The 57,671-nt window shown below is 50.2% G+C and carries 53 protein-coding genes, 2 tRNA genes, 1 pseudogene and 1 riboswitch (2 of these 57 only partly in view); of the genes and pseudogenes, 11 read left to right on the plus strand and 45 right to left on the minus strand.

Translation table 11 applies throughout. The annotated features are described in order from the left end of the window. The 17 genes and pseudogenes from I2D94_RS03640 to I2D94_RS03720 all read right to left on the minus strand — a co-directional run. A protein-coding gene (locus tag I2D94_RS03640) for a sigma-70 family RNA polymerase sigma factor (protein WP_002586616.1) crosses the window boundary here: on the minus strand, positions 1-327 show its 5' portion. 96 nt of this gene lie to the left of the window's left edge; only the first 327 of its 423 coding nucleotides appear in the window; it begins with the start codon at positions 325-327; its stop codon lies beyond the left edge, outside the window. Positions 328-498: 171 nt separating this feature from the next. Continuing rightward, positions 499-1,266 carry a class I SAM-dependent methyltransferase gene (locus I2D94_RS03645; RefSeq protein ID WP_002586626.1) on the minus strand — a complete coding sequence of 256 codons (768 nt, stop codon included), beginning with the start codon at positions 1,264-1,266 and terminating at the stop codon, positions 499-501. A gap of 50 nt (positions 1,267-1,316) precedes the next feature. Then, entirely contained in the window at positions 1,317-3,236 is a 1,920-nt protein-coding gene (gene tet(W) / locus I2D94_RS03650; RefSeq protein WP_002586627.1) for a tetracycline resistance ribosomal protection protein Tet(W), read from the minus strand. Between the two features lie 652 nt (positions 3,237-3,888). Further along, positions 3,889-4,017: pseudogene (locus tag I2D94_RS03655) on the minus strand (Maff2 family mobile element protein); the annotation flags it as partial. A 146-nt stretch (positions 4,018-4,163) separates the two neighbouring features. Next, positions 4,164-4,475, minus strand: coding sequence for a hypothetical protein (locus I2D94_RS03660; RefSeq protein WP_195395648.1), 312 nt, complete (start codon positions 4,473-4,475; stop codon positions 4,164-4,166). Between the two features lie 12 nt (positions 4,476-4,487). Then, entirely contained in the window at positions 4,488-6,239 is a 1,752-nt protein-coding gene (locus tag I2D94_RS03665) for a VirD4-like conjugal transfer protein, CD1115 family (protein WP_195395684.1), read from the minus strand. Next, complete coding sequence (locus I2D94_RS03670; RefSeq protein WP_118722907.1) at positions 6,239-6,721, minus strand: PcfB family protein; 483 nt, start codon at positions 6,719-6,721, stop codon at positions 6,239-6,241. Before I2D94_RS03670 ends, I2D94_RS03665 begins: the two co-directional genes overlap by 1 nt. A gap of 34 nt (positions 6,722-6,755) precedes the next feature. After that, positions 6,756-7,070, minus strand: a complete 315-nt coding sequence (locus tag I2D94_RS03675) for a DUF5720 family protein (RefSeq protein ID WP_195395649.1) — start codon at positions 7,068-7,070, stop codon at positions 6,756-6,758. Positions 7,071-7,079: 9 nt separating this feature from the next. After that, on the minus strand, positions 7,080-7,721 hold the full coding sequence (locus tag I2D94_RS03680) for a DUF3846 domain-containing protein (protein ID WP_195395650.1): 642 nt from the start codon (positions 7,719-7,721) through the stop codon (positions 7,080-7,082). Between the two features lie 54 nt (positions 7,722-7,775). After that, complete coding sequence (locus tag I2D94_RS03685; RefSeq protein ID WP_118722910.1) at positions 7,776-8,291, minus strand: hypothetical protein; 516 nt, start codon at positions 8,289-8,291, stop codon at positions 7,776-7,778. 11 nt (positions 8,292-8,302) lie between these two features. Next, positions 8,303-9,229, minus strand: coding sequence for a ParB/RepB/Spo0J family partition protein (locus I2D94_RS03690; RefSeq protein WP_076917527.1), 927 nt, complete (start codon positions 9,227-9,229; stop codon positions 8,303-8,305). Next, a complete protein-coding gene (locus I2D94_RS03695; protein ID WP_118722911.1) occupies positions 9,186-10,013 on the minus strand; it encodes a ParA family protein in 828 nt (275 codons plus the stop codon). The genes I2D94_RS03690 and I2D94_RS03695 overlap by 44 nt, the downstream gene beginning before the upstream one ends. A gap of 41 nt (positions 10,014-10,054) precedes the next feature. After that, a complete protein-coding gene (locus I2D94_RS03700) occupies positions 10,055-10,954 on the minus strand; it encodes a DUF6017 domain-containing protein (RefSeq protein WP_118722912.1) in 900 nt (299 codons plus the stop codon). Positions 10,955-11,142: 188 nt separating this feature from the next. Further along, positions 11,143-11,367 carry a hypothetical protein gene (locus tag I2D94_RS03705; protein WP_195395651.1) on the minus strand — a complete coding sequence of 75 codons (225 nt, stop codon included), beginning with the start codon at positions 11,365-11,367 and terminating at the stop codon, positions 11,143-11,145. A gap of 413 nt (positions 11,368-11,780) precedes the next feature. After that, positions 11,781-11,857, minus strand: a tRNA-Arg gene (locus I2D94_RS03710). A gap of 284 nt (positions 11,858-12,141) precedes the next feature. After that, on the minus strand, positions 12,142-13,869 hold the full coding sequence (locus I2D94_RS03715; RefSeq protein ID WP_195395652.1) for a peptidase M3: 1,728 nt from the start codon (positions 13,867-13,869) through the stop codon (positions 12,142-12,144). Positions 13,870-13,988: 119 nt separating this feature from the next. After that, positions 13,989-14,693 (minus strand): sugar isomerase domain-containing protein, encoded by a 705-nt coding sequence (locus tag I2D94_RS03720; protein ID WP_072683752.1) that lies wholly within the window; start codon positions 14,691-14,693, stop codon positions 13,989-13,991. A 182-nt stretch (positions 14,694-14,875) separates the two neighbouring features. On the opposite strand from I2D94_RS03720, the gene I2D94_RS03725 reads away from it, so the two are divergent. After that, a complete protein-coding gene (locus I2D94_RS03725) occupies positions 14,876-15,703 on the plus strand; it encodes a MurR/RpiR family transcriptional regulator (RefSeq protein WP_195395653.1) in 828 nt (275 codons plus the stop codon). A 315-nt stretch (positions 15,704-16,018) separates the two neighbouring features. On the opposite strand, the gene I2D94_RS03730 is transcribed toward I2D94_RS03725, so the two are convergent. From I2D94_RS03730 to I2D94_RS03745, 4 genes are all read right to left on the minus strand, one after another. After that, the gene (locus I2D94_RS03730; protein WP_072683754.1) at positions 16,019-16,564 is read right to left on the minus strand and encodes a hypothetical protein; all 546 of its coding nucleotides are present in this window, start codon (positions 16,562-16,564) and stop codon (positions 16,019-16,021) included. Between the two features lie 61 nt (positions 16,565-16,625). Next, on the minus strand, positions 16,626-17,561 hold the full coding sequence (locus I2D94_RS03735; RefSeq protein ID WP_195395654.1) for a DNA ligase: 936 nt from the start codon (positions 17,559-17,561) through the stop codon (positions 16,626-16,628). Next, complete coding sequence (locus I2D94_RS03740) at positions 17,558-18,367, minus strand: Ku protein (RefSeq protein WP_195395655.1); 810 nt, start codon at positions 18,365-18,367, stop codon at positions 17,558-17,560. Before I2D94_RS03740 ends, I2D94_RS03735 begins: the two co-directional genes overlap by 4 nt. Before the next feature lie 298 nt (positions 18,368-18,665). Next, positions 18,666-19,601: a hypothetical protein gene (locus I2D94_RS03745; RefSeq protein ID WP_195395656.1), complete on the minus strand. Its 936-nt coding sequence runs from the start codon at positions 19,599-19,601 to the stop codon at positions 18,666-18,668. A 222-nt stretch (positions 19,602-19,823) separates the two neighbouring features. Between I2D94_RS03745 and I2D94_RS03750 the strand changes: the two genes are divergently transcribed. Then, positions 19,824-20,162, plus strand: a complete 339-nt coding sequence (locus tag I2D94_RS03750; protein WP_195395657.1) for a hypothetical protein — start codon at positions 19,824-19,826, stop codon at positions 20,160-20,162. A 104-nt stretch (positions 20,163-20,266) separates the two neighbouring features. On the opposite strand, the gene I2D94_RS03755 is transcribed toward I2D94_RS03750, so the two are convergent. Both I2D94_RS03755 and I2D94_RS03760 read right to left on the minus strand, forming a co-directional pair. Beyond that, positions 20,267-21,268 carry an alpha/beta hydrolase gene (locus I2D94_RS03755; protein WP_195395658.1) on the minus strand — a complete coding sequence of 334 codons (1,002 nt, stop codon included), beginning with the start codon at positions 21,266-21,268 and terminating at the stop codon, positions 20,267-20,269. A gap of 172 nt (positions 21,269-21,440) precedes the next feature. Continuing rightward, positions 21,441-22,313: a putative ABC transporter permease gene (locus tag I2D94_RS03760; RefSeq protein WP_195395659.1), complete on the minus strand. Its 873-nt coding sequence runs from the start codon at positions 22,311-22,313 to the stop codon at positions 21,441-21,443. Between the two features lie 176 nt (positions 22,314-22,489). Next, positions 22,490-22,563: riboswitch (Fluoride riboswitch) on the plus strand. Between the two features lie 71 nt (positions 22,564-22,634). On the opposite strand from I2D94_RS03760, the gene I2D94_RS03765 reads away from it, so the two are divergent. The 4 genes from I2D94_RS03765 (at position 22,635) to I2D94_RS03780 (ending at position 28,309) form a co-directional block, all read left to right on the plus strand. Then, positions 22,635-23,840, plus strand: coding sequence for a sodium:proton antiporter (locus tag I2D94_RS03765; RefSeq protein ID WP_072683759.1), 1,206 nt, complete (start codon positions 22,635-22,637; stop codon positions 23,838-23,840). A gap of 473 nt (positions 23,841-24,313) precedes the next feature. Beyond that, the gene (locus I2D94_RS03770) at positions 24,314-25,000 is read left to right on the plus strand and encodes a class II aldolase/adducin family protein (protein ID WP_072683760.1); all 687 of its coding nucleotides are present in this window, start codon (positions 24,314-24,316) and stop codon (positions 24,998-25,000) included. Between the two features lie 2 nt (positions 25,001-25,002). Continuing rightward, positions 25,003-26,451 carry a rhamnulokinase family protein gene (locus tag I2D94_RS03775; protein WP_195395660.1) on the plus strand — a complete coding sequence of 483 codons (1,449 nt, stop codon included), beginning with the start codon at positions 25,003-25,005 and terminating at the stop codon, positions 26,449-26,451. Positions 26,452-26,539: 88 nt separating this feature from the next. Next, entirely contained in the window at positions 26,540-28,309 is a 1,770-nt protein-coding gene (locus tag I2D94_RS03780) for an L-fucose isomerase (RefSeq protein ID WP_072683762.1), read from the plus strand. Positions 28,310-28,480: 171 nt separating this feature from the next. Here the strand turns inward: I2D94_RS03780 and I2D94_RS03785 are convergent, their stop codons facing one another. From I2D94_RS03785 to I2D94_RS03805, 5 genes are all read right to left on the minus strand, one after another. Further along, on the minus strand, positions 28,481-28,891 hold the full coding sequence (locus I2D94_RS03785) for a helix-turn-helix domain-containing protein (RefSeq protein ID WP_072683763.1): 411 nt from the start codon (positions 28,889-28,891) through the stop codon (positions 28,481-28,483). A gap of 96 nt (positions 28,892-28,987) precedes the next feature. Beyond that, positions 28,988-30,607: a nucleoside kinase gene (locus I2D94_RS03790; protein ID WP_072683764.1), complete on the minus strand. Its 1,620-nt coding sequence runs from the start codon at positions 30,605-30,607 to the stop codon at positions 28,988-28,990. 268 nt (positions 30,608-30,875) lie between these two features. Then, on the minus strand, positions 30,876-32,825 hold the full coding sequence (locus I2D94_RS03795) for an Ig-like domain-containing protein (protein WP_195395661.1): 1,950 nt from the start codon (positions 32,823-32,825) through the stop codon (positions 30,876-30,878). A 414-nt stretch (positions 32,826-33,239) separates the two neighbouring features. After that, entirely contained in the window at positions 33,240-35,975 is a 2,736-nt protein-coding gene (locus I2D94_RS03800) for a M56 family metallopeptidase (RefSeq protein ID WP_195395662.1), read from the minus strand. Next, on the minus strand, positions 35,975-36,328 hold the full coding sequence (locus tag I2D94_RS03805) for a BlaI/MecI/CopY family transcriptional regulator (protein ID WP_072683767.1): 354 nt from the start codon (positions 36,326-36,328) through the stop codon (positions 35,975-35,977). Before I2D94_RS03805 ends, I2D94_RS03800 begins: the two co-directional genes overlap by 1 nt. 349 nt (positions 36,329-36,677) lie before the next feature. On the opposite strand from I2D94_RS03805, the gene I2D94_RS03810 reads away from it, so the two are divergent. Next, a complete protein-coding gene (locus I2D94_RS03810; RefSeq protein WP_195395663.1) occupies positions 36,678-38,600 on the plus strand; it encodes an HTH domain-containing protein in 1,923 nt (640 codons plus the stop codon). Between the two features lie 754 nt (positions 38,601-39,354). Here I2D94_RS03810 and I2D94_RS03815 read toward each other — a convergent pair. The 5 genes from I2D94_RS03815 to I2D94_RS03835 all read right to left on the minus strand — a co-directional run bounded on the left by I2D94_RS03815 (position 39,355) and on the right by I2D94_RS03835 (position 44,146). Continuing rightward, positions 39,355-41,139 (minus strand): FAD-dependent oxidoreductase, encoded by a 1,785-nt coding sequence (locus I2D94_RS03815; protein ID WP_072683769.1) that lies wholly within the window; start codon positions 41,137-41,139, stop codon positions 39,355-39,357. Between the two features lie 220 nt (positions 41,140-41,359). Next, positions 41,360-42,082 carry a hypothetical protein gene (locus I2D94_RS03820; RefSeq protein ID WP_072683770.1) on the minus strand — a complete coding sequence of 241 codons (723 nt, stop codon included), beginning with the start codon at positions 42,080-42,082 and terminating at the stop codon, positions 41,360-41,362. A 52-nt stretch (positions 42,083-42,134) separates the two neighbouring features. Next, positions 42,135-42,959 carry a trans-aconitate 2-methyltransferase gene (locus I2D94_RS03825; protein WP_229056740.1) on the minus strand — a complete coding sequence of 275 codons (825 nt, stop codon included), beginning with the start codon at positions 42,957-42,959 and terminating at the stop codon, positions 42,135-42,137. A gap of 347 nt (positions 42,960-43,306) precedes the next feature. After that, positions 43,307-43,807, minus strand: a complete 501-nt coding sequence (locus I2D94_RS03830) for a hypothetical protein (RefSeq protein WP_139248570.1) — start codon at positions 43,805-43,807, stop codon at positions 43,307-43,309. 263 nt (positions 43,808-44,070) lie between these two features. Next, positions 44,071-44,146: transfer RNA gene (locus I2D94_RS03835), tRNA-Thr, on the minus strand. Positions 44,147-44,607: 461 nt separating this feature from the next. On the opposite strand from I2D94_RS03835, the gene I2D94_RS03840 reads away from it, so the two are divergent. Next, positions 44,608-44,781 (plus strand): hypothetical protein, encoded by a 174-nt coding sequence (locus I2D94_RS03840; RefSeq protein ID WP_229056741.1) that lies wholly within the window; start codon positions 44,608-44,610, stop codon positions 44,779-44,781. Between the two features lie 235 nt (positions 44,782-45,016). Here I2D94_RS03840 and I2D94_RS03845 read toward each other — a convergent pair whose 3' ends face one another. The 8 genes from I2D94_RS03845 to I2D94_RS03875 form a co-directional block, all read right to left on the minus strand. Continuing rightward, entirely contained in the window at positions 45,017-45,721 is a 705-nt protein-coding gene (locus tag I2D94_RS03845) for a CBS domain-containing protein (RefSeq protein WP_072683773.1), read from the minus strand. Positions 45,722-45,765: 44 nt separating this feature from the next. After that, positions 45,766-46,464: a 2,3,4,5-tetrahydropyridine-2,6-dicarboxylate N-acetyltransferase gene (dapD, locus tag I2D94_RS03850; RefSeq protein WP_072683774.1), complete on the minus strand. Its 699-nt coding sequence runs from the start codon at positions 46,462-46,464 to the stop codon at positions 45,766-45,768. After that, positions 46,461-47,270: a diaminopimelate epimerase gene (gene dapF / locus I2D94_RS03855; RefSeq protein WP_072683775.1), complete on the minus strand. Its 810-nt coding sequence runs from the start codon at positions 47,268-47,270 to the stop codon at positions 46,461-46,463. The genes dapD and dapF overlap by 4 nt, the downstream gene beginning before the upstream one ends. 3 nt (positions 47,271-47,273) lie before the next feature. Continuing rightward, entirely contained in the window at positions 47,274-48,275 is a 1,002-nt protein-coding gene (locus I2D94_RS03860) for an aspartate-semialdehyde dehydrogenase (RefSeq protein ID WP_195395664.1), read from the minus strand. Between the two features lie 193 nt (positions 48,276-48,468). Next, on the minus strand, positions 48,469-49,053 hold the full coding sequence (locus I2D94_RS03865) for an XRE family transcriptional regulator (protein WP_229056742.1): 585 nt from the start codon (positions 49,051-49,053) through the stop codon (positions 48,469-48,471). 51 nt (positions 49,054-49,104) lie between these two features. After that, a complete protein-coding gene (locus I2D94_RS18190) occupies positions 49,105-49,251 on the minus strand; it encodes a helix-turn-helix domain-containing protein (protein ID WP_229056743.1) in 147 nt (48 codons plus the stop codon). A gap of 203 nt (positions 49,252-49,454) precedes the next feature. Continuing rightward, a complete protein-coding gene (locus I2D94_RS03870) occupies positions 49,455-49,925 on the minus strand; it encodes a GyrI-like domain-containing protein (protein ID WP_072683777.1) in 471 nt (156 codons plus the stop codon). A gap of 19 nt (positions 49,926-49,944) precedes the next feature. Then, entirely contained in the window at positions 49,945-50,664 is a 720-nt protein-coding gene (locus I2D94_RS03875) for a GntR family transcriptional regulator (protein WP_195395665.1), read from the minus strand. Between the two features lie 155 nt (positions 50,665-50,819). Here I2D94_RS03875 and I2D94_RS03880 point away from each other — a divergent pair, with 155 nt between their 5' ends. The 3 genes from I2D94_RS03880 to I2D94_RS03890 are packed head-to-tail and all read left to right on the plus strand — an operon-like array spanning position 50,820 to position 53,087. Then, positions 50,820-51,590, plus strand: a complete 771-nt coding sequence (locus I2D94_RS03880) for a PTS sugar transporter subunit IIC (protein ID WP_195395666.1) — start codon at positions 50,820-50,822, stop codon at positions 51,588-51,590. Next, positions 51,583-52,380, plus strand: a complete 798-nt coding sequence (locus I2D94_RS03885; RefSeq protein ID WP_072683780.1) for a PTS system mannose/fructose/sorbose family transporter subunit IID — start codon at positions 51,583-51,585, stop codon at positions 52,378-52,380. Before I2D94_RS03880 ends, I2D94_RS03885 begins: the two co-directional genes overlap by 8 nt. After that, a complete protein-coding gene (locus tag I2D94_RS03890; RefSeq protein WP_072683781.1) occupies positions 52,380-53,087 on the plus strand; it encodes an SIS domain-containing protein in 708 nt (235 codons plus the stop codon). The genes I2D94_RS03885 and I2D94_RS03890 overlap by 1 nt, the downstream gene beginning before the upstream one ends. 71 nt (positions 53,088-53,158) lie before the next feature. On the opposite strand, the gene I2D94_RS03895 is transcribed toward I2D94_RS03890, so the two are convergent. From I2D94_RS03895 to I2D94_RS03910, 4 genes are all read right to left on the minus strand, one after another. Continuing rightward, the gene (locus tag I2D94_RS03895; protein ID WP_195395667.1) at positions 53,159-54,343 is read right to left on the minus strand and encodes a DNA glycosylase AlkZ-like family protein; all 1,185 of its coding nucleotides are present in this window, start codon (positions 54,341-54,343) and stop codon (positions 53,159-53,161) included. Positions 54,344-54,676: 333 nt separating this feature from the next. Beyond that, complete coding sequence (locus I2D94_RS03900; protein WP_229056744.1) at positions 54,677-55,528, minus strand: HAD family hydrolase; 852 nt, start codon at positions 55,526-55,528, stop codon at positions 54,677-54,679. A 325-nt stretch (positions 55,529-55,853) separates the two neighbouring features. Beyond that, positions 55,854-57,212, minus strand: a complete 1,359-nt coding sequence (locus I2D94_RS03905) for a Sapep family Mn(2+)-dependent dipeptidase (RefSeq protein WP_195395668.1) — start codon at positions 57,210-57,212, stop codon at positions 55,854-55,856. A gap of 102 nt (positions 57,213-57,314) precedes the next feature. Next, positions 57,315-57,671 carry the 3' end of a hypothetical protein gene (locus tag I2D94_RS03910; RefSeq protein ID WP_195395669.1) on the minus strand. 990 nt of this gene lie beyond the right edge of the window, so 357 of the gene's 1,347 nt are visible here — the last part of the coding sequence; its start codon lies beyond the right edge, outside the window; it ends in the stop codon at positions 57,315-57,317.

A 57,671-nucleotide genomic window follows, 5' to 3' on the forward strand; every position in this document is an offset into this window, starting at 1 on the left:
GCCGATCACGCGCTGCGGCTGGCGCAGAAAGTAATAGCGCAGGATTTCTTCCCGCGTCTGCTCCGGCAAAACAGAGATCGCGTCGGCAAGGGCGGCGTTGCAGAGCAGGACGGTCTGACCGCAGACGGTAAATGGGTATTCCTCGTCCGGCTCCGACGCGGCAAACTGGACAAACTTCTCGTTCATCAGATAGTCAAGGGAAACTTGCCGTTCCCATTGCCGTTTAAGCTTCAAAATCTTGTCCAAGGCGGCACAGCGGATAACAGTCTTGCAAAAGGCGTTGTACCTGCGCTGGATATATTCTTGATAGGCTATCTGGTCGGTCATGGAAATTCCCCTTTCTGAATAATAGTGCGGGGCGGTGGCACTTCTTGCTGTCGCCCCTTGATTGCCTACCAGCAAAGGCGGGCGGGGCTGTCAACGGCTGCGCATATGCGCCGTTCATCTTGACCGTTGACTGGCTCGGCTGGGTTTGCTATTTACCCGACAAACTTGAATTTATTTTAAGCTATCACGTTTTACCTTCTTAAGCCTTACTATCATTACCATAGGAATTTCTTTGTTGGTTTTAAAACATTCTTCATAAAATCCATCAATGACAAATCCAGCTCTAAAACAAAGGTTAAAAATATCTTGTATGGAACGATGATAATAAATCTGCTCTTTCGGTTGCCCTTCAATCGCTATATCATAGTAACTGTGCGGTGTCATATATTTTTCAGTCAACGTGACAAAACAAGGGTGTTGCGTTGCAAAGACAAAAATTCCGCTTTCCTGCAACAGTTCATAAACAGCCATAAGAAGTGGTTCAATATCCGTAATATCCATAATTGCCATATTAGAAACTGCTTTCGTAAAGGCTCGATTTCTTTTTAATTCTAATATACTTTTTCTATCGGTCGCATCCGCCACACAAAATTCAATTTGTTTTGCATATTGTGATTGCCGTCTTTTAGCCAATTCTATCATTTTTTTGCTGTAATCAAAAGCGACAACCGAAGCGCCTCTTTGTGCAAGATACGAAGAATAATTTCCATTGCCACACGCAATATCCAAAATGTAATCCGCAGGATTAGGAGATAGAAGTTCCGTTACTTTGGGACGCACTACCTCTCTGTGAAATTCATTAGATTCGTCACCCATTGCATTATCCCAAAATTGTGCGTTCTCCTCCCAGATTTTTTTACTTTCCTCTGTTCCCATGTTCTCTCCCACTCCCCAAATTTGCTTTTTTGCTTCCATTAAATCTTCCTTACTATATTCCATTGTTACCCTCCATAACTTCTGATTGTTGCCGTCTTGACGATTATGTATCTTTACATTACCTTCTGAAACATATGGCGCACCTTGTCCAGGCGGCTGTTTGGACGGCGGGGCTGGATGACCGGCTGACCGACAGCGGCCTGATATCCTTTCAGCTCTGTAAGGCATACGCTCCGCCCGTTGGTGTAAAAGGCCAGATCAGTACGGTATGCCTGTATACAGCGGGCGGGAATCTCGCCAGTAAAGACAACTTCATCCTTTTTTACCTGGGCCGTTTCGATGGTGGCACAGTATTTCGGTGCATCATGATAAGCCCTGGAAAGGTATTCCTGGGGCGCATAGAGGATGAAGGAGAGATAAGGTTCCAGCAGCTGCGTCCCCGATTCCTTCAATGCCTGTTCCAATACAATCGGGGCCAATGAGCGGAAGTCCGCCGGCGTGCTGACCGGACTGTAATAAAGCCCGTATTCAAAGCAAATCTTACAGTCCGTTACGTTCCAGCCGAACAAGCCCTGCTCCAGCCCGTAACGGATACCATCCCTGACAGCGTTTTGAAAACTCTGGTTCAAGTATCCCAGCGAAACCCGGCTCTCGTATTGTACACCGGAGCCAAGCGAGAGTGGTGTAACAGACAGTCCTATGGATGCCCAAAACGGGTTGGGCGGCACCTCGATATGGATGGTGTGGCTGGCTGCTTTGAGCGGCCGCTCCATATAAATGACGGAGGGTTCCTTTACCACTGTTTCAAGCTTGTATTTTTCCGACAGCAAAGCGGAAACAACCTCCAACTGCACCCGGCCCAAAAAAGAAAGAATGATCTCATGGGTGATGGAATCCACTTCGCAACGCAAAAGCGGGTCAGTATCCGCAAGTTGCGTAAGAGCGTCCAGCAGCCGTTCTCTTTGCGCTGCCGTTTTCGGCGCAATCGTCGTCCGCAGCATGGGGAGGGGGTCCTCGCGCCACCTTTTACGAGGGAGCCGGGTTTGGTCCCCTAATACATCGTTTAACCTCACGCTGTCGCTGGGAAGGATAACAATTTCACCCTGATAAGCGGTGTCTGTCCGAACAATTTCCCCTTTGGATGGAATACGCATCTCTGTGATTTTCAGCTTTTCTCTCCCGGCCAGGGCCACCGTATCCCGCAGGCGCAGCGTTCCGCTGTATAACCGTAGATAGACACGCCGCTGGCCGCAATCGGTGTACTCAACCTTGAAAACGCTGCCGCATAGGGCGGCGCCCCCCTGTTCCCCAATCGGTTGGAACAGCCCTGTCACCGCATCCATCAACGGTTGAATGCCAAGGCCATTTTTGGCGCTGCCATGATAGACTGGGAACAGGGAGGCGTCTTGAACCCGCTGCTGTTCCTCCCGCGCAAGTTTTTCCCGGCTGATTGGTTCTCCTGCGATATACTTTTCCAATAATTCATCGTTATTTTCGATGACCGCATCCCATGCTTCTATGTCGGTATTTTCCTCCAGGACTATTTCCGGGGACAGCGACACCGTCTGCTTGATGATAATATCGGCGGAGAGCTTATCCCGAACAGACTGAACCACGCTCTGCAAATCAACGCCAGCCTGGTCGATCTTGTTGATAAAGATAACGGTGGGAATGTTCATTTTCCGCAGGGCATGGAACAGAATACGGGTCTGGGCCTGCACGCCATCTTTAGCGGAGATCACCAAGATGGCCCCATCTAAAACAGCCAAAGAGCGGTACACCTCCGCCAAAAAATCCATGTGGCCGGGCGTATCCACAATGTTAACTTTACATCTGTGCCACTGGAAGGAAGTGACTGCCGCTTGAATGGTAATCCCACGCTGCCGCTCCAAAAACATGGTGTCCGTCCTCGTTGTCCCTTTTTCGACGCTCCCCGGTTCTGAAATGGCTCCGCTGGCATATAGCAGGCTCTCCGTCAAGGTCGTCTTTCCAGCGTCTACATGGGCAAGAATTCCAATATTGATTATTTTCATGTGATTGTCCTCCCTTTACAGCCCCAAAGGGCATAAAAATCCCCAGCAGTAAAATACTTTTACCACTGGGGATTATAAGTTGCGGACATACACATATACAGCATACACCTGTTTGTGATTGCTGTTTTTGGGGATATGTCAAAATTGATAAGGCAAAAGTATTCTTAAATTGGGTACAAAAAACTAAGCCCCTACAAAAGGAGCTATCATAATCCTTTGTTCCCACTATTTGATTATAGTTTTATTTAAGAATACCTTGCCGCATATTTTTTACTCCTTTTCTGGACTAAATCATTGTATCACATCAGTTTTAGGAAAGCAAGTACCTAAAAGAAATTTTTCTTCCCCTTATATGTAACAATCATACCGGCTTCCTAGCGTTCAGAATGTTTTCTGCTGTCTGCTGTGGTGTTTGGTTGGAATTGTCCAACCAAAAGCCGATCCGTGGTGTTGTCTGCATTTTACTAAATACAAATTCAATGTATACAGAAAGATATAAGGAGTGGGAGGGATTCCGCCGTAGTTGGCATTGTAGGAAAATCCAAAAGTTTAGATTTTCCCACAATGCTTATCTTTTGGTCTTTGGTTCGGAATAGTGTAGTGCTGGCGGTCTATCTCTTGTTTTCGGTTGCTTGCTTCCTTACCGTACATGAGCATTCGCACCAGGGTTATCGTTACCGTAGCCTTCCAGAAGATTGATCGCACCCCAGATGCCGAGACCTGCACCCAGAGCCACTACCAGAGTCTGAAGAACACCAACTGCGCTATTGAAAAATTCCATATATTTTCCTCCTGTAATTTGAATTTGTTTTTGAAATAGAAAAAGCCCTCCGTGTTACCGGCGAACCGGTCGGAGGGCAAACACATGGGAGCTATTTAATTACAATCATATCTATCACCGCCGCCTTTCTGGGCAAAAGAAAATGGTCAGCTTTCCATTTCGTTACGGTTCAGCAGACCATCTCGTGCCTGTGCAATTTTCTGGATACGACTACTCAACTGTGCAATCGTAGCGTTTATCTCATGCTGATTGTCTGCATAGAAATAGCCATCAAGATCGCTGCAAATGGGTTCGCCTTTGCAACGAAGGGAATTGACCATTCTTCTGATCTCGGACCCCTTTACATGAAAAACGGTCTCAAGCGTTTTGCTTGAAACCGGATTGTTTGCTCCTCTGAAATTCTTTGCAAGATATTCGCAGAGGGCTTCTTCGATATTAAGTTTTTTCGCCTTATCCATTAGACCTCCTTCTTAGTCGGCATCAACGACTACATATTCATCACCTGCCTTTAATTTCAGCCTGCGACTGAGGAATTGCTCGATATTAAATTCATTCTTCTTGTCGTAGTCTGAAGTGTACTTATAGTTCGGGTGCTGTGTCAGATCGTACTTGTCGGATTTGAACGGTCTCACACCACGCAGCTGTAGGATACACTTACCACCATCCAGAACCGCCAGTTCGTCCACGGTCGCAAGGTCTTTACCCAACTTCTGATAATTCATGCCGTAGGACGGGCTGTTACCTCTGGTGTTAGAGGTGTTGTAAGTGTCGATTGTTTCTTTACCCAGAGCCTGATTCAACTCTTTCAGCGTTGTCGGCTCAGAACCACCGAGGAAAATACGGGAGTCCATGTTGCCAATGATGGTATCAGCGTTGTCCTTGTAGATGGCTTTCAGCTGTGACTGTGCCTGAAGCACCAGACAGGCCGAAATCTCACGGCTTCGGATGGTCGCAACCAACTTCTCCAGATTGGGAATCTGTCCGATATTCGCCGCTTCGTCGATCAGACAGCGCACATGAACCGGCAGTCTGCCGCCGTACACATCATCTGCTTTCTCGCAAAGCAAGTTGAACAACTGGGTATAAATCATGGAGATCAGGAAATTAAAGGTCGCATCCGTATCCGACATAATCAGGAACAGCGCCGTTTTCTTGTCTCCGAGGGTATCCAACTGCAATTCGTCATAGGCAGTAACATCTCTGACCTCCTGAATATCAAACGGGGCAAGTCTCGCACCGCAGGAAATCAGAATACTTTTTGCCGTCTTGCCGGCAGCCAGTTTGTACTTCTTGTACTGACGAACTGCAAAGTGATTTGGCTTTTTCTTTTCCAGAGCTTCAAACATCAGATCAACAGGGTTTTGGAACTCCTCATCGTCCTCACGCACCTCCATTGCGTTTAAGAACTCAATCAGAGTTGAGAAGTTCTGTTCCTCAACCGGAGCTTCGTAGTGGATATAGCCGATCAAGGCACAGTACAGAAGCGTTTCTGCTTTCGTCCAGAACTCGTCACCGGCTTTACCGTCGCCCTTGGTGTTCGCAATCAGCGTAGTCACCAGTTTCAGAATGTCTTTTTCTGAATGGATATAGGCGAATGGGTTGTAGTGCATCGACTTCTTAAAGTTGATGGTATTGAAAATCTTGATGTTGTAGTTGTGTTTCAACAGGGCATTTCCGCACTCAATGACGATACTGCCCTTGGGGTCTGTGACCACATAACTGCTGTGCATCTGAAGCAGATTAGGTTTCAGCCAGAACCTTGTTTTACCTGAACCTGAACCACCGATTATCAGTACGTTCTTATTTCTGGCATTGGCGGGATTATTCGGTCGATTGGACATCATCAGCCTTTCCGTCTTGGTCAGGATAATGTTGTCCTCAAACTTCTGATCCATGAACGGCTCAATATCTTTGGCAGTACCCCAACGGGCAGAGCCGTATTCTTCGTTATGACGGTACTTCTTTGCGTTCTTGCCTTTTATATAAACAGCAAGGCGCAGTCCCGCACCGAAGATGATACCGACCACCAAATCCAGAGGATGAAAGCTCGGTAGAGGATTGCTCAGAGCCACCATGAAGGTATCAAAAAAGCCGAGGAGTTTTGCAGACATATCTGCACCCTCGGCTAATCGCCACGCTTCACCCAAGTTGGTTGCGAACAGTCCCAACAGGATATACGGGATGTTCAGGATCAGGAGCTTTTTGATGTTTACATTCTTCATCACAAATCACGCTCCTGTTTCTTTTCTCGAACCTTCTTAGGAATAGCAGCGACAATCTCTTTGAACTTTTTCAGCTGTGCCAGAACGCTCGGTTTCTTATCCTTCGTCAAAGCTCTCGCCTGATGTTCCTTGCAGATAGCATCCAGGGCATCTGCATCTTTGGAACGGACAAAGACCAGATAGCGGGGAGGATCAACGGACTTATCTTTTCTTACGGCGAAGTCCACGCCGTATTTCTTGGCGAGTCGTTCAAAATCCTTAATACCGCTTTTGTCGATCTCGACGTTGGTAGCACCCTGATTCTGGGATAACAGCTGTTTCACAGACTGTTTTCCGTGAACAGCGGGGTCTCTGGCTCTCTGTGCCTTGACCTTTTCTCGGTGCTGCAAATATTTGCGAATACCGGCGACGATAGTTCGTCCCGTCAGCTTGGTTGTGCTGATGGCAAGGTTTATCGTCCTGTTTTCAACTTCTTCCTGCATGAATCATCACCTCCTGCACGCAGTAGAGTGAGGGTCATCGTGCCATATCTCTGCGGTCGTAATACAGATTGCCTTTGGCAACTGCGGCATGGCTGATAATCTTGATGTCACCGGCTTTCTGATGTTCCAGAGCTTTCTGATACCCAACTTCACCCAGAAACAGGCGGGTTCGTTCTCCTTTATCTCCAATAGGGGAATTGTGCGTCAGCACATCAAAGATAATCATGTGCTTGGTGTTTTCATTGAAACGAGCCAAATCCAGATAGGTGTGACCCTTGTATTCTTTTGCACCGTCCAGAATGCGGCGGCGCTCCATCAAATCCGCAATAGTGGAACCTCTTTTTTTCATAGCCCCTCCTTACAGCGAATCTCTGTCGTGGTTACTCTTGTGCGGAACGGGAGCATCTTTGGCAGGTGCATCAACTTTCTTCACCTTATCGTCAGGCAAAGGCATAACCATGATACTGCGCCCCAGACGGACGAACATTTCAGGCTGATGGAAATGTTCTTCATATTTCTTCATCTGTTCAGGGGTGAGGGAACAGAAATCTTCCTCACCCAGACCGACCACCAGAAAATCACCGGCAACAATGTCGTACATATCGCCATCTTCATCACGCAAGGCACGGTTCAGGTCTTTACCTGTCAGCTTGGCTTCTTCGTCCATGATAAGAGCAACAGGATCTTCGTAGGGATAGACCGCTTGAATGTCACCACCCACAGCTTTCTGCAAATCCTCCAACTCACAGCCAATCTGCACGGGCTGGGGATACATATTGGGGCGAATCAAAAGTACATCCATCATGGGAGCCTGTTCATGCTGAATCTCACGCTCTGCTTCAGTTCCGAACTCCACGCCGGTAAAGTTCTCGGCATCCAGAATATACTCGGAATTGTAGTAGGCAGCTTTAACCTGTTCTTCCGCAGCATCACGGGATTCAGCTTCCACCGTGACCGTCTTTTCCAAGGTCTCGGTGATTTTTACATCGTATTCCTTCAAGTTGCGTTACCTCCATTTCTTTGAAAATAAGAAAAGCAACCATCCACGAACCTCTTACAGTTCATAAATAGTCGCTTCATGTTCCCACTGAGATACGCACATGGATTCCAATTCCTCAATCAGTTCCTCAGGCGTAAAGAACAGATCATCTCTGCTTTCAACCTGTTTCTTGAATACTCGATAGTCAGAAGTGTAACCCGTATCGTCGGGGCCGACAAACATAGTTACGCAGCGAACGATTGCAAAACTCATGTCCTCTAAAAGCCACAGTTCTGTTTCATACATGATTTTAGCACAGTCCAAAACGGCCTGATCCACATCAGAGATAAGCAGACAAGCTCTCTGTCCGAAAAGTTCCAGACCTCGATAGTCAAAGGACTTATCATAGCCACCATCAACAGAATACTGATATACAGTCTGCATAGCCCCTCTCAGAGCAATACATATCTCAGGCATACAAAGCCCACCGGCATATCCGATTTCTTCCTCGTCATAACCCTCGTAATCATCGGGTTCAAACAGTTCAAACAGCCAGTCGATTGCCTTACTCATTTCTTTTTCGCTAAACATCGGTTATCACCTTACCTTTCCATAGATTTTTCTCTTTTCTTCTGCCATTGCTCAAGCAGCTGAATGATTTTATCCTCCATCTGCTTGTTGGTGTAGGATTTGGGGAAATATTTTCTCAGGGCATCCGTTTTGAAAGTTACCTTGCCTTGTTCCTCCTTTTTGATTTCATTCATAATGTCGCACATAGCATCCAGAGTACACTCGCCCTCCTGTGCGAGTTTTTTTATTCTCTGCGCCTGCGAAAGAGAAGGCGTAGTCTGGGCATAGTCCATGGCAGAAAGAAAATCCTGCTGTTCTTCTCTCGCCAGATAGGAGAGTTCCACCGCAGGATTGAATTTCAGTTGTCCGTTATCCACCATATCCAACAGTTCGGGAATGAGTTCTGTCAGACGGATATAGCGTTGAACTGTTGCACGACTCTGACCTGCTTCATCAGCTACAATTTGGTCACTTCTCAACTTCGTCTCAAATTGAGACGAAGTTAAATCCGCCCTTGACCCTTGGTGCTTGATGGCGTCCATCTTCATCCTATACGCAAATGCTCTTTCACTTGGAAGGATACTTTCACGTTGCAAATTGGCATCGACCATTAAAATAATAGCGGCATCATCATCCATGTCACGGACAATGACCGGCATAGTCTCTTTACCTGCAAGCTCAGATGCACGATGTCGCCTGTGACCGGAAATGATTTCATAGCCACCGTAAGGGTCAGGACGAACAATAGCGGGAGTAAGAACACCGAAGTCTCGGACGCTCTCAGCCGTTTTCATCATTTCCTCATCGTCTACCACTCGGAACGGATGTCCCTCAAAGGGGTGTAACTCAGAAAGCGGAATTTCCTGTACTCGTTCCTGCTTGGCTTCAGCTCGTGACTGGTCTGTTGAGAAAATATCATCGTACCCCTTCAAGCTGATGTTTGCGCCTTTTTTCTGCATTGTGTAACACCTCCTTCGTCAGAACTTTATAGGCTTCGGCAACTTTGCCTTTGGGATCGTGCTTAAAGATACTGGTTCCCTCGGCGCTGATTTCCTCTGCACGGACAGAACGGGGAATGTCTGTCTTGTAGACCTTCAGCTTACCACCGTAGCTTTCACGGATAAGGTTGCTGATGTCTTTGGAATAATTTGTTCTGCTGTCCACCATCGTCAGAAGAATACCTTCGATTTTCAGCTTGGGATTGATCTGTCTTTTGACCTTGTTTACGGTTTCGAGCAACTGTTCCAAGCCCTTTGCGGGAAGATACGCCGCCTGAACGGGTATCAGCACATTGTCGGCAGCTGCCAACGCATTTACAGTCAGCATACCCAGAGAGGGCATACAGTCCAGAAGGATGAAATCATAATTCTGTTTGACCGTATCCAGGTACTGACGGAGAATGGTTTCTCGGCTCATGGCGTTTACCAGAGAAACCTCCAAGCCAGACAATTCGATATTGGCGGGCATATAGTCCACACCTTCGGGATGTCGCAGGATTCCTTCTCCTGGAGCAATCGGCTTCTCCGTGATGATCTTTCCCATCATATCCGAAAGGGTAGGTGACAACTCATCAGGATATGGGTTCCCAAGGCTGACGGTTAAGGATGCCTGGGGATCTGTGTCTACTAACAGAACCTTTTTACCCTCCATAGCCAATCCGACACCTAAGTTTTCACAGGTTGTTGTCTTACCCGTGCCGCCTTTTTGGTTTACTACTGCGATGACGGTCGCTTTTTTCGACAATTCTTGTCACCTCGCTTTCTTCTTTTGATTTGCTTCAATTCTTACCACCTCCCTCCAAGTTTTCCCGAAGCCATATCATGCCTTACTTGTGCATCATAGTGGGCATCTATGGTGTACGGGGCATTGTATATCGAAGCAAGTAGATACTGCTTGATATTGCGAACCTCTGTTGTGTTCTCTTTGAAACGATCCATTACAAACCTGATGTGTTCAGAATCCAGTTTCATAAAGGTACTTCGGACGATTTCTACCGGCTTATCATCGCTGGCTATTCGTATCTGTTTACGGTTGCTGCACATCACTTCAACGATAAGTCTGAGAATCAGTTCAAGAATTTCTTCATCATGCCGGAAGTCCTGCTTCAGATATTCCATCTCAAGCTGATCGTAAAAATACTCATAATATCGGGTGAACTCTCCGGTCCCATCGGCTTCCTGTCCGTGAAAAACGGAAGAAAGGAAAGGATCAGTATCACTAAATTCAGTATTTTTAATATCAGTATTATTACATTGTGATTTTGGCAGTTCTTGAGTTGTGATTTTCATTGTTCCAGAATTGTGATTTTCACAATTCAAGAGTTGTGAATCCACAGCAGAAATAAAGTTCTTCACATAGATCAGATTGGGTTTTCCCAACCCCTGACGTTTTCGCTCGATCAATCCTGCTTTCTTCTCAAGTTCGCTGAGTAGCTTTATAGCCTTTTGTTCAGCGCAGTTCAAAGCCGACTTTGCTTCGTCGATTGTGAAGATGATATATACACGACCGTTTTCATCTATCCATCCATTCCTGGCAGATAAACTCATGCGATCAAGCAATATACCGTACAACATCTTGGCATCGGCAGAGATGTTCCAAAATCTCTCGTTCGTGAATAACACCTTCGGAACTCGATAGAATGTGAACAGTTCAGATTGCTGACCGTAGAAGTAATCATACGTCACTCATTTTCACCACCTCTTTCTGCGGGAAATTTTCTTTTTCCAGAGAGGAGCTGCGGAATGTCGTGTCTCTTAATCCATACGGACAACGGACGAAATAACAGGAACGATACCTCCAGCGAGGTTGATGATACTCACAATCTCGACAGCCTTTGGGCTTTGGGCAACGGACACGCTCATACTCATACATATCAACGCACCCCCACTTCCTTCAAAATCTTCTTGGTACACCAACCGATGCAGGGATGATCTCGACCATAAGGACAACCATCACATTCGGACTTCGGCTTTGGGGGTACGGAGATTAAGTAGTAACAATTTTCTTCGCCCAGACAGCAGCCCGTTTTATTGTTTTTCCAGAAATGGCAGTAACGGCAGTCGTTTGGCTTGTCTGGGGAATAGACGATCTTACTCAAAAATCAAACCTCCAATCTTTCAGATTTACCCATGAATTTTGGGCATAAAAAAAGAGCGTCTATCCATCCCCGATACAGGGGCAAATAGACGCTCTATGTACATGGTAATATTCAATTTTATTTCTTATAACGGCTTAGCACTCGGAACATCCGCCTTTTGTATTAGCAAGGTTTTTAGCACGATTTTTCGCCTAATTAGCTGGAAGGGCATTTTCATTAGCAAAATCGGCCCTTTTTCTGCTAATGATTAGCAGAAATTTTTGTCTTATCACAGCAGTTCGATTTTTTAGGGCTTGTCAAAAATCAGAATTTGAAGTAAAATTTGAAAACATTATTTCGTCTCCGCAATCACACAGGAATTTGTTAAAAAAAGCCGAAAGTCCTTGAAAACAAAGGCTTTCGGCGTTGTTTGCTGGCGTCGCTAAGAGGATTTGAACCTCCGGCCTACCGCTTAGGAGGCGGTCGCTCTATCCAACTGAGCTATAGCGACGTATGGTCATCTATGATTATAGCCCGACGAAAGTCGAACTGCAATCCCATATTCAATTTTTCTCCGGTGGCCGTTGTAACGTAACCTTAGGAGGGCGGTGCTCTATCCAGCTGAGCTACGGAAACAGGACATGGCCTGCAACGTTAAACGACTTCAAATCGTTCACGTTAATGCATGTCTTATTATAGCGGAGTCCTTTTCGCTTTTCCAGTCCTATTTTAAACCTTCACTGCTTCCTGACCTAAAAATGAAGCAGAGTTTCCCCTGCTTCGCCTGTTCTTATTTTACAAACCTTTGACCTTTGCGGCAATCTCGCTGACACAATCCGACGTGAACGGATCCTTCAAGCCGCTGCTGGTCAGAGCATCGCGGTATTTGAAATTCGTCGTGAACTGGGTGATCTGGTTGTAGGTGGACAACGCCTGATTCCGATCATCCAGACTCTGCGCCCAGATCTCCAAGGCGGAAATCGCCGAGGTTGCATAGCTGATATAATAGAACGGTGTTTCAAAGTGGTGATGAATTTCAACCCATTCATAATACAGCTCGCTGCCGGTAAACTGATAGAAAATCTCAGAATGCAGCTCGTTGACTTCCTCCAGCGTCAGATCCGGATTCGCGAAGACGGCCTGCTGGAATTCATCTTCTGCGCATCCCTGCAGAATCGAGCTGATCATGTTGTAAATCGAATAGATCTTCTGGCCTTCCGCCTGATCGGCGCCGAAGAACTGGTCATAATACGGCTGCATCAACAGCTCCAGTGCCTGCGAGTGAATTTCCGCAGCATCCAGATTGTTGTTATCATTCCACTTCAATTCCGGCATCAGATAGAAGTTGTAGTAATGTCCAAATTCATGGATAACCGTGTCCGGCTGACGGTAGTCAGAAGAATTGATAAACATAAACGGCGCAGAATATTCGTTAAGAATCGTCGTATAGCCTGCGTGCATTTTATTCGGTTCCGCGCTGAAATCATACAATTTGTTATTCTGCATATAATCCAGAGCTTCGCTCATCTTGCCCGGGAATTCCTTCTGCAGCGCCGTTTTCAGGATCGGCAGCGCCGCTTCCAGATCGCCCTCGCCCGCCTGCATGCCCTCGATCGCATTGACCAGCTCGTCATAATGCTTGCTGATCATCTGACCGAATGCCGGCAACATTTCCGTTCTGATTTTCTCACTGAAATTGTGCGCGTCTTCCGGTGTATAATCGCGACCTAAGACATCGTAGGCATACTCCGTATAATTGTCGTAACCCAGCTTTTCAGCAATCTGAATACGCAGATCGCGCAGCTGCAGATAAATGCCGCCCAGCTCCGCATTCTTCTTTTCATAAATCTCATTGTACGCCTGAATTCCCTCGTCGGTGGTCAAATCCAGATCATTCACTGTGACTGTCTGTCCGTTCAGTTCGGTCGTGTATTCGGAGGCCAGCAGCTTCGTGTACTGCGTAACCAGATCATTTTCCTGTTCGCTCAGTTCTTCAATTTCCGGCGAATTCAGCTTGGAATTGATCTCATATCGCTCGATAAATTCTTCGCCCCAGGCTGCTTTTGCGGCTTCCTGATAGCTGGATTCCAGAATCGTGCCGGTCAGCTCGTTCATTTTGTTGTCTAAGCGCGTGTAATAGTTATCCAGCGTTGTCATTTCTTCTTCATAGAAGGCATCGGTCGTATCAAGGTTGTAGTGAATCGTAGCCAGGGAATCCATCGTATCCAGATGCCGGATATCCTCCAGAATCTCATCATACAAGACCAGCAGTTCACTTTCCTTGTCCGCTTCCGCCGCCATCGCCTGACAGTCGGCAATCTTCTGATCCAGACTGTCCAGATCCGGCCGGACATACTCCATGTCGCCAAACGGATGCGGCTGATGCTCGACGGATACCGCTTCGGCCAACGGTGTCGGTGACGCAGACGGCGCCGACGGTGCTCCGCAGCCGCTGAGCAATAAGCTGAAAACAGCCAGCAGCGCAAGCATCAGACGGCTTAGTGAAAATCTCTTATTTTTCATTTGTTTCCCTTTCTAACTTCCCGCCTTCAACGGCAGGGAACATCCATATTTTTATTATAATATGAAAAAGGGAATTCTGCACATGAATTCCCTTTTAGTTTGTTCGGTTTACTATGAAATTAAATGTGATACATCCGGTCGAAATACTGCGCCAGCAGCTTGTCGTTGTATTCCGCCCCGCCGTCGATATTCTGCGATTTGAAAACCGGCGGAACAATGCCTTCTTCCAAAAGCATCTGCGCCGTGCGGTAAACGCAGGCCTGCACAAGGATCGCCGTGGTGATCGCGGACATCCCGCAGATCCGGGTATCCAGACCTTCGACGTCAATCGAAGCATCGCCATCCATGACGCAGTTGTCGATGACAACGTCTGCCAGCTGCCACAGGTTCTTGCCGCAGGAATGCTTCGGCGTCAGATTTTTCGAGGCTTCCAGCGAAGTGATCGCAACGACCTTCGCGCCCTTTTCATGCGCGGCCAGCGCGATTTCCACCGGCAGCGGATTGCGGCCGGAGTTGGAGATCAGAACGACAACGTCATTCGGACGAACGTCCACCTTCTTCATAAAGGCCGTGCCGACACCTTCGATTCCTTCATATGCGCCGCTGGCTGGTTCTTTAATCTGCTTGGTCGGGATGAATCCGCCGGCGCGGAAGCACAGCTCGCTGGCCCCCGCTTGAGAATGTCCGGAACCGAATGCCTGCAGCATGCCGCCGTTTTTCAGCGCATCCGCAAACAGCCGGGCTGTTTTTTCCACATTTTCTTCCTGTGTGGCTTTCAGTTTCTGAATAAGACCCTCGACGACATCGTAAACCTTGTTCTCCATTTTTCTTCCTCCTTGGGTATTTTATCCAAACATTTCGCCTTTTAGTTTGGATTATTTACCCATAGATTACTGCATTCCGCGGAATCTGTCAAGCGTTCCCAGTTGTTTTTTGATTAACTTATTTGTAGTTATTGTTTTAATTCTGTATAATTAAGTCAATAAGACAAGAGGGGGAACCGCCCATGTTCAAAGCAAAATTAAAAGCTGTGTATCAGGATTTAACGCAATCCGAAAAACTCGTCGCCGATTACATTCTTGAACATATTGATGAAATCCGGACGATTACTTCACATCAGCTGGCCGTCAATACGCACATCGGTCAGTCCACGATCATCCGTTTCTCCCAGAAGCTTGGCTACAACAGCTTCCGGGAGCTTCTGGCAGATCTGTCAGCGATCCCGCGGCAGGATCTGGTCCGCGAGGAAATTCAGGTCAACGAATCAATGACCGATACTAACCGCAAAATTATCGCGCAGTATCACGATATCGTTGAAGTGACGTTTGAGAACAACAAAGAAGAAACGATCCAGCAAGCCTGCGAAATGCTGACGAGTGCGAAAAAAATTATTCTGTTCGGTATCGGCAGTTCTAATTTATTCTGCGAATATCTCGCCAACCAGCTGGTCAAGATGGGATTATTATGCGTGACGAGTCAGACGCCGCACACAATCTACTCACTGATCGATCAGTCGAAGAAGGATACCGTATTGTTTCTGATCTCGGAATCCGGCGAAACGCGCGAGGTCATCAAGGCCGCTTCGATCGCCAAGGAACATGACATGCCGATCATCGCGATGACGCGGATGGCGAAGAATACGCTGCACAGCTACGCGGATCTGATCTTAAAGACGGTTTCTTTTGAAACGGAAACCCGGCTGAACGTCACGACGATGCGCTGTTCCCAGCTGTATCTGATCGACGCGCTGTATCTGAATATCATGAAGAGCAATTTTAGTAAATTCAGCAAGATGATCGAGCGGGCCGAGCTGCTTTCCGACCGCAAACTCTGAATTGAGGCCGAAGTCAGACTTCGGCTTTTTTACTGCTCCGTCGCACCAGCTTGATTCCATTGCTTCGCAAACTTCACACCGCTGGTTAATGAATTTTGATCTTCTGAGAAAACCGGCAAATTCCCGCCGGAAGTGGGAGGAAATCTGTCTTTACCGGCTGTAAAACGCTGGCAAATCTCCCTCAGTCCTGCTCTCTTCGCTGCTGAAGCTTAAAAAAGCACAGGCGATTCACCCTGTGCTTTCAAATCTCTGTTTTCATTTTTTCCAATTCCCGATTTCTTTTCCATTCTTGAATTCACGGAATGACAGAAGCCGTTAAAAGCGCGTTTTGATCGACCAGTTATCCAGCTCCTCCAGCTGCACTGTCCCATTGCCCGCTTTCTTCCCGTTGATCCAACGGACCAGCAGTTCCGCCCGCTGTCCATCGCTGACGCGAATCAGAATCGCTCCCTGCTTTGTCGAAACACTTACGGTATGTATTCCTTTGTAGCCAGGCCGCGTCTTTTCCCATGGATTATCGTTGTGATAGGCTTGAAGCACCTCGTCATAGCGGCAATACGTCAGCTTGTCCAGACTGGCCGACAGAATTTCCTGTTCGCTGAAAAACGTCGTGTCGATGCAGCGATAGGGTTCATGAAGCGGATGGGCTCGCAGGAACTCCCGGATCTTACGGCGCTGCCCGGCCCAGAAAGCCATCGCGATCAGCCAGCCCAGAATTGAAATCCCCGCTAGAATCAACCAATCATTATTTTGTGAAACCAGCGTGACTACAAAGAAGAAAAAGATCAGAAATGCTGACATGCCGATATAAAAGCGGCAGCGGTCAAGATTTGCGGAATCAAACACCTGAAAGACGTTCATACTTATCCGCCTCCTTCCTGATCTTATTGTACTTCTTTTTCTTATTTAAAGAAAGGAAATTCTACTTTGCTTCGTCAGTTTTGCATTCTTTCGCCGTTTTATCCTTCCGGAAGCCTTTCAGCACCGGCTGGCGCAGCGAGCCGGCCGACGTTTTATCCATATATTTGACGGTACAGACCAGCTTCGGTTTCAGCCAGACGGCGTGTTCATGATTTTTCGGCGTTTCCGGAAACGGACAGTCCGGCGTGACCGGTAGCTTCTTTTTCAGCAGTGCTTCACTGACCCCCAGCGTGACATGCCCTTTATATACGAGCGTTTTTCCCAGATATTGCCCCAGCACCAGACTCAGCACATTACGCTCTTTCTGAATGTAGCCGCAGACTGCGAAATCCTCATCCTTCAGATTTTTAATCTTAATCCAGGAGCTTGTCCGTTTGCCGCATTGATACAAACTGGTTTTTTCTTTGGCGACGATCCCTTCCAGATTCTGCCGCTGCGTCCAGGCGTACAGCTTTTCCCCTTCATACAGATAGACCCGCGAACAGACGGCGGTTTCACTTTCCTTAAAACTTTTCAGTTTCTCCCTGCGTTTGACTAACGGCAGTCCGGTCAGGTCTTTTCCGTTATATTCGAGAATATCAAACACGATAAACGTCGCCAGATCGCTTTCCTGCGCCAATCGAATGCGGAAGGCGCTGCGCAGCATTTCCCTGCGCTGCAGCGCGTAGAAGTCCGGCTTGCCGTCATGGAAGACGACGATCTCCCCATCCAAGACCGCGGTTTTTGGCAGACAGCGATGCAGATTCAGCAGTTCGGGGAATTGATCGTTGAGCAGTTTATCGCGCTTGTTGATCAATTCCGTATGATCCGAGCAATACGCCAGACAGCGGGTGCCGTCCCACTTGATTTCGTAGAGATAGTCCTCGCTGTCAAACGCTTCCTCGCTGCGGCCGATCAACATCGGAGCATAGCCATGCTGATCAAACAGATCGCTCATGATAAGCTTTTCCCGGTCCGTTTCCGCGCCGTCCTGGCCTTGGCCGCACCGGCGGTGGTCTGCTTCAGGCTCTGGCTCAGAGCTTCCATCAGATCCACAGCCTGAACACTCTGTTTTTCCTTCACCTTCACAATTTCCTGACCATGGATTTTCCGTTCGATCAAATTGCGCAGTCGTTCCTGATACTCGTCGTGATAATCCCCAATGTCAAACGGGCCGCTGAGCTGATCGATCAGCTGCTTCGCCATCGTAACTTCAGCCTTGGTCAGCTTGCTTGCGGTTTTGGCCGGGGCCGTGACGATTTCATCCTCAAAATACAGCGAGGTCACCCGCATCCCGTCCTCGACTGCCCGGATCAGCAGCAGCGCTTCCTTGGTTCCCAATACCGTGCGGGCCACCGCCGCTTTTTTACTTGCCAGCATCGCTTCCCGCAACAGATCAAACGCCTTCTGCCCTTGCTTATCCGGCTGGGCATAATAATTTTTCTCAAAGTAAATCGGATCCACTTCCGCCTCTTTGACAAATTTTAAAATCTGGATCGTTTTATCCTTCTCCGTCTGGATTTTTTCCAAATCCTCGCCGCTGATGATGACATATTTATCTTTTTCATATTCATAGCCTTTGACAATTTCATCCTGTTTGATTTCCTTATTGCAGGAGGGACAAAACTTTTTATAGCGAATTCGTTCGCCGGTTTTCTTACACAGCTGATTAAAGCTCAGATCATGCTCCCGCACCGCTACCTGCAGCTGGATCGGAATATGTACCAGACCAAACGATATCGCTCCCTTATGCGCGCTCGGCATCGCGATCACCCCATTTCAGGGTTAGTATGGATGGTTTGCGGTTCAATCATTACACGGATCGTTGACAGATTTTCCGGGTTCTGATCATTGCCACTGATGACCGGCAGTCTGACTATCGGTTCAGCGTTTTCATTCTTTCTCCCGCTAATTCCGGTCTATATCAAAACGGCGGTCCAATTCTTCATGACCGCCGCTTCTCTGTTTATTCCTCATTTTAAAATCAATGATACTCATTTATCCTTTATTTTGTCATTATGCTTATGCAGAAGCTTTGCCGGAATGTCGTTAACGCATGTCCCTAGTCTTCCATAATCCGATAGAAACCTTCGATTGCAACAGAGCTGCCCGTTTTCTCCATCACCAGACAATAACGATGTTTCCCGGCAGCGAGCTGCGTACAGCCGGGATCGTCGACATCTATCTCGATCAACGCCGCCGATCCATTTCCCGCTGCCGAAGTCTCCACAACTTCCGCCGACTTGATTTTCACGCCTTCCCACAAATCAAAGCCCGTCTCGCTGCATGGCGTGGTCCCGGGGAAAAGCGACAGGAGATCAAAGTAATCTGTTTCAGTCAGTGCCTTCACGAATTGTGCGGCAAGCTCTGATTTATCCCCCAACATGACAGAAGCCCGGTTTTTGCATGCCGGCTTTTCCCGCAGCGTGTCGATCTTTAAGCCGTCAGACTCCGCCAGCGTGATCCAAAATTGTGAATTTAACAGCTGATCGCAATCCAGCCAGGTTAAATCCAGTTTGACAATACCGTCAGCTTGATAATGAATCGCATATTCCTGAATTTTCGGCATTGCCGGTATCCATTCAACCTGATCTTCTTCTCGGACTAATAAGGAATTAATCCGATCGGCGTCGCGGTCATTGAGCGATTTGACCAGCTGATCAATCAGAGCCGTCAGCGCCGGTTCGTCAGGATAGGGAATTTCTTCCGCCGCCGGCAACGTGCATCCCGCCGCGGGATCAGAAAAGGAAATCCGCTCCAACTGATTCTCGTCGTCAAGATTCACTTCTAAATCGTCAAAAACAAACGTCGAAATAACTTCCGCCGCCGGTTTTTCTGACGGCCTGGATTCGCTTACTTCCGGCGTCCGATCCCACGCCGGGGTCTGCGTCGGTTTGATTTCCCCATTTTCGTTGCGCCTTGCCCAATCGGAAGCGCCGGCGACGATGACGATCATGCCTAACAACCCCAACCCATACGCGATCATTTTCTTATTCATATTCTTCTCCTCTTCTGATTCTTGCCTTCGCTTCCCTTATTTTCTGTTTTCGGTTCTTCCCGCTTTCCCGCCTTCAAAATCTCTCCAGAATGAAATTTATTCTCTATTCCGAGAACTTTGCTTGTTTTCCACCGTTAATTTCCTTATACTTTAATTATAGTTGAAAAATCAGATCTTTCCAGCTTGAAGAAGCAAATTGAATAGCTGAGAGGAGGTTGTTCTATGAAAGGTGGTAAAGCTTATTTTCATTATTTGTTATTTGTGGACCGGCGTCAGCCGGTAATCACTCTGGGTGACAAAGATTATACAGGAACCGATGCACTGCTTGATGAGCGGATTAAGACGCGCAGGCAGCTGTATGCCTTCCGTCTGTTTTATCTGGCTGTCGTCGTAAGCCTGATGGTTCTTGTTTTCCACATTCCAGCCTTCGCTGCCTTTATCTCGTTAATCCCGGCCGAGCTGATTTTCCTGTATGTTAAAATGCCGGCTTCTTTTCCTGATCAGCTGATTCCCGCGGATATCCCGGATCCATCGCAGACATCCACGCCTAAATTAAATTAATCCAGCGGATAATTCGTATCCAATCAGAAGGGGAGAAATAAGCTGCAGCGGCGGTTTCAGGAAAGAGAAAAGGGGCTGATTCCTCTGGGGAAAAAGCCCCTTTTTTATTTGCGGCGACTTGTTTTCCATGTCCTTTCTTTGAAAGTCCCCCCACCGCAAGCAACGCGATCGGCATTTCTTTTCTTACAAGAAAAGCATTTCTTTAAGAATGCGATTCTTTTTGCGATCTGCGTTTTGACAATTTGCGTCTGGAGCGCGGAATCATAGCCGTGGATGGTTCCCTTTGTTTCATTTAATTCGACGTTCGCTCCGGCTTCACGAAGCTTTTTGGCATACAAGACGCCTTCGTCATGCAGACAATCAAATTCCGCGGTTTCCATGTAAGTCGGGGGAATCTTGTCCGGCAGAGTGTTGTGCATCGGCGAGGCCTTTTTGATCAGAGCGCTGTCCGCCTTCCTTAAATAGAGCTTCCACATTTTCTGATTGCTGCGGGAATTCCATAACGGCGTATCCGTATATCTGGCCATGGACGGCGTGGACATCGCCGCATCCACTGCCGGATAGATGAGCATCTGTGCACAGGGAAAGGGCAAGGCTTCCGCCGCCGTCGAGTTGCAGAGCGTTGCGGCCAGGGTCGCGCCGGCGCTGTCTCCCGCAATGCCGATGCGGGTTGGATCGATCCGCAGAGTTTGAGCATGTTCAATCCCCCACCGGAGCGTGGCCAGACAAGCTTCATAAGCTGCCGGGTAAGGATATTCCGGCAACAGAGGATAATCAGGAAAGATCACCCGGCAGCGAACCTCCGCCGCATAAAGGCAGGCCAGCTTTTTATGATAAGCCGATGCCTTATAACTGAACGCGCCGCCGTGGATCATCAACAGACATGGGAGCTGCTCTGTCGCCGCAGCCGGCTCATAAATATCCACCGGTAAATTCCGGCCGTTTTCCTTCAGCAAAATCCGGCGGCAAGCAACGCCTTCCAAAAGCTTCGTGCCTTTCAGCGCGAGCGTTTGATATGGCTTCGCCAGCTTGATCATAAGCCGGTTATACGGAATCTTCTTCGCGATGCTTTTCAGTTGGGGATCGATCCCACCGATATCCTTCATTCACAATTCTCCTCAATTCATTCGTCGATTCCGCTTTCCGGAAGGAAATGAATTTTCTATTCTCAGTATATCCTACCCGCCTTGCGTACAGCCTTCCTTCTTTCTCCGATGTCCGACAGTTTGGCAAAGCGGATTTTAGCAGCGGTGTTTCTCCATGAAAACAGGGCCGCAATCAGCGGCCCAGCGTGTTTTCGATATTTTCAGCGATCGCTTCTTTTTTATCGTTGATCGCCTTCTTTGTGCGGTTGCGGGTCTGATCCACCCAGGCGCGGAATTCATTGGAAAATTCCCGGTTGACCTGATGCGGGAATGCCTTGTTCAGACGTGAACGAATTTTAAAAGTCCGCTTGGGAATCAGATCGATTCGGCTGACCATCTTGTCAATGATCGCCGAGAGCTGTTCATCCGCATCCGTCGAATCCATCACGGCCTGAATCCGCTCGTAAAACGGCACGTCTTCACCGACCTGATCAACGTTCTTCATCGCTTCACGCAGCTCCTGCATACACTTTTCCAGTTCGACAAATTCCTTGTTCCGCCTTAGCAGCGCATGCACCGTCTTGAACACATCGGTGGAGAAATAGATCAACAACGCGGCATTGACCGCCCACAACAGCGGCAGCGGAATCCGCTGGACGGCGTTATAGATCGGCGGGTGAATGACGTACACCACAAACAGGCACATCAAGCCAAACAGCGTCGAATTCAACAGGCAGATCCGGCCGTTGAGATTAAAACGGTACCGGGAATAATCCCACCAGCGGGTATGAAACATTTTCTCCATCACAAAACTGGTCAGATATTCCAGCGTGCTGGTTATCACGACGCCCCAGAGGAATACCATCCCGTACGAATCCGCAACCGGCTCCAGCAGCGTTAAAACAAAAACGCCGCCAAAGCCGTAAATCGGGCAGTAAGGTCCCGCTAAAAAACCGCGGTTAATCCATTTGCGCTGACCGATGGAACAATAGAGACACTCGCAAACCCACCCTAAAAAACTGTAAATAAAAAATAAGATCACTGCCTGAGCCGGAGTTTCGATCATAATATCCCCTCCTGTTTCGTGATTATTCTACGCCGTTCACCGGGTTTTCAATCGTTTTTAACTGATTTTATCCCAAAAGCAGGCTTTCGCCTGTACCTCATTATACACGCTGCGGCTTTTCGCCACAACTGAAGGATTTTTTACAATCTTGACAATGTGTCCAAAATCCGTTTAAATAAAGAACAGGGAATGATGTCTCCCCAGGCAATGTGCCTAAACCGCTGTATCAGCTGATGACTTCTGTGTGTTTTTCGCATAGGTCATCAGCTTTTTTTGTGGATTATCGGTAGAAAGCAGGAGAAATCATAGGAGGAGAAAAAAATGTTGACCAGTCTCGCATGCTTATTTTTAGTAGGAATTCTGTTCAGTCAGATATTGGAACGGCTGCGGCTGCCGGGGTTACTCGGAATGATTTTAACCGGGATTTTATTAGGGCCGTATGGCTTAAACTGGTACTCTGACAGCTTGATGGGGATTGCGGCGGAGCTGCGGCAGCTGGCGCTGGTGTTAATTCTGCTGCGGGCCGGACTGGCGCTGGATCTGAACGATTTAAAACGGGTCGGCCGGCCGGCGGTTCTGCTTTGCTTTGTACCAGCCGCTCTGGAAATTCTTGCTTATGTTGTATTGGGGCCGAAGCTTTTGGGATTATCCGTAGTGGAAAGCGCGGTCATGGGCGCGGTGATCGCAGCGGTTTCCCCGGCGGTCATCGTACCGCGGATGTTGAAGCTGATGGAGGAAAAACGCGGAACTGAACAATCCATTCCGCAGATGATCATGGCCGGCGCCTCGGCCGACGACGTGTTTGTCATCGTGTTGTTTTCCAGCTTCCTCGCCTTAGCTCAAGGCGGTCCGCTTTCCGCCGCGGCGCTGTTTCAAATTCCAGTTTCAATTACGGTTGGGATTTTGACCGGCGCCCTGACAGGGCTAATGTTGTGCTGGTTTTTCCGGAAGATTCATCTGCGCGATTCCCTGAAGGTTTTAATTCTGATGAGCGTGGCGTTTCTGTTGCTGGAAACGGAAACCCGGCTGAAAACGATGCTGCCGTTTTCCGGTCTGTTAGCGGTAATGGCAATGGGAATTGCGATTTACAGCCGTTATACCATTTTAGCCGAACGTCTGTCGCAGAAATTTTCCCGCTTATGGGTCGGAGCGGAAATGATGTTATTCGTTCTGGTCGGCGCGGTCGTGAATCCGGCGTATCTGTTCAAGGCCGGGGGATCGCTGATTCTTTTGATTTTCACGGCGTTGTTCTTCAGAATGACGGCGGTAGCGTTATGTCTGATCAAAACACCGCTGAATCGGAAGGAACGGCTTTTCTGCATGATCGCATATTGCCCGAAAGCGACGGTTCAAGCTGCGATCGGTGCGGTTCCGCTGAGTCTGGGACTGGCCTGCGGCGAACTGGTCTTAAGCGCGGCGGTGATGGCAATCCTGATCACCGCGCCGCTCGGCGCGCTGGGGATTGATCTGACTTACCGGCGGTGGCTGAAAGAAGCAAAGACTTCCGACGTTGGATTGAAAGACTGATCGAAAGTGAGGACGAACTGAGAATGTTCGTCTTTTTCATGCTCTCTATTTTATGATTTGCCGCCAGCTGTATTTGATGAAATTGAAGTCGCCGCAATGATTCTTTCAGCGGACCTTTGATTTAAAAGGCAGGCAAACGATCATTTTCGGATAGGAAGAACTTTCTTTGATCTTTTGCTTATCTTATCACTCAGTAAAATATCACTTTCGCGGAATACAATATGTTTGTTTTTTTCCTTTCCCGCGTCGCTGAAAGGAGTGATGAAATTCATCATTTTTCAACGTTTTCACGGAAAGTTCAAAGATCGTTCTTTCGAACATTCTTCACGATGATTTCATAGAAACGCTTCATTACGACGTTTTTTCCAACTTGAGTTTCAGCCTGTCTTTTTTACGGTGGCAGCGGTTTCATTCAACGCTTGCATGCGCTGGAAGATTATGCCACAATTATCGTATAGGGAGGATGAAACATCATGAATGAACAGGAAATCCGCGAACAGATCTGCGACGTTTGTCACAAAATGTGGCAGCAGGGCTGGGTTGCGGCCAACGACGGCAACGTGTCCGTCAAGATCGGCGAGGACCTTTATTTAGCGACGCCGACCGGCATCTCAAAAAGCTTTATCACGCCGGAAAAGCTGATCAAAATCAATGGCCAAGGCGAGGTGCTGGAAGCGCTGGAGGGTTATCGGCCAAGCAGCGAAATTAAGATGCACCTGCGCTGCTACAAAGAGCGCGAGGATGTCGGCGCGGTCGTTCACGCGCATCCGGCCACCGCGACCGGGTTTGCCTGCGCGCACGTACCGATGGACGATTACGCGATGATCGAATCGGTCATTGCGATCGGCTCGGTTCCGATCGCGCCGTACGGCACCCCGTCGACCGACGAAGTTCCGGAAGGCATCGCGCCGTTTTTGAAGGAGCACGACGTCATCTTATTGGAAAACCACGGGGCACTGACCGTCGGCTGTGATCTGATCACCGCGTATTACCGCATGGAAACGCTGGAACTGACGGCCAAGATCATGCTGAACGCGAGGCTGTTAGGCGGAGTGAAGGACATTTCGCGGGAAAACATTGATCGGCTGATCACCATGCGCGACACGACGTATCACGTCACCGGCAAGCATCCGGGCTATAAGAAATATTCCGGGAAATAGCGATGGAACCGTGCGTACTTGCGATTGACTTAGGCGCCAGCAGTGGCCGCGTGATCGCCGCGCAGACCGATGGAAAGACGCTTCGCTGTCATGAGATCCACCGTTTTGCCAACGAGCCGGTGGCCTGCTGTGGTTCGTTGTATTGGGACGTCTTAAACTTATTCAATCAAATCAAAAAAGGCATTGCGCTTGCCGCGCAGCGCTACACGGTGAAATCGCTGGCAATCGACACCTGGGGCGTGGATTTCGGCTTGCTGGACGAAAGCGGCAGGCTGATCGAAAATCCGATCTGCTATCGGGACGAGCGGACCCGCGGGATTCTGAAGACGCTGAGTGAAACTATTTCGATGCAGGAGCTGTTTGCCCAGACTGGCAACACGCCGGATGAAATCAACACGCTGATGCAGCTGGCAGCCTTGAAAAACCAGCGGCCGGAAGTGCTGGAGCGGGCGCATCAGCTGTTGTTCATGCCAGATCTGATCGGCTATTTTCTGACGGGAAAGCAGGCGTGCGAGTTCACGATTGCCTCGACCTCGCAATGTCTCAATCCGGAGCGTACCGGTATTCATACAGAACTGCTTGAGCGGTTAGGACTGCAGCCGGATTTATTTGCGCCGCTGCGCTATCCGGGCGAGATATTGGGAACGTTAAAACCGGAAATTGCCGCGGAGTGCGGCTGCGGGGAGATCGACGTGCTGCTGTGCGGAGCGCATGACACGGCCAGTGCGATCTACGCGCTGCCGACGGAGGAAAACCATCCGATATTCTTAAGCTGCGGGACCTGGGCGATCACGGGTCAGATTCTCGATCAGCCGGTGATTACCGAAGCCAGCGCCCAGCTGGGTGTTTCCAACGAAGGCAGTCCCGGCGGCAAAACCCGGCTGGTGCGCAACCTGACCGGGCTGTGGATCATCCAGCAATGCAAGGCCGAGCTGCAGCGTCAGGGAACGGCGCTGACCTACGATGAAATTGAAGCGATGATGGACAAAGCCCAGAGCTACGACGGCCTGATCGACACGCAGGCGCCGACCTTCCGCGAATTCGGCCAGACGATCAGGCGAATTCACGATTATCTGAAAGCGACCGGTCAGCCGCTGCCGCAGACGCATGGCGAGCTGTTCTGGTGCGTTTACCAGAGCCTGGCCGCACAGATGAAGCTGGCGTTCGACGAGCTGGAAGCCCTGACGGGGCAGCCTTCCGATACCTTATATATGGTGGGAGGCGGCTGTCAGTCCGCAACGCTGCGCCAGAAGATCGCCGACGCCACCGGAAAACGCGTGATTGCCGGACCCGTCGAGGCCACGGCGCTGGGCAACATCGCCGTGCAGCTGATCGCGGAAGGGCTGGTCGCGGATCATGCCCAGATCACCGATCTGATCCAGCACAGCGAGAAAATCATGACGGCCGTTCCACAAGCTTCCATGACTTCCCAGATCACCCGGCTGAAATAATTCAAAGCTCAGGCCGCGGTGAACGAAGTGGCCTGATCCGATCCTCTTCATGAAGATATAAAATAAAAAACAAAAAAGGAGAACAGAGATGGAATTAAGTAAATGCAAGATTGGAATCCGTCCGACCATCGACGGCCGCTGGGGCGGCATCCGCGAAGGTCTTGAAGAACAGACGATGGGCATGGCGAAAGCCGCCAAGGCGTTGATTGAAGCCAACCTGACCTATTCCGACGGTACGCCGGTGCAGGTCGTAATCGCTGATTCAACGATCGGCGGCGGCCGGGAAGCGGCGCTGTGCGCAGATAAGTTCGGCCGTGAAAATGTCTGCGGCACCTTATCGGTCACGCCGTGCTGGTGCTATGGTTCAGAAACGATGGATCTTGATCCGACGACCGTCAAGGCCGTCTGGGGCTTCAACGGCACCGAACGTCCGGGCGCGGTGTATCTGGCAGCCGTCATGGCAGCCCATGCCCAGAAGGGGCTGCCGGCCTTCTCCATTTATGGTCATGACGTTCAGGACGCCGACGACCGCTCAATTCCGGCCGACGTTCAGGAAAAGATCCTGCGCTTCGCCCGCTGCGCCATTGCGGTCGGCGAAATGCGCAACAAAGCTTATGTCAACATCGGCGCGATTGCGATGGGCATCATGGGCAGCTGCTGCGACCCGGATTTCTTCCAGAAGTATTTAGGCATCCGCGCCGAATGGGTGGACATGTCGGAAATCATCCGCCGCGTCAATCTGGAAATCTACGATCATGAAGAATACGAACGGGCTTACGCCTGGGTTAAGGCCAACTGTCCGGAAGGCTTCGACAAGAACGCCAAGCCGTACAGCGCCGAGGATAAGGAAAAGCAGTGGCAGTTCGTCACGAAGATGACGATGATCATCCGCGACATCATGCTGGGCAACGACAAGCTGAATGCGATCGGCCGGCATGAGGAAGCGATCGGCCGCAATGCGATCGCGGGTGGCTTCCAGGGTCAGCGGATGTGGACCGACTACATGCCTAACGGCGACTTCGCCGAGGCGATCACTAACTCCTCGTTCAACTGGAACGGCAAAAAAGAACCGCTGGTGCTGGCGACGGAAAACGATACGCTCAACGGCGTCGCGATGTTATTTGAAAAGCTGCTGAACCATCGTGCTTCCATCTTTGCGGACGTGCGCACCTATTGGAGTCCGGAAGCAGTCGAGCGCGTCGTCGGACGCAAACCGGAAGGCCGGGCGGCCAACGGCTTCATCCATCTGATCAACTCCGGTGCGGCGGCGCTGGACGCCACCGGCTGCGCCAAGGATGAAAACGGCCAGGGCGTCATGAAAACCTGGTGGGAAATGACCGACGCGGACATCGACGCCTGTCTGAAGGCGACCGACTGGTGTCCGGCGGATCTCGGCTACTTCCGCGGCGGCGGCTTCTCCTCCCATTTCCGCACCCACGCAGAAATGCCGGTTACGATGGTTCGGATGAATCTGGTTCAGGGCATCGGCCCGGTCATGCAGATCGCCGAAGGCTGGACGGTCGTTCTGGATGATGAAATGCACAAAATTCTCGATCAGCGCACCGATCCGACCTGGCCGACGACCTGGTTTGTTCCGCGTTTAGACGAAGCCAATTCAGCGTTTAAGGATGTCTATTCCGTCATGGCCAACTGGGGCGCCAACCATGGCACCTTCACTTATGGCCATATCGGCAAGGATCTGATCACGCTGGCAAGCATGCTGCGAATCCCGGTTTCGATGCACAACCTGAGCGACAACGATCTGTTCCGGCCGCACAGCTGGGCGGCCTTCGGCACGAAGGATCTGGAGAGCGCCGATTACCGTGCCTGCGCGGCTTATGGTCCGCTGTATAAATAAAATAATTTCACGCGGTCAGTAATGACATTCAAAGATTTCTTCTGAGGAAATATCAAATAAAAAGATGGAACCCCATCTTTTTATTTGCCTTGCGTTTATAAAGCATCGTGTATTTTATTGAAACATCCGCTTGTTGTACGCTGATTCTCAAACGCAGAAAGAAAACCTGACCTAAATTGTCTCCTTCCCCTGCCGCAGAAACAGAATTCCTGCGCTGGCCAGCCCCAGATCTGCCAGCTGGAACCCACTCGTGGGTTTCAGCGTCTTTAAAACAGAACACACGATCAGCGCGATGCCCATCGCGACGACCAGCGCCTTCAGCACCAGATCTACGATCTCGTTGATTCGCTTCACTAACGACGCGGGACGGGTTTCGCCCTGCATTAATTCCTCCACAGAGACCCCGAGAATTTCCGCCAGCCGCGGCAGCGATTGAATATCCGGGCAGGATAAATCCCGTTCCCATTTCGACACCGCTTTATCCGTCACCTGCATCTTTTCCGCCAACTCGGCCTGCGTCATTCCCTGCGCCTTGCGCAGCCGGGCGATGATCATGCCCATCGTTTTTCCAGATTGTTTCATAAGCTTCCTCCTCGCTTCTGATTTCCATCATAACCCCGGATGACCCATCCGGCAATCAACCGGAAGCAGGAACCGCTCGACCAGAAGTTTCCCGAATTATTCCTCAAACACACTGCCGCCGATGAACTCCGCCAAAATGGAATCATGCGGCACAAGTGCCGGATCGCCGCCATCGAAATACGCAAGCAGCCGGCGGATCCGGTTAGCCTCAATATACTCCGGCGCGTCCACAGGCACCTGATCCAATAACGGCGCCAGAATTGTTTTCAAAATCGGCAGCTCATAATCCATCGACGTGTTGAACAAGCACTCTGCCTGTTCCTGATACGGATAAATATACCGATCCTCTCCAGCCTTCACCTGTTCCCAACCGTCCAGCGTACTCTGTACGCTGCGCCCGCGGAACTGATAATCCCGCGTCATCCGTCGGATTAAACGATAATCCGTCGTTGTAATCCGATTATGCCGATCCAGATTCAGATGCGTCAGGGCGTTGATATACACGCGAAACTTCGCGCTTTCCGCAATGTTTTCCGAGCTGCGCGGATTGAGCGCATGCAGCCCCTCCAGAATCAGAATCTGAGCCGGCTTCAGCGTCAGCGGATCACGGACAAACCGTTTCTCGCCCAGCTTGAAATCATACGTCGGCAGCACGACCGGCAAACCGCCAATTAGCGCTTCCATCGACGCGTTAAACAGTTTCAGATCCAGACATTCGATATTCTCATAATCGTGCGTTCCATCCGGCAGCCGCGGACTGTCTTCGCGGTTAAGGAAAAAATCGTCCATCGAGATTGCGATCGGATCCCTTCCGCGCTGACGCAGCGCCAGAGCCAGGCGGCGGGAAAACGTCGTTTTCCCGGCGGAGCTGGGGCCGGCAATCAACACGATTTTCAACTCAGGGCAAGCTGTGATTTGATCCGCCAGACGGTCCAGATCCCGCGCCACCCGGCTTTCATTGTCTGCAATAATCTGCGGCAGACATCCCTCGCGGATTTTTTCATTCAGCTGAGAGATCATCGAAATTCCCGTTTCCCGGCCCCGCTGTTCAAACTGACGGTAAACTTCAAACAACTTCGGCTGATCAACAAATTCTTTTTCCGTGCTCAGCCAGAACCCCTGATGGACCTTCTGCAATGTAAATTGGGTGATCCACGAAGCATCCGGCAGCATCACGCCATAAAAATAATCGTCAACTCCCGCGCAGGTATAAACGCTGCATTTCGCCGCTGTCCGCTGTCTTAACAGACTGGCTTTATCGTGCATCCCAAGCGCTTCAAAGTGCGCCACAGCCTCCGCCTTGGAAACAACACGCCGGTAAATGGGCTCCCGTTTGTCGATCATTTCCTGCATTTTCGTCTTGATCTGTTCCAATTCCTGCGATGTGACCGGTTTTTCCCGAATCAGCGTGCCATATAAGCCGCCCGCCAGTGAATGCTCGATTAAAACATCCGTGCCGTTGAAGCACAGCCGCACCGCCGTGATCAATAAAAAGCTCAGCGTGCGTTCCGTCATCATCTGACCGATCAGACTATCCCGGCGAATCCATTCAAACGCCCCGCTTTTATTCAAACGATAGTTCAAATCATGAACCTTCCCGTTTAAGATTCCGCCTGCCAGCATAAGCGGATCATCCTGCTTCGCTGCCAGCTGGGCGATCGTCAACCCCGGCTGAACCTGAATTTCAGATTGATCCGGTAATCGAAGTGTCAACATCGCACATCCCTCATTTCTTTTCTATCATCATAGCATAATTCCGGCACGATTCGTACAAAGACGCCGGAATTGAACAAACCACTACTCCAGCTTATTCTTGCGGCCGGATAAGTTGCCAACGCAATTCAGTCTGGGATTCAAAGTCTTTCGCCTTATCCCTTCATCCTGTATTTAAAAGCTCTCAGATTCTCTGCCCTGCCCAGAGCTAACCCTCTCTGCGCAAAAAAAGACGCCCCTTCGGGACGCCATTTCTTCAATCTTATTTTGATTATTCGACGGTGATCAGAACGTAGCTTTCCGCTAACAGATCGCTGTCGCTCAGCAGACCGACTAAGACCTTGCCCGCCGCATTCGCAGTGACCTTGCCATTCTCATCAACCGTGGCGATGCTTTCGTCTAACGATACCCAGTTCATGTGGATATCATTGGCGCTCTTCGGCAGAACATCCGCACTCAGAGTTGCGGTTTCGCCGACTTTCAGCGCTGTTTTATCAGCTTGGACATAGACACATTCCGTCGGAACAACTTCCTTGAATGTGACGTTATCCAGCCACAGGCTGCCTTCGCCTTCACCCACGACATGCAGCGCAATCTTCACGCTGGCCGCATTGGCCGCGGTGATGACGTTGTAATCAAATTTCCGGAAATCTGCGCTCATGTTCAGGTTGTCCGTCAGCTTCGCCAGATGTGTGGAAATCGTGTTGCCTTCCGCATCCATCTGGTTGATTTCGTAACAGAAGTTGCCGGAATGCAGCGTATCGGTCTTGTGCATGAAGCTTAACTGGTAACGTTCGTTCGGCTGTACTTCAACAGTCTGTTCGATCGAAGCGTCGCCGGCATCCGCACCGGTCTTCGTGATCTTCGCCGCTTTATTCCCTGCTTCCACTTCTTCGTAAGCCAGCGCGTATTCCGCATTGCCTTCTTCCGTCGCATTGGTTAAGGTCCAGCCTTCTTCGCTTTCCATATCGCCGTTAACCAGCAGACTTGCATCGCTGCCGGCCGTCGGTGTGATCCAGTCGCCATAGAAGCTTAACGTTGCGATCTGGCTTCCGCCTTCAACCGCGTCCAGAACAAGCTTGACATATTTGACTTCGCCGTTCAAAGCGATTTCTGTCGTGTCTTTTGTACCATCGGCAACCGCAATGTAATCCGTGCCGTTGATCGAAGTTTCAACATGGAAGCTTTCCGGTGCTTTTTCGCCCCATTGGACGCCCAGTTTCTTCGCGGTATACGGACGATCCAGCGTCAGGACGACTTCCTGTTCGCCCTCGCCGGACTGCCAGACTGTCTTTTCATCGCAGTCAACCATGTTGTACGGATGGGAATCGTCGGCTGTGCTGGTCGCCGTGACATCCTGCCCCAGCGCGCGGTCATGTTCGATCATCGGCGCCGCTTCGTCCAGCAGCTCGATATCCGCAAACATCAGTTCATGGTCAGCCATATCAGAGTGATAAGTTTCGACGTGCGTAATGTTGATGTTTTTCGTTGTGATGATGTTGTCAACGGTCATGACCTTCATTGAATCGTCAGTGCCGTTGAACGAATCAAACCAGACGCCGTCCTTACCGTTGGAAATATTATAATTGTCTTTGAAGATGTCGTATTCATACAGGCTCTGGTCAGCGTTGAAGTCCGCGACCAGGATCTTGTATGGAATCGGATCCGCAGCCAATCGTTCAATGATTTCCGTAAACTGACGGCGGCGCAGATCGTTGTTTTCCCAGCTGGTGTGCGTGACATAGAACGCAATCTGCTTGCCTTCTTTTTCTACGACGACGCGTTCCAGCGTCTTGGTGGCTTTACTGCCCGTGCTCTCGATTGGAACTGAGCTGATTTCCTGGAATTCTAAAGAAGAAGTCGTACCGACGCCGAAATAGCCGTCAGCGAAGTCACGTCCCTTGGCGAAGTGGACGTAGGGATAATTGTCGTTGACAAAGTCCTGAGCCATGTCGTAGTCGTTGCGGGTGTTCAGGATATCAATTTCCTGGAAACCCATGATTTCAATGCCGCGTTCATGGATGATGTTGGACATTTCCTTGATGTCCGGATGAGCCTTGGAGTCGATGTTCCACGTCGCAACGCGCATTGTTGTGACATCGGAACCTGACGTTGGCGTCGCTTCCTGTTCCGGAGCGGCCGGGGTTTGCGAGCAACCGGTGACTGCCGTCAAACAGAGCAAACCAGCTGCCAGAAGTGCAGAGAGTTTCTTCAGTTTCATTTTTCTTTCTCCTTGTTTTACGCTTGATAGCGCTTCCACATGAAAAATGGTACCGCTGATTTTAAAATTTGTCCAATAATCATTTCTAATCCATAAGCTATAATTCATTATATATAAGCTTTATTTATACTTCCTTGATTTCTTTGGCCGCCGTATTTTTACGCTGAGGTTTGGGCCAGGCTGTAATGAAGGGAATTCCCCGGTAATCGCTCAGATTCACCGGCGTTAATCTGCGCAAAAAAAAGCCGGCCGATCAAAGTATGATTTCACTTTGTGCAGCCAGCTTCTTTAAAGCTCTTATTTTCATGGACAACGAAGTCAGTATTTCTTCCTCTGTCATCAAGCCGGTCTTTTCACAACTCGATGGAAAAGCTGTTTTTTTGCGGGATGTCAGAAACTCGGTTGTGATTAAAGTTATTCAAACAGGGAAGCCATCGGCTCCAGATTATATTCTGCCGGCTGTTCGTCGGTCATCACCTGGATCAGCTGCAAAGCCAGATCCAGCGCCCGCTCATCGGTCCTGAGAATTCTGCCGTTGAGTTCGTCGAACACCGCGTATGTCGCTTCCATCAGCGCTTCGTCTTCCATGTTGAGATCGGTGGCTAAATACTGCCCGGTACTCGGATTATAGGTTGTGTTCAGCCACACTTGAAGTTCTGGAAAATACGCATTGCATTCATACGTCGTATTGTTGCCCATCGTCGGACTGCGGTCCAGATTCACGTTGATCAAAAAGTTTCCATCCGCACCCGGAATCACATTGCGCACTGTTTCATTCAGCCGGTAGCCGCGGTCAATATACAGCTTGTTCGTTCCGACCTCCTGCGAAATATTCAGCGTCGGAAAATCGTTGGCCTGCGCTGTCAGCGAAATCCCTTTCTGTTGAGCATACGTCCGCTCAATGACAGCGCGCCGACCGGCATATTCGGAATAGGCATTCGATTCAGCGACAATCGCATCCATGAGCGCCAGCTTTTCCTCATTGATCTCAAACGTGAGATCCAGAACTTCAAAAACGTTGATCTTCACCGGCGAAGCCATCGCATATTGCAGATAAGGCACCAGATCGCCCAGCGTTTCACCGCCGGACATCACCGCGAAATGCAGCGCCGGCCGCTGATCCTCCGGCAGGTTGTCCGTCGACAGATAGCCTAACAGCTGACCCGGATGATAGATTTCTTCGCCTTCCGTGCGGTATATTCTATCATTCAAACCGCCGTAGAACGCACTGATCCCCAAGCTCGGATGATCGACCACGAGGTAGCGACGGCCCTGTTCATCCTCGCCGATCTCACGGATCGTGCCTTCAGCCATGGCCAGAACCGGAATCCGCGTGCGGTCTTCGGTCTGATCGTCGATCAGATCCCAGCCGATCACGCCGTAATCCTCGCTGAGCTCATGGGTTTCATTCCAGGCCACTAACGGCGCTACCTGCTGCGCACCCAGCGGCAGCACCCCGAAGCTTTCCGGACAGCTGAACCGTCCGTCTTCCAACACCGCACACGTGGAATTCTGGACGATCTCCTGCTGATCATAAAGCAGAATGCGATCGACAAACTCATCCCAGAACGATTCCGGCAATGCCAGCTGTTCCGCCGCGCTGTTAATCAAATACCGGCCCGAGTTCTTATCGTAAACAAGCTGGCCGGAACCCGGCTCGTTCATTTTCGTGAACTGCGCTATCAGCTGATCGGAATTCGATCCATAGCTCAGTGAAATCGGGCCCAACGGCTCGAACACCGTGCAGTAGCTGATGGACGTCAGATGATCGCCCAACGCCAGATTGACATTGTTCAGCGCTTCCGGAATGACAAAATCATCCACATACAAATGATAAAACAGATCGCCTAAGCCCGCGCACTGCTCCGCGCCCCAGACCGAAGTTTTCAGATCGGCGGCTTCAACTTCCCCGGTTTTAAAGTCATAAGCGACCGCCACCTTCCGCTCCAAATTCTGTTCGCCCAGCACGATCACCTGATCCTGATCCATCATCGGAATGATCGACCATTGATACTGGTTATACGGTTCGTTCAGATTGACCGTCATACTCACGCTTTCGATCTGCGCCGCTTCCGCTTCCTTCAGCAGCTCGTTAATCCGGCGCTGATCCTTGCCGAAAGCCGGATTGCTCAATAACGGCACCGCTAAGAGCAGGCACGCCGCGATCCCGGCCGCCAGCACCCAGAACGTTGGTTTCTTATAATTCAGAATATTCTTGATCCTGAGCTTCGTATTGCTTTCGCTGAACGACAGCGCGGTGATCGTCGGCCTGGAGGCAAACTGCAATAACGTCATACCGTAATTCACCCGGCCGCCGCTTCCCAACCGGCCCAATACCGCTTCGTCGCAAGCCATTTCCATATCCTTGCTCATGAGGATGTAAGCATACCACAAAATTGGATTGAACCAGTGGAACATCAGCGCCAGCGACCCGATCATTTTAAACACATAATCATGCCGCCGCAGATGCACACGTTCATGCGTCAGCACATATTTACGCTGGCGGGAATCCAGATCCATCGGCAGATAGATTTTCGGATGGACCAGACCATAGATAAACGGCGAAGTGATCGCTTCACATTCATAAATGTTCTGCCGGCTGCGCATCGCAAAGCGCAGCCGATGACGCAGCGCCAGACTGTTGGCGATCAGCAAACCGGCATAGCCGATCATCCCGATCACCCAGATCACGCTGGCCGCCTGCAAAAGCGGCGAAATCGTCGCTGTCGAAGAAGGTGCTGAAGCTTCGGCGCCGGACTGCGGCAAAGTTGGTTGGGACAGTGTCGGCTTGTGACTGTCGGAAATACCGGCGTCAGCATTAAGCTCTGTTTGAGGCAGATTGACCGCCGGATCGCCGGTTTTGATCACCGGCCGCGGCACGGCCGATACCGGTTGACTGGCGGAAGGCACGACAAACAGCACTCCGCCCCGCTCGGAAACGGCCGGATTCGCCACGCTCAGCACGCTGAGTTGGCTGGTAAACGAAAACGGCAGCACCAATCGGATGAAAACGAACGCCCACAGGGCGTAGGAGAAAATTTTCGGCGCTTTCTTTAACGGCAGCCGCACAACCATGACCGCGGCAGCGACGATACTGGCGGCCAGGCTCATGTTTAAGATCGTCTGAAAAAGAGTCGTCAGCGTATTCATTATTTCTTCTTCTGACGGTCCAGCAAATCTTTCAATTCGTCGATTTCTTTTTCAGACAGCTTCCGGTCCTGCAGAAAAGCGGTGACAAACTGCGGCAGCGAGCCTTTGAAAACCTGATCGACGACTTCGCCGCTTTCCTCACGTTCACATTCGTCACGTTTGTAAAGTGCTCGGACAATCGACTTTTCATTGGCGATTACGCCTTTTTCCTGCAGCCGTTTGATGAAGGTGTAGGTCGTCGATTTCTTCCAGCCGAATTTCTGATCGCACACCGCGACCAGCTCTCCCGATGAAACCGGCTCCCTTTCCCACAACAGATCCATAAAGCGAAATTCAGCGGATGTCAATCGCATATCCAAATCCTCCTTTTCTCTCTGTTTCTACCCAAAGTCTACAGTTGTAGGCTCGGGTTGTCAAGTCTTCTTTTCTACTTATTTTCACCTCCCTGCAGAAAGCCGGCAAAAACGGTAACATAAAGCGATTTCCCATGCGAATCGCAATGAAGCTGAAATCACTTTTCATCACACTCGCTTGAAATTGGAAAATCCACGATCAGAGAAATTGCTGAAAAAGCCGCTGTCCGCCCTATCCCTGTATTTGCTTCAAGGTTTGACGGGTTGTGCTTCTTCGTTTCTTTTTGGCAGGTTGCCCTTCTTTCGTTTCTTTTTTATAATAAAGAATAAAGGACAAAGATGAAAGAGTATGGAAATCACAGAACGCGAAGCAAAACTTCTTCGTTATTTAAAAACACATAAAAAACCGATCAGCTGCGAGAAACTGGCTGATCTTTGCGGTTTGTCTGCCGACACTGCCCGGCGTGAACTGGGCCGCTTAAGCGTTTGTCTGAATGCTCAGACGGGGTGTCAGATTGCGGGCCGGCGGGGACAGGGTTACCGGCTGATCGTTACCCAACCGCAGCAGGTGGAAGCTTTTTTCAATGAGCTGGCGAAACAATATCATTGGGATGAACGCAACGACTTCCGGATTTTGGCTGCGATCCTGTTATGCCGAATTCTGGCCTCTGCCCAACCGTTATCCTGGTCCGAGCTCTGTCAGGAATTTGCGATCCCTGAAAATCAGCTGCCCGCGATTGCGGCGGTGGCTCAGGAGCAGCTGGCCACCTTTGAACTGACGCTGCATCCGGAAGCCGTGGGCTTTGTCGTGGAGGGGAATGAACTGAAAAAGCGGTACTGTCTGATCTGGCAGTCGTTATTGCTGGCAAGCCAGCCGGAAGCGGGATTGGATCGCTTCCATCCGCTGCCCGATGATTTCCGGCAGGAGCGGAAGACTGTTCTGACCTTGTGGCCCATCATTCAGGAATGTCTGAAGTCCGTTCCGCAGCTGACATTATCCTATTCGGATTGTCAGGCTTTGATCGCAGGTCTGGTTCTCTGCCGCTGCCGGCGTGATCCGAAGCTGCGGCTGACCTTGACTGACGAACAATGGCAGACGCCTCGCGATAAGCAGTCGGCATTGTTTGTTGAGGTCTTATTTCAGCATCTGGATGGGAACGAATTCCTGGATTCCAGAGAAAACCGGCGTTTTTTGGAAGTGCTGACTTCCGCACTGCGGGGATTGAATATTTCCATTCCGGAAGCGGCGGCAGTTTCCACTTCGATCGCCTCGCCGGTTCTGGATCGGTTCGCACGGCGTTATCCATTTGATTTTACAGCGGATCCAGACTTCCGTCAGCGTGTATCCAGCTGGTTGACGCAGTTGGATATCCGCCGGGCGTTCGCCATGCCGCCTTTTCCGTTAACGAGCGATGATCTGCTCAGCGATCCCCTCAGTGAGAATCTGGCGCTGGAGCTGACCCGCTGTGTTGAGGATTGCATGCGCGTCCCCCTGTCTCATGATTTTAAGCAGCAGGCGGCGAAATGTTTGTTTCCTTATTTAAAGCCTTTAAGTACGGAATCCGTGTTCACCGTCTGGATCATTTCCCGGCAGGGAATTGGCGCGGCTGGGAAATGGTTGGAAACGATCCAACAGCTTTTCCCGATTTTAACCGGGACTTCCGCGCTGTTTACGTTCAAGCCGGTTGAATTTACCGCGCTGTTTCAGCTCCGGCGCGAGGCTTCTGATTTGATCTGGACGGATATTCCCGATCTGCCGGGAATTCCGCCGGAAAATGTATTTTACTTCAAACCGCCGCGTTCGCGCAAGAAGATCATCGACAGCGGCTTTGATCCGTATACGCCGCTGCGGGACTGGCTGGGCCGCAATTTTACCATCGTTTCCAATTCGATCCGCTTGCGGCAGAAAAAAGACCTGCCCCGGTTGTTCGATGCGATTCCCGTGATTTCAGCACGGCGGTCTCTTTCCGCTTCTGCGATCACCTGTGTTCCCATCGTCAATCAGATCATGTTCCTCGGCGGCGAAACGGCGCACCTGGAAAAGAGCGAGCTTTATTTCTGGGTCAATGACCGGCCGTTAGTCTGGGATGGACAGGAAGTCCGGTTTTTCCTCTATTACCGATGTGCCGCGCCCTTGTCAAAAAGCTGGCGGCCGCTGCAATGGGTTTGTGAGCGTTGGCTGAAATTGTCTCCATCGCGGATGATCAAGGTGCCGGCGATGGCGCCGGCAGCGTTGTATGACCTGTTGATCGACACTTGCCGGAAACGTTAAAAATAAAAGACTGGTTTCCCTTATATGGAGTTGCTTTGACTGGAAATAAGCTTCTCTGGGAATACAGTCTTTTATTATATCAATGGAATAAAAGCCAAAATTACGATTCTCAATGTGTTCAGTCTTCCTTCACTTTCTGTCAAATACAGACTGCTTTTGCACAAGGCGAAACAAAATTATTCGTAAACGAGGAGCCAGTTGGGAAAATAAGAATGCAGCATTTCGATTACAGATTCCCTGTCGTTTGCGTTATCAAGGCAGAGAACAATCCGTGGAAATTGAGGCCTGCCCGATGATTGTTCAGTTGAATCGGGCTGCCGGATCTTGATGAAAAATGAAATTTCGCCTAATTCTTCAATCGTGGGATCTCGATCTAACGCATCCAGCAACTCTAACAGCGAAGTGTCTCCTTGTAAATTCACATTCACAGAGGAAATGGCGGTTTCGATTTACTCATTATACTTATATTTTATTAATTTTCAGTATTGTACCTTCTATTTTACTCTCCTTCAATTTCTCTTGTTTCCAACCTTAATTATTCAAGGAAGTCTCCCTCACTTTGCGATCGTTTCATTATAGAGTATTCACATTGATCTCTTTCGATCGACCTCGGAACATTTTGATCTATTTCAAATCCTGCTTCCACGGATTCTCTTTAGGCTGCAAGAAGAATAAAAAAAGCCGCAACCAGGCTGCTGACTTGTATCAGAAACCTTGGTTATGGCTTTTTTATTAAATCTATGAAGTCTGTAACTTATTTCGCAATCGCTGCGGAAGCGGCGTTGCCTGCGTTATATCCGCTGGTTACTGCCCAGCCGAACAGCGTAGCGCCCATGTAGACGTCGCCTTCCAGTCCGCCGACAACTTCACCAGCTGCGTATAAGCCTTCAACCGGCTGTTTTTCCGTGTTCAGTACCTGCATCCCGTCGTTGATACGCAGTCCGCCCAATGTCGCATAGTAACGGATATACTGCTGCAATGCGTAATATGGACCTTCTTCGCTTAACGGCGCGGTCAGTTCGCGGCCGAATTCATCTTTTTCACCCTTGGCTGCCGTTTCGTTGAACTTCGTCGCCGCTTCGGTTAACGCGCCTTCCGGCAGGTTCATCTTCTTTGCCAGATCTTCTAACGAATCCGCTTTGACCATAAACGGATTGCCTTCACCGTCGTTGGCCAGCCACTTCTCAACATCTTCATCCGAATAGATCTTCGATCCCGTCATGCCCTTATTGAAAGCGTCAAAGGATGTCTGATCCATGATCAGATACTGGGCCGAGTTCTTCTTCATTTCCTGCATCAGATCCCAGGCGTTGCCCTTTTCGTTTGCGAAACGCACGCCATCCTGATTGACCAGGAACGCCCCGGAAGCAGAATAAGCCGCGCCGACACCCGGGTTGCAATACTGGCCTAAGCCGCTTGGCAGAATCATCGAGTTTGGCTGCGTATTGACGAATTCCATATTGAAGGTATCCGCGTTCACTGCTTCCGCCATCTTCAGGCCATCGCCCGTTGCACCCGCATGACCGGCGTAAACAAACTGCTTATATTCCTCCGGAACCATGGCGTCGTTAGCGCCGAAGCCGCCGGTTGCCAGAATCACCGCTTTGGCGTTGATCGTGTAGTTCTTCGCATCGTCGCTGGCTTTTACCCCTTTGACTACGCCGTTGTCTACGATCAGCTCGACAGCCGGCGTATTCGTCATCACCGTGCCGCCCGCTGTTTTAAAAGTATCCGCCAAACTGGAAACCACCCCAGCGCCGCGGCCGGTGCCGGAATAACTGCGGGTTGGCTTGCCGTCTCGCTCATACGGAACATTCGCACCGTCTTCGGAAACCAGCCAGTCGAACGCCGCGCCGGTCGTATTGACATAAATATCCAGCGTCGCTTCGTCATTGTTATTATGACCGTTTTTCAACATATCCGCTTTCAGCTGTTCCGGTGAATCTTCAAAACCATCTTCCTTCTGCCACTGGCTGCCGGTCGCCATGGTGCCGGCGCCTGCCATGGCGCTCGCGCCGCCGACAACGCCCGTCTTTTCCAACAGGATAACGTTGTTGCCGTTCTGCTGCGAAGACAAAGCCGCGGTCAGACCTGCTGCCCCGCCGCCCACGACGACGATATCCGCGTCCAACGTCACTTCTTCTTTTGTCGTCGAAGAAGATTCCGCGGATTTTGTCATTTTATCCATATCCGCGCCTGCCTGAGTTAACGCGTCTTCCATCGCCGCTTTAAAACCATTCGACGTGACCGTCGCGCCGGATACGCCGTCAATGCCGATGGACTGGCTGTCCAGAACCTTCGTGACTAACTCCGGTAACGCTGCCGCGCCGATTCCTTCTGTTTCTGAATGCTCGATCACCTGGATATCCGTGATCTTTTCCGCATCTACCGTGACTTCCAGCGTAATATCGCCATGGAAGCCGGCTGCCGAGGCTTTATAGGTTCCCGCTTTCATGCCGCCGGTGGCTTCCGGCGCTTTGGTTGAGCACCCCGTTGTCAGCAGCATCGCCGCCAGAACGAGGGCAACTAATTTCTTCATTTCTTCTTTCCTCCTTTTATAGACGATCGTCTACCTTTATCTATTTTATCGATTCCCACGTTGTTGTCAATCCTTTTTGTGAAAGTTTTATGATTTTCAGGGACACTCTGAAAGAAAAAAAGCATTGGAATTCAGCGCACTCCAATGCTTACCTGCCATTTCTAATCGCTCTTCTGATCTCGAAATAAACGTCGATCAACGGTAATCTTCACCCGGATTTTCAGGTTTCAAGCAGAGCTTCCAGAAACCGCGGCAGGAAGCTTTCTAAGGCATTGCGGATCCGACTCGCCGTTTCCATTTCCGAGCGGGCCCGGGCGTGAAAGCGGGCGGCGTTTAACTGGATATCCTTGAAGCCTTCGACTTCTTCCTTTAAGAGAAGCTGAACGTCCCATTCCCGGCTCCAGGCGAATTGATGCCCAAAGCGCTGCGTTTCTTTCAAGCTGCTTTTCAGCGCTTCTCCCAGCTCGCGCATTCTTGGCAGATCGTAGGGAATCTGAACGTTGGGGGCATACCCGACATAGCCGGTAAACGGAACTCGTTGCCCTTCCGCCTCGCGCGTATCATAGCTTTGTGAGATCACGGCGTCGTATTCCTTTGCCAGTGCTTCCAGCTTCAGCGCCTGAACAAGCAACTCCGCACCGTCCTGGGCCGTTCGATCTCCCAACTGTTTTGCATCCTGCAAAAGCTGCGCTGCAATCTTTAGACATTCCTGTGATGACAGGGAAAGCGGATGCCTTTCAATTTCACTTAATTCCCGACGCACAGCCTGCGCGTCGACTTTCAGTTTCTTCTTCCAGGAAAAAATATGCTGCCGCGGCAAAATCACCAGCGGACTGCCCTGCGCTTCCGCCAAAACCAACGTTTGTTCCAGCTCCGCTTTCCGCTGCCGCTGCTGCAGAAAGCGAAGCAGAAGCAGAGCTTGTTCATGATGTGTCAGTATCATCGCACTCTCCTTTTTACCTTATTGCACTCCAGTTGAAACCTTCCTCACTGACTCACGGCTTTCGGGCTAATTCCAAATCAATCGTATCGACCAGCTCAATTCTGCCTCCATAACGATCAATCTTATTTTGAATTGCAGCGTAGAAATCCGCTCTCACCGCTTTGTCTAAAATGATATGATCCGACTGCGTGGCGATCAGCGAAACATAATCCTGCGCCGAATAGGATCGCTTCCTGGTATACATTCTGATTTTCTGATCCACAAAGCCATACCGCAGACTGATCTCGGATCTTCTTTTCGCATCCGCTTCGGTAAACGGCGGCGTTGGCGCGGAATAGGCCATATATTGGGCGTAAACCTGTTGAATTTCTTCATACAACGCTGCATTGCTTTGTCGATAGTTTCCATGCTTGGCAAACCGTGCGAACACACCGCCCGGTTTTAACAGGGCATACACCTTCGAATAACCGATTTCTTCCGGGATCCAATGGAAAGCCGCCGCGGAGTATATCAGATCGAAGCGGTTCTCCGGACTTTCATAATCCTGAAAAGCGCTGGTTACAACGGTAAAATCGGGATAATCACTGAATTTCTTCCGCGTCAGCGCTGCCAGCTGATCACCCAGCTCGACTGCGGTCAGGCGACAGCCGGTCTTTAATATCGGCGTTGTGGCCTGGCCGGTTCCAATCCCGATTTCCAGCACTTCGCTGTTTGAAGTCAGCGGCTGATAAGCAAACAAATCCTCGTATAATTCCGAGACATATTCGGGACTCCATTTGTCATATTCCTCCGCAACGGTGTTGAAGGTCCATTCCAAGCCTTGAATGATCGCCATGCTTTCCTCCTTCGCCGGTACCCGGCCCTTCCATAAACTCATGTCCGATGATCCGCCGCCGTGAACGCTTGATCAGACAACAGAAAAACGCACTGTTTCCAGGCTTATTTCACGTTATTCGAAAATGATTTTCTTTATGGCATTTTTAAACTCCTTACCGGTTTTTCTGATCACAGTCATTCCGTCGTCGGTTCAAAAGTGCTGAGTTATGGATTACTTTTATTATACACGGTTTACTCTTCTCTGTCCTTCATTTTTTATAATCGGTCTTTCGCTTGCCTCATTTTCATCATCCAATGAAGCTGACAGTCAGCCAGACACAGGACTTGAACCCGGGACCGACGAATTGCGCATGCAAACATTTCATTGCAAAGGGGATCCGAGCTTCTTCAGTGATCAAATAAGTTCCGCTCTGCAAACATCGCGGTGATAACCCTGCGCTTCGCTTCCGTAAACGCAATCGGCTGATCATAGCTGAACGAGATCATCCTGTTGGATTTCAGAAGATAGATCGTATTTCTGTAATCTGTCTGGAGCGGGGGATCCGTGTCGGGATTGAGCTTGGCAGCCGCAAAGTCCGCGTTCCAGACGTCCGCATCCAGTATAACCAGACCTTCCAGCGCTGCCAATGAACAGGATTTCGCTGAACAAGGAAGACCGCTTTCCCGGGCAAAGCCTGCGATCGGATCGTTTTCTTCTGCGAAATCAATAATTTCCAAATTTATATGGATTCGTATTTTTGCCCCATCATCCCAACCGTTAAGGCTCAGCCGATACCGCTGATCATTGCGGCCATCCGTGTTCACCTGTTTACTTTCCACAACTTCCTCAGTATAGCCAAGATCCGCCATCGACAACACCTGCGGCGCTTTCTGCCCAACAACATTCATATAGAAAAGAACTCCGGCCATGAAGAGCATAAAAATTAAAAATCTGAAATCCCGTCTGAACTCATTATTTAACATTTCTATCTGTGGATATTTCATTCCCAGCCGATCACCGATTTCTAACAGTTTCTTATTGACCATTTTTCTTCCCCTGCCGCTTCTTCTATCTGCTTCTTCATTAATTCTATTGTATCAAAGTTCCGTTGTTTTGAATGAAAAGCATAAAAAAATCCCGCTGAATTTCTCAACGGGATATCCTTTTCTCATGGTGCCGACTATAGGACTTGAACCTACCACCTACGCGTTACGAGTGCGTTGCTCTACCGGATGAGCTAAGTCGGCGTAAATATAGTTTATAAAAACTGTGTCCTTCTGTCAAGTTTTTTTAGCATTTTATTCGCAACTTTTGTTACTCCTCACTGGAAAAACTGCGAGAAAATTTGTTCGCTGAGATCCTCGGATTAAGAAAACTTGTTGTGAGCTTGGATTCTACACTGAATCGCGGTCAGAAACAACAAACTTCTGATCCTTCTCTCCTTCAAGCAACAATTTTCGACTTCATTTAAGGATTAAAAAGAACACAGTGAAAATGAAAACTGGACCCGAAAAGGAAACTTTAATTGCTTTGTGAAAAACAATTTCATCATTTTCTTAGAGAGGAATTTTAACTTTTCCGCAATCTTATTAGGGCAGGGTTTTGTTGAACCGCGGATGCCCGTCCGAATAGAGTCGACTTTTGGTCTTTTCCAATTCAATTCAAACCGACAGATTTTTGTCATCTGTCGTCAAAGGAGGGCAATTCTATGGAACATTTCCTGGAACTTTTCGATGCTGTAATTTTGAAAGTTGTATTGCCCTTGATCGAATGCACGATCAAAGTGATTGAATGCCGCTTAAAAATTATAGGGGCAAAAAAAAAGCGCTGCAACTACTCCCCAAGTGATTCAGCGCTCATCTGTCTGCCGCCATGCTCGTAAGAGATAGCGGTTGACGGGTGCCGCCTTTCAGCAATACCTTACACCTTGAGTATAGGCATTCCGGATGGAATTTCAACCTTTTCCTTCTCTTCTTGAGTACATTTATTCAATTCAGCGATGAGATTGGCCTACTCGCTATTATTCTGTTAAGCCTGTCTATTCTTGCCGGCTGAAACAAGGAAATCATGATGCTGGCTAAACTAAAAGGGGAGTTCATCGTTCCCCTTCCGTTCCCCTATTTATCCAGCTCATACAACAGCGGCAGATCGGCGACCGTGATGATCCCGATCGGCTTCTGATGAGCACTTCCGGACTCTGTGATCAGGATTGCCGAAATGCTGACGCCGCGGTGCAGGCTTGCCTCAAACAAATCCTGTGCTTCGGTGACATCCGCCGTGCGGGGCAGAAACAGAACCCGCTCTTTTTTATCCTTAAAATACAGACAATCGCTGACCACACCGGAAAGCGGTTTGTTCGTACGGCTCTGGTGCAGCGTCCAGCGGGCGATCATCTCCATCGTTAACAGCGCGTGAAATCCGCCCTGGGCATAGACCGGCAGCTTGGAGGAGCCCATCGTTTCCATGATATCTACCGCTTCCCGGATTTCCGTCTGGGGATCGCAGATTTTCACCGGCTTGAGAAAATGTGCGCTGACTCGCGGCGGTTCGCAGATTTTCCGCGCCAGCTCCTCAATTTCCGTAACGACCTCGTCGATGGGAATCGCGATGATATGTCCCTCGTCGGAGCGCTGGTGCACGATCGCATTGCGCAGATCGGCATATTCCTGCAGCTCCATTTCATACTTGCGGACTAACCCGCTGCTGCGGGACGCCTGGTTCAACAACTGATAAAAACGCGAATACCGTGTGACGCCGGTGATCTGCTTCAACTGCTTTTCGATCATCGCGAACGCGTTCAGAAACCGCTGTGCATTATCCATGGAAAACCCTCCTGATGAACTCTATTATATCAGGTTTTCCGTTTTCACCGCGAACTATCCCTCAGCTTTTCCACAATTTCAGTTTTTTTCCGGGTTTGTTCGTCTTTTCGCTTGATCAGACGGGCCGGAACGCCAGCCGCCAGCCATCCCGGCGGCACATCTTCCGTAACGACCGCCCCGGCGGCGATCACCGCGGACTGACCGATCCGCACCCCTTCCAGAATCACGGCGTTAGCGCCGATCAAAACGTCGTCCTCAATCACCACCGGTTCCGCGCTAGCCGGCTCCAGCACCCCCGCTACAACAGCCCCGGCGCCGATGTGGCAGCGCCGGCCGATTTCTGCCCGCGCACCGACAACCGCATTCATGTCGACCATCGTTTCCGCACCGATCTGCGCGCCAACATTGATCACCGCGCCCGTCAGAATGACCGCATTCTCCCCGATCTCCGCCGCATCCCGAATCCAGGCTCCCGGTTCAATCCGGCAAGGCAGATCCTGAATCGCAAGCAACGGCCAGGCGCTCTGGCGCTGCGGACAGACTAACCGCAGATCGCGCAGCCGGTCTTTCTGGGCCTGCAGCTGAGGGCGCAGGCTGTCCCATTCGCCGATTACCAGCTTGAACGATTCGCCATAGACCGCGGCGTCTGTCCAGTGCGTCGGGGAGTCTTCGTTAAACAGCAAAAGCACCTCTGTGCTGCGTGGGTGATCATGCAGCTTCTGAATCAGTTCTTCGGTTTTCATTCGCACGCTTTGACCTCCACCTTTCCGATATACACCGACGGGCCGGTTAATAAGCATTGTTTGTCCGGCGCTTGTTCCACTTGAAGCAGACCGCCAGGACAGCGAACCTTACAAGGCAGCGGACAGAGGCCGAAGATCGCCGCCGCGACGGCGCTGGCGCATGCGCCGGTTCCGCAGGCCAAGGTCCAGCCGACACCCCGCTCCCATGTCCTGACCTGCAGCTCGCCGTTTTCCTTCAAACGCACGAAATCCACATTCGTGCCTTCCTTAAAGAATGGATGTCTGCCGAGGGTACAGGCCTGTTCCTCGCTGACGGCTTCCGGATCCGGCGTAAAGAGCACGGTATGGGGAACGCCCAGCCAGAAGCTGCAGGACTGCTGCTGAGAAAGAAAAGGGGCGTGAAGCAACCCTGGAAGCAGCGGTTGATTCGTCATCCGCTTCGCGTCAAAATCCGGAATGCCCGCTTCCACCCGACAGATAAACGGCTCGGTTGAACAAATCCACACGCTCCGCAATCCGTCGCCAGTTCCGATTCGATAAGGACGATCCGCCCTGATCCAGCCCTTGCGGTACGCATGATGCACAAAGCAGCGCAGACCATTGCCGCACATTCCGGCCCGGGTTCCGTCCTGATTCCACAATTCCATGCTTAACGGATCCCGCCGGGCGATGATCAGACCATCCGCTCCGAAACCACGGTGCCGGTCGCACAGCGCAGCGACCTGTTGGGGATCGATCACCGGCGTCCGGCTGCCGTCAACAATCAGAAAATCATTGCCGCAGCCCTGATATTTTTCCAGAATCAAACGCTACACTCCTTTCTTCAACAATCCATTCTGCCAGGCCCATTCGCCGATCTGCACGGCGTTGGTCGCCGCCCCCTTGCGCAGCTGATCGCAGCAGCACCATAAATGGAGTCCGTGCGGACATGCCTCATCCCGGCGCAGCCGGCCGATCACCACCGCGTCGCTGTCGGTGCATTCCTTCGGCGTCGGATACGGTGCTTCGTTGAGCACAAGCCCCGGACATTCCTCGGCAGCCTGACGAATCGCATCCAGACTGACTTCCGTTTCAGTTTCCACATAAATCGACTCCGAATGGCAGCGGTACACTGGCACCCGCACACAGGTGCAGCTGACCTGCAGCGCTTCATCATGCAGGATCCGGCGGCCTTCGTTCTGCATCTTCCATTCCTCTGCGCTGATCCCGTTTTCATCGAAATCGCCGATCTGCGGGATGACATTGAACGCGATCGGAAACGGGAACACCTCCGGGGCTGCGGATGGATCGCGGATCTGGCGTTCCAGCTCGTCCATCCCCTTCATACCCGCGCCGCTGACGGCCTGATAGGTGCTGACGATCATCCGCTTTACGCGCGTCAGCTTCAGGATCGGCGAGAGCGCCATCATCGCCAGAATCGTCGCGCAGTTGGGATTGGCAACAATGCCGTGATGCCAGCGGATATCCCGGGCATTGATCTCGGGGATGACTAACGGCACGTCCTCATCCAGCCGGAAAGCGCTGCTGTTGTCGACAAACAAAGCCCCGCTGCGGCGGATCAACGGCGCGTATTCCTTTGCCAGATCGTTATCCACCGCCCCGAACACCAGATCGACGTCCTTGAGAGCCGCTGGAGAAAATTCCTCGACAATCCCTGTCTTCGCCCCCAAATCGATCACCTTGCCGGCGCTGTGGGGACTGGCTAAAAGCTTTAACGAACGCATCGGAAACCGGCGTTCCTGCAAAATCCGGATCATCGTCCGGCCGACCGCCCCGGTTGCGCCCAGAACGGCGACATTCACTTTTTCCACATTCTCACTCCTGTCTATTCACTCCAAGATAGTAAAAAGCCCGGGTTCGGCCTGGGCTTTTATCTTGAATATGGGTGAATTTCACGAAAGGACTGCCGCGATTTACATCGCTGGAAAGCGGCGGCTTCGCTCAGACGATCCAAGTCAGAAATAATTAAGACGGATAGAGTTGATTTCTGCTTCCTCAAAGAGTTCAGAGCTTGGCGATCTTCTCCTTGATTCTGCGCTTTGCCTTAAACAGAAAACGCGTGGCATATTGTTCATTTTTTACCAGAATCTCGTAGGTTTCGATCGTACCCAGAGAGATGACAAAGCCACACAGTCCCAGTCCCAATCCCAGAAAAATCAATACCGACAGGGATGACCAGGGGAAAATTCCACGGATGGAAAAGACCAGTGCCAAAATTCCCAACACAAACAAAATCGTGGACGGCATCGCGATCAGAGTCGCTTTCTTTTTCAGCGCAACATATTCTTCCATCAGGGAACTGCGCACCTCCGGATCGAACAACAGCGGTTCTTCTTTCAGCACTTTGTATTGTTCCTGTTCCGCAAACATCGCGACAATCAGCGCGCAAACGCCCAACGCCCCGATCCCGGCCGCGCCCAGCAGTTTCATCGCCGGCTGATTTTCAAACAGAATAATCGGTATCCCGGTCAGCGCTCCGCATAAGAAACCCAATCCCAGAAACCGGTTGACCCGTTTCTCGCTGGCCAGAAAGCCATTCGCCATTTCCCGGCTGACATAATAGCCTTTTTCATCGGCGGCTCGCTCCACTTTTTCAGCTTTAAGCAGATAGTCGGTCGATACCCCAAACAGCTGGGAGAGCTACAGGATTTTCTCGGTTTCCGGATATCCCTGATTGTTCTCCCACTTACTGACAGCCTGCCGGGTTGTACCCAGCTGATCGGCCAGCGCTTCCTGCGACAGGCCCTTTTCTTTGCGCAGCTTGAATAGTTTTTCTCCAAAATTCATTTTTATTTCCTCCTCAGTTCTTGGATGTCCTCATCCTATCCCATTTCGAACATTCAATCTATCTCTCTAAAAATGCACTTTGTCAACTTTGCGTTGCGTTTCTGTTTTCTGGACTGTTTTTCCTTGTTTTTCACTGTTTTGCAGGATTCAAAAAGATCCCTGCGCCATAGTGCAAGGATTCGGCATGATCGCTGGTTTGACATTCAGCAAACGGGAAAAAACAAGAACATCTCACCGTTTTTCTGCGGACAATAGAATTCCTGGATGGCGCCCGCGAGCGTCAGCCCCTGCTTCTTTATTTCATCAAGACCTGTCCGCAGGACTTCAGAGGCATCGCCCTCGACTGGAACATAGAGATAATCAAATGCGGGAATGATCCACTTTGTCCATCCTTCCGGAGCTTCCGTTTCAACCGGCACCTGCACGCCCGCCAGATAATAGCCTTCTGTCAAATGATTCTCCCAAGGTTGGAATGTCCGGTCAAAGTTCGTCATCGCGCCCCAGAAACCGGCCAGATTTCCCTGTTCATCCCGCAAAGCCAGCTGCGAAATTTCAGTGGAATGTTCATTGAAGTTTTTCCACAATCGCTGAATCCAGTTCTTATTCGTGTTTTGGGTGCTGTCCTCTTTTCCCAGAACGGCAAAAGCGGGCATCGTGCAGCGTAAGAATTCCATCGTGTTTTCTCCTTTTGATTTAATCCTCGTTCAAAGTTCTGACCATCGACAATTTGCAGCGATCAGTCCGATAATAATTAAAAGCCAGTTCAAAAGGCCTGTCCTGCGCGTCATAAAAAACCATCAGGGAACGGAGTAAAGGAAACTGATCGCGAACCTGAAGTGCTTGAGCAATCGCGCCTGACGCCCCAACCGCATCTAATTCCTGCAGACTGTAAACAGGCACAATCTTCCTGGCCCTTTTTATATATTGAAATAACGAGCCCTCTGCTTCCGTTTTTCCAATGACTCCGGTCATGGCTGTAACCCAGTAGGATTCCTCATAGATCAATGGAAATCCATTCGTCAAACGCGTTCGGCAAATCCGCGTCAAAGTTTCTTCCGCAGAAATCCGCAGGTACTTCATTAAGAAGGGATCTGGTTTTACATCAGTAATGGAATGTACGATCGTCGAAGGCACATCGCCCCGCAATAAGGCCGAGCGGGTAAAACTGACGATTTCATTCATCTTTTTATAGGTAATCCGCTCACTGATAAACGTCCCTTTGCGATAATCCCGGATAACGTATCCTTCTTCAATCAGAACGTCGACGGCCTTCCTTACGGTAACTCGTGAAACGTTAAAACGCTCCTGAAGTTCTTTTTCCGAGGGCAGCCGGTCGCGGGCCTGCAGCACGCCCTGGTCTATATCGTGAATAATCGCTTTGACGATGATGTTGTATTTACTTTGTTTATCCACACAGAACACCTCTTAGGTTATTTTACCATGTTTTCTGATATATTTCACCAAAACAGAAAAATATTATAATATATTACATTATGTATTGATTTAATAATACATTAGATATACTATTAAATTAGTTCAAAGGTTGTAAAAACCAGAAAGGAGAGAATATGATACATCCCTGGCAAATTGCATTGATCACGCTCTATGCTTTCATTCAGCCGAACGAAAGCCGCTCCTTCAAAATTGGCATGGACATGCCGATTCTGGCCGGCTGGTTTACCGGTTTGCTTCTCGGCAATCCGCAAACGGGCTTAGTCTTAGGGGGTACGCTTCAATTAATGACGTTAGGAGTCAACACTTATGGAGGCACCTCCATTCCCAATACCACAGTCGGAGCGATCGTCGGCACGGCGCTGAGCTTGAATTCCACGCCGGAATTAGCGCTGGGGATTGCGATTCCCGTCGCCCTGTTAATGATCCAACTCGATATTCTGGCACGCTACGCCAATATCTTCTTCCTTCACCGGGCCGATCATTTCATCGAACAACGAAATTACGATAAAGCGGCATTCCAAAATTTACTCGGCATGATCGCACCGGGGCTGTCGCGTGCCGTACCAGTTTTTTTCGTTCTTTGCTTTGGGCAAAGCTTTGTCGAAGCGGTGATGGGCTGGATTCCGCAATGGTTTATGACCGGCTTGCAGGTGGCCGGCGGCGTCATTCCAGTCGTAGGCATTTGCATCTTGTTAAACTACCTGCCGACACGCTCTAAACTTCCATTTTTAATTCTGGGGTTCCTGTTGGCCGCCTATGTGAAAATCCCGCTGATCGGCGTCGCCGGTTTCGGGTTGGTCATTACCCTGCTGGATTATATGTACACCCGCCAGGCAGATCAACGCTGGGCCGCAATTCGCCAGGGAGGTGATCTGGATGAATAAGCTTTTTACAAAACAAGAACTGCGACGGATTAATCTGCGTCACATGTTCGGATTACAGCTGGGCCATAATTACGAAAGAATGCAGGGACTGGGCTATTTCTATGCCATCCTTCCAGCCTTGAAAAAAATCTATAAAGACGATCCGGAAGCACTCGATCGAGCCTGCCGTGCCCATATCCAGTTTTATAATACGACGCCGCAGATGTCTGAGATCATCATTGGCATGAACGTGGCGATTGAGGAAGAGGAAGGCATCGCCGCGCTGGAAACCGCAACCTCGTTAAAGACCGCATTAATGGGACCGTTTGCGGGAGTCGGCGACGTTATTTTCGGCGTCATTGCCGGAACCATCTTTGGCGCGATTGCGGGCAACATGGCGATCGCCGGCAGTACCGTGGGCATGGGAATCTGGGTTGTCTGGAACATCGCCGTTCTGTTTTTCAGAACAAAGTTATTCGATCTGGGCTACGCCCAGGGCGCTAAATTGATCACCACGATGAAAGACCAGCTTGCTTACGTCACCAACGGCGCGTCTATTCTGGGATTGATCGTCGTCGGAGCTTTGATCCCCTCTGTGATCAAGCTGAAAATTCCATATACTTTCCAATCCGGCGAGGTCAGTCTGTCCGTGCAGGAAAACCTTGATAAAATTATGCCTTATCTCCCTCAGGTTATCCTGGTTCTTCTGTGTTATCGCTTATCTAAAGTGAAAGGCATGACGGCAGGCAAGCTCATCTTTATCGTCATGATCGGTGCGATACTCTTATCCGCGCTGAAGGTAGTTGGCTGATGGAACGTAATCGTTATTTTGAAACCATCGAAGATCTGCTTCGCCGGTTGGAAATCAGTCAAAAGGAGAATATTCATCAAGCCGCGGAATTGATTGCGGACGCCATCATGACCGGCGGAATTTTGCAGTCCTTTGGCAGCGGTCATTCCTACGCGGCCGCGATCGAAGTCGCCGGACGGGCAGGCGGTTTATTTGCCGCGAAGGTGATTAAAGACCCGGCCATGGGAATTTACGAGGTTCTGGAAGGCTCCGGCAATATCTTAATGCGAAAGGTCGAAGTGCTTCCGGAAGACGTTGTGATCATTATCTCTAATTCCGGACGTAATCCGCTGCCGATTGAAATTGCGATGAAAGTCAAAGACATCGGCGCAAAACTCATTGTCGTCACATCGCTGGAATCCTCTAAAAAACTGACGAGTCGGCATAGCAGCGGCCGCCTGCTTTATGAATTCGCGGACGTGATCCTGGACAATCTTTCCGTGGAAGGGGATGCCGCGATTCCGGTCGACGGACTGCCGGTCAAGATCTGCGGAACTTCCTCCATTGCCGCGGCAGCTTTGCTTCAATCCACCATTTTGGAAGCAGTGGAACTGATGCTTGCCCGCGGTTTTCAACCGCCGGTCAGACTCAGCGCCAATGTGGATGGCGGCACCGAGCGCAGCATTGAAATTGAAAAACAGTATAAGCAGCGGATTTATCATCTTTAAAATTCAATTACCATTATAAAGATAGCTACTAAAAACGCCCTGTTCAAATACGGGACGTTTTCTTTTCATCGTTAGCTCTCTTCGAATAAACCGTCAATGTCAGTGCAGCCGTGAAATCGGGCAAAGCGCTCCAGCGTCCGATTCAAAGTCCGGCGCAGTGTCAGGCTATCGCGGACTCTCGATTCCCGCCAGAAATGTTTTACGACTAATTTTCCTTCTGCCAATTTGGTTTCCAGCGCGATCCGTCCGACAAAACGCTCACCCCACAGCACCGGCAGCACATAGCTGTCATATTTGCGTTGTGCTTTCGGGGTGTAAATCTCCCATTTATATTGAAAATCAAACAGTGCTTCAATCAGGCGGCGATCCCACAGCGCGTTGTCCAACGGGCCTAAGAACTCCATGCGTTTGCGGTACGGCTCTTTCCGCATGACCATTTCCAGCCACGGCAGTGCTTCCGGCACGGTAAACAACGGCTGATCCAGCCCTTCCACCGTTACGGGAATGATCCGATCCTGCTTCAGCAACAAGGCAAACGCAGCCTGACGCTCCGGAGCCTTCATTTTTTCAATTCCCAGCCAGGCGTCGGAAGGCCGGTTCCAGCACAAGCCCAGGGCACGGATCCGGCGTTCCACGCGCCATCCGTAATATTCTTCATCGCTCGCAAACGGATCCGCCAGCGGATCCAGCCAGGGAAACCGCGCGGAAGTCAGATTGTAATAGCGGATTGTGCCGCGCCGGTGATGGATCACGACGTCCCCGCGGTAAAGCATCACTTCCAAAGCAACTGCTGCCAGCGAAGCCGTCCGTCCCCATACCCAGACGAGATTTTCATTCCATTGTAAATCCTGCGAACAAATAACCGGATGCGTCCGCATGAACTGTTTGATCTGTGCCGCGGCGTTTTCGATCTGTTCACTCACCCGGTGATAGCTCATAGTGTGAATTCGGTTCCGCGCAAACATGGGATAATCCTGTTCCGCATAGATCGCCATATTTTTATCCAGCGCGTCGATCAGCTTCCGATCCTTATACAATAAGGTTTCCAGCTGACTTTTCCGATAACCACCGACCCGCGCCTGCAGCACTAAATCCGCATTGCGGCCGCAGATGTCGATCGGATCAAATTGCAGACATCCCAGCTGAGCGATCAGCGTCACAATCTCTGTGTTGGTACGCCAGCGGTAAGGGCCGGACAAGCCCTGCCATAAGACATAAAACTGCCGGGCCTGGCTGCGGGTTAATGTGAATTCCATGATCAGATCCCCATTTCTTTCCTTACTTCCAGTTAATCATAAAACAGAATTATTTTCAAGCTGTTTATCCAATGAAAACTGCTTCAGGTTTATTTCTCCCAAAGCAGTTTCTGTTCATCAGATTTTCCAAGGTTGAGACACGATGATTTGTTTATCGCTTTTCACGTTTTTGTTAGAAATCCTGATCTCAAATTCATCAGCGAGGATTATGCGCCAGCGACAAAGATTAAATTACAAACCTGTATTCCCTGAGCTTGGAAATCTTCCAAATTTCGTCAGGTCCTCGCTCATCCTCATTGCGGGCAGGAGTCAAACCATCCGTTTGCCCGCTTTTTATTTTTTATTTGATTGTTCTTTTCTCATCAGCCGTTCCATCTGAATCCGGGCTTCGGTGTAATCAAGAATACTTTTCACGATCTTATCCAATTCGCGATTCTCGCTGTAATCCGCAGGCGCAATGAAATCTGCCCGGTGATCTTCAACCAACTGCTGCGCAGCCGCTTTTTTCTTCTCTGAGTCCTTGCCATACACTGCGATCGACTTGCCGCCATTGACGGTAACCAGCTTCATACATGGCACATCCGTAAGTCCGTCGCCGATATAAATCATATTGGTAAACGGGATATCGCGCAGCTGATCGGGCGTGTAGCGGTTCAGATCGTTGTCGTTGTTTTCATCCAGAACACCTTTGTTGATGCGGAAAATATACTGCGTCTTGGTCGTGTAATTCACGACGGTTGCCGGCCACACCGCAACGCCGCTGGCGTTGTAGCAATATTTGCAGGCATAGATTTTTTTGAATTCTCCGGCGATGGCCGTGCCTTCGATGATTTCCGTCAGACCCGAGGAAATGATGAAATGCTCGATTTCAATATTGTGCTGCCGGCCGTATTCGTTGATTCGGCGGAACCATTTTTCCACCCCCGGATACAGCTTGACATTTTTCCCCAGCGCAACGAAATCGCTGCGGCGGATCGGCTGTCCCATCAGATTGGCCTTGTTGAGCATCATATACATATACGTCAGGATGCCGTCCATCTTCTGACTTTCCGACAGTGCGGTTACCTCGCTCCAGAACTGCGCCGGTTCGATGCCCAGAGAAGGAATAAAACTGAATTCCTGCATATCTTTCGGCGACAGTGTTTTATCAAAATCATACATGATCGCCAGCTTCGCTGTTTTCAAAGGTCATCCCTCGTTTCTTTTCCGATCTCTATTGTACCATTTTTAGTGAATCTGTGCCTGCAGTCTGATTTGTTTTTCGTGTTTTTTGATTCGCTGCTTCCTCTTATAAATCTTGGTTTTTATGAGTCTAAATTTTATAAGGAACAGCGAATTTTCATCGCACATTAACATTTCGTGTTAGTATGCGGTGAAAATCATGGATTTCTTCACACATTGATCAATCCTCAAAGACGCCTTACTCAAGAGCAAAAGATCTGACAAAAGAGAAAAACCGGATTCTCAAAACAAATCCGGTTCATCAATATACAAAAAGGTTTATCTTGTTTTATGCTTCCAGCAGCTTCATCAGGGCATGAACGTAGATCTCTGCCTGCTGAAGCAGACAATCAATCCGCACAAACTCGTTGGCGTCGTGAATATGGCAGTCTTCGCCCATGAATTCACAGCCGAAGGCGATACAGTTATGAATTCCCTTCGCATAGGTGCCGCCGCCCATCGTGATCGGCTTGGATTCCAGATCGCCGGTGACTTCCTGATAAGCCTGAAGCAGACGCGAAACCAGCGGTGAATCGATCGGGAAGAACAGCGGTTCCGTCCGGCTGCGGACGGTGATTTTTCCTTGTGCTTCCCCGGCCAGCGCAGCTTCAATCCGGCTGGCGATCTGCCCGGAATTCATCGTCACCGGAAACCGGATGTCGATGGTTCCGCGGATGACGCCGTTTTCCGTTTTAATGATGCCGTTGCTGAAGGTCAGCGGACCATATTCATCCTCAACCTGGCAATCACAGCCCGCTCCATCGCAGCTCGTGCCGATCCGGCGGTTGTAGAATTCAACAAAATCATCCTGCATTCCCGCTTCCGCCAGAGCCGCCATCAGTTCGCCGATCGCGTTGACGCCCAGCGTCGGAGTGCTGGCATGCGCCGCCGTTCCGTAAACGTCGACGATCAGATCGCCCTGTTCCGGTTTGATTTCAAAGGTCACCGGGTGCTTTTTTAACGCCTGGCGCAGTGCTTCTTCCGACACAGCTTCGCTGGCGACGATCATCGTGCAGTGGTTGCAGACGACATTGGATGCCACGCCCCCGCGGATTTCCTTGATCTGTGTGCGGACGCTTTCAAAGTCCAGTCCCAGCGCGCCTTTTTCTCCATGCACGCCCGGGAACGTGCCGTCCGGCGTAAAGCCCATGTCGATATGCCCTTCTTTTTCCACATAATGCGCCAGACATTTTGATCCTGTTTCTTCGTTGGTGCCCAGAATCAGCCGGATTCGCTTGGTCAGCGGCACGTTCATATCCTTTAATACTTTCATTGCGATCATCGAAGCGACCACCGCGCCCTTATCGTCGCTGGTACCGCGGCCGTAAACCCGGTCGCCGTCGCGGGTCAGCGTAAACGGATCGGTCTTCCAGCCCTCGCCTGCCGGTACGACGTCCAGATGCGCCAGCACGCCGATCACCTGTTCGCCCTCGCCGATTTCAGCGTAGCCGGCATAATGATCGACATTCTTGACCGCAAAACCATAACCCTCCGCAATTTCCAGCGCTTTATCCAGACAGGCTGCCGGCACCTCGCCAAACGGCGCGTCCGGCTGCGGCTCGCCCTGGACTGAATTATACGAAACCAGCGTTGCCAGATCGTTCAGCATCGCTTCTTCATAGCTTTTTACCCGTTCTTGAATCTCCATTGTGTTCTATTCCTCCTGTTTACTGCTTTTCAGTTTAGCACGTTTCCCGGCGTTCGCCAACGTTTCGCTTGAATCTTGGCCCCGCCTGTCCCATTCTCATCGTTACTGAATTCGCTTTTGATAGATCAGGCGGCAAGGCTGGGAAGCATCGGTATTCGGTTCGCAAGCCATTTCCCAGATCACCAGCGGAGAATCCGGATCCTGCGCCATTTCCCGAATCGCCGGAATATAGTATTCGTTGCCCTGTTCATCCCGGATAAAACTTGTGTTTTCAATCTCCTCGCCCCGGACATAGCGGACGATCTGGCGCTCGCCTTCCGTCCGTCGCTCCGTCACGATCGCTATCGGTTCCGCCGCTGCTTCAATTTCCGGCGCTCCTGCGGCACTGCGGATCAGAATACAATCCTCAGCGGTATCTGCATCGTAAATAATCCCTTCGTGTTCAAAGGTCGCCAGCGG

Source organism: Holdemania sp. 1001302B_160321_E10 (assembly GCF_015552275.1).
Classification (GTDB): Bacteria; Bacillota_I; Bacilli_A; order Erysipelotrichales; family Erysipelotrichaceae; genus Holdemania.

What these genes read in the sequence shown, in the direction of transcription:
- I2D94_RS03740 (WP_195395655.1), bottom strand. Translation starts at nt 18,367, where the DNA reads ATGCCGAGCGCGCATAAGGGAGCGATATCGTTTGGTCTGGTACATATT.
- I2D94_RS03755 (WP_195395658.1), bottom strand. Translation starts at nt 21,268, where the DNA reads ATGAAGGATATCGGTGGGATCGATCCCCAACTGAAAAGCATCGCGAAG.
- I2D94_RS03845 (WP_072683773.1), bottom strand. Translation starts at nt 45,721, where the DNA reads ATGGATAATGCACAGCGGTTTCTGAACGCGTTCGCGATGATCGAAAAG.
- I2D94_RS03885 (WP_072683780.1), top strand. Translation starts at nt 51,583, where the DNA reads ATGAATAAGCTTTTTACAAAACAAGAACTGCGACGGATTAATCTGCGT.
- I2D94_RS03675 (WP_195395649.1), bottom strand. Translation starts at nt 7,070, where the DNA reads ATGAAAAAAAGAGGTTCCACTATTGCGGATTTGATGGAGCGCCGCCGC.
- dapD (WP_072683774.1), bottom strand. Translation starts at nt 46,464, where the DNA reads ATGAAAACCGAAGAACTGATTCAGAAGCTGCATGATCACCCACGCAGC.
- I2D94_RS03890 (WP_072683781.1), top strand. Translation starts at nt 52,380, where the DNA reads ATGGAACGTAATCGTTATTTTGAAACCATCGAAGATCTGCTTCGCCGG.
- I2D94_RS03805 (WP_072683767.1), bottom strand. Translation starts at nt 36,328, where the DNA reads ATGCGATTGACATCCGCTGAATTTCGCTTTATGGATCTGTTGTGGGAA.
- I2D94_RS03770 (WP_072683760.1), top strand. Translation starts at nt 24,314, where the DNA reads ATGAATGAACAGGAAATCCGCGAACAGATCTGCGACGTTTGTCACAAA.
- I2D94_RS03880 (WP_195395666.1), top strand. Translation starts at nt 50,820, where the DNA reads ATGATACATCCCTGGCAAATTGCATTGATCACGCTCTATGCTTTCATT.
- I2D94_RS03760 (WP_195395659.1), bottom strand. Translation starts at nt 22,313, where the DNA reads ATGATCGAAACTCCGGCTCAGGCAGTGATCTTATTTTTTATTTACAGT.
- I2D94_RS03665 (WP_195395684.1), bottom strand. Translation starts at nt 6,239, where the DNA reads ATGAAGAATGTAAACATCAAAAAGCTCCTGATCCTGAACATCCCGTAT.
- I2D94_RS03790 (WP_072683764.1), bottom strand. Translation starts at nt 30,607, where the DNA reads ATGTTGACACTTCGATTACCGGATCAATCTGAAATTCAGGTTCAGCCG.
- I2D94_RS03785 (WP_072683763.1), bottom strand. Translation starts at nt 28,891, where the DNA reads ATGAAACAATCTGGAAAAACGATGGGCATGATCATCGCCCGGCTGCGC.
- I2D94_RS03780 (WP_072683762.1), top strand. Translation starts at nt 26,540, where the DNA reads ATGGAATTAAGTAAATGCAAGATTGGAATCCGTCCGACCATCGACGGC.
- I2D94_RS03895 (WP_195395667.1), bottom strand. Translation starts at nt 54,343, where the DNA reads ATGGAATTCACATTAACCCGCAGCCAGGCCCGGCAGTTTTATGTCTTA.
- I2D94_RS03905 (WP_195395668.1), bottom strand. Translation starts at nt 57,212, where the DNA reads ATGGAGATTCAAGAACGGGTAAAAAGCTATGAAGAAGCGATGCTGAAC.
- I2D94_RS03795 (WP_195395661.1), bottom strand. Translation starts at nt 32,825, where the DNA reads ATGAAACTGAAGAAACTCTCTGCACTTCTGGCAGCTGGTTTGCTCTGT.
- I2D94_RS03830 (WP_139248570.1), bottom strand. Translation starts at nt 43,807, where the DNA reads ATGAATGTTGTTGGGCAGAAAGCGCCGCAGGTGTTGTCGATGGCGGAT.
- I2D94_RS03745 (WP_195395656.1), bottom strand. Translation starts at nt 19,601, where the DNA reads ATGAATAAGAAAATGATCGCGTATGGGTTGGGGTTGTTAGGCATGATC.
- I2D94_RS03720 (WP_072683752.1), bottom strand. Translation starts at nt 14,693, where the DNA reads ATGGAGAACAAGGTTTACGATGTCGTCGAGGGTCTTATTCAGAAACTG.
- I2D94_RS03725 (WP_195395653.1), top strand. Translation starts at nt 14,876, where the DNA reads ATGTTCAAAGCAAAATTAAAAGCTGTGTATCAGGATTTAACGCAATCC.
- I2D94_RS03730 (WP_072683754.1), bottom strand. Translation starts at nt 16,564, where the DNA reads ATGAACGTCTTTCAGGTGTTTGATTCCGCAAATCTTGACCGCTGCCGC.
- I2D94_RS03775 (WP_195395660.1), top strand. Translation starts at nt 25,003, where the DNA reads ATGGAACCGTGCGTACTTGCGATTGACTTAGGCGCCAGCAGTGGCCGC.
- I2D94_RS03820 (WP_072683770.1), bottom strand. Translation starts at nt 42,082, where the DNA reads ATGATACTGACACATCATGAACAAGCTCTGCTTCTGCTTCGCTTTCTG.
- I2D94_RS18190 (WP_229056743.1), bottom strand. Translation starts at nt 49,251, where the DNA reads ATGAATTTTGGAGAAAAACTATTCAAGCTGCGCAAAGAAAAGGGCCTG.
- I2D94_RS03825 (WP_229056740.1), bottom strand. Translation starts at nt 42,959, where the DNA reads ATGAGTTTATGGAAGGGCCGGGTACCGGCGAAGGAGGAAAGCATGGCG.
- I2D94_RS03840 (WP_229056741.1), top strand. Translation starts at nt 44,608, where the DNA reads ATGGAACATTTCCTGGAACTTTTCGATGCTGTAATTTTGAAAGTTGTA.
- I2D94_RS03870 (WP_072683777.1), bottom strand. Translation starts at nt 49,925, where the DNA reads ATGGAATTCTTACGCTGCACGATGCCCGCTTTTGCCGTTCTGGGAAAA.
- I2D94_RS03715 (WP_195395652.1), bottom strand. Translation starts at nt 13,869, where the DNA reads ATGAAAAATAAGAGATTTTCACTAAGCCGTCTGATGCTTGCGCTGCTG.
- I2D94_RS03810 (WP_195395663.1), top strand. Translation starts at nt 36,678, where the DNA reads ATGGAAATCACAGAACGCGAAGCAAAACTTCTTCGTTATTTAAAAACA.
- I2D94_RS03750 (WP_195395657.1), top strand. Translation starts at nt 19,824, where the DNA reads ATGAAAGGTGGTAAAGCTTATTTTCATTATTTGTTATTTGTGGACCGG.
- I2D94_RS03660 (WP_195395648.1), bottom strand. Translation starts at nt 4,475, where the DNA reads ATGGATAAGGCGAAAAAACTTAATATCGAAGAAGCCCTCTGCGAATAT.
- I2D94_RS03765 (WP_072683759.1), top strand. Translation starts at nt 22,635, where the DNA reads ATGTTGACCAGTCTCGCATGCTTATTTTTAGTAGGAATTCTGTTCAGT.
- I2D94_RS03645 (WP_002586626.1), bottom strand. Translation starts at nt 1,266, where the DNA reads ATGGAATATAGTAAGGAAGATTTAATGGAAGCAAAAAAGCAAATTTGG.
- I2D94_RS03815 (WP_072683769.1), bottom strand. Translation starts at nt 41,139, where the DNA reads ATGAAGAAATTAGTTGCCCTCGTTCTGGCGGCGATGCTGCTGACAACG.
- I2D94_RS03690 (WP_076917527.1), bottom strand. Translation starts at nt 9,229, where the DNA reads ATGCAGAAAAAAGGCGCAAACATCAGCTTGAAGGGGTACGATGATATT.
- I2D94_RS03670 (WP_118722907.1), bottom strand. Translation starts at nt 6,721, where the DNA reads ATGCAGGAAGAAGTTGAAAACAGGACGATAAACCTTGCCATCAGCACA.
- I2D94_RS03685 (WP_118722910.1), bottom strand. Translation starts at nt 8,291, where the DNA reads ATGTTTAGCGAAAAAGAAATGAGTAAGGCAATCGACTGGCTGTTTGAA.
- I2D94_RS03800 (WP_195395662.1), bottom strand. Translation starts at nt 35,975, where the DNA reads ATGAATACGCTGACGACTCTTTTTCAGACGATCTTAAACATGAGCCTG.
- I2D94_RS03735 (WP_195395654.1), bottom strand. Translation starts at nt 17,561, where the DNA reads ATGAGCGATCTGTTTGATCAGCATGGCTATGCTCCGATGTTGATCGGC.